This window comes from Roseateles sp. P5_E8, from assembly GCF_054177665.1.
The window spans coordinates 1-55,204 of record NZ_JBGCUM010000033.1; the positions used below are offsets into that span (position 1 = coordinate 1).

Genomic DNA, 55,204 nt, shown 5'->3' on the forward strand with positions numbered 1-55,204 from the left:
CGACGGCAACAACACCGCCACGCTGGGCACCGGCTCGGCGGGCTTCACCGGCATGGTGTCGGGCGACGCGCTGACCGTCGCCACCGGCAGCGGCACGTTCGCGGACAAGAACGTGGCCACCGGCAAGACGGTGAGCATCGCCGGCCTGACGCTGGGCGGCACGGACGCCGGCAACTACACGCTGACCAGCACGACGGCGTCGACGACGGCCAACATCACGCCAGCCACCATCGCGGCCATTACCGGCATCACCGCAGCCAACAAGGTCTACGACACGACCACGGCGGCAACGCTGAGCATCGGCGCCGCGGGCTTCACCGGCATGGTCGGTGGCGACACGCTGACCGTGGCGACGTCGACCGGCAACTTCGTCGACAAGAACGCGGCCACCGGCAAGACGGTCAACATCACCGGTCTGACGCTCGGCGGTGCGGACGCTGGCAACTACACGCTGGCAGCCACTACCGCGACGACCACCGCCGACATCAGCAAGGCAGCGATGGCGGCCATCACCGGCATCACGGCGGCCAACAAGGTCTATGACGGCAACAACACGGCTACGCTGAACACGGGCGCGGCCGGCTTCACCGGCCTGCTGGCGGGCGACTCGGTCAACGTGGCCACGTCGACCGGCACGTTCGCGGACAAGAACGTCGCCAACGGCAAGACGGTGAGCATCGCCGGCCTGACGCTGGGCGGCACGGATGCCGGCAACTACAACCTGCTGAGCACCACCGCGAGCACCACAGCCAACATCACGCCGGCCAGCATTGCGGCCATCACCGGCATCACGGCCGCCAACAAGGTCTACGACACGACGACGGCGGCAACGCTGAGCACGGGCGCAGCCGGCTTCACCGGCATGGTGACCGGCGACGTGCTGACCGTGGCTACGGCCACCGGCACCTTCGTCGACAAGAACGCCGCCACCGGCAAGACGGTCAACATCACGGGGCTGAGCCTGGGCGGCGCGGATGCCGGCAACTACGCGCTGGCCGCCACGACAGCAACGACCACGGCCGACATCACGAAGGCAGCGATGGCGGCCATCACCGGCATCACGGCGGCCAACAAGGTCTACGACGGCAACAACGTCGCCACGTTGAACACCGGTGCAGTTGGCTTCACGGGCCTGCTGGCGGGCGACACGGTCAATGTGGCCACGTCGACCGGCACGTTCGCCGACAAGAACGTCGCCAACGGCAAGACGGTCAGCATCGCCGGCCTGACGCTGGGCGGCGCCGATGCCGGCAACTACAACCTGCTGAGCACCACGGCCAGCACGACCGCCGACATCATGCCGGCCACCATCGCAGCCATCACCGGGATCACGGCGGCCAACAAGGTCTACGACACGACCACCGCAGCAACGCTGAGTACGGGTGCGGCGGGCTTTACCGGCAAGGTGACGGGCGACACGCTGACCGTGGCGACGTCCACCGGCAACTTCAGCGACAAGAACGCCGCGGTCGGCAAGACGGTGAACATCACCGGCTTGACGCTCGGTGGTGCCGACGCCGGCAACTACACGCTGGCCAGCAACACCGCCACGACCACGGCCGACATCAGCAAGGCCCAACTGGCGGCCATCACCAGCATCACCGCCGCCAACAAGGTCTATGACGGCAACACGAGCGCGGTGCTGACCACGTCGGGGGCCGGCTTCACCGGTCTGCTGGCGGGGGATGTGCTGACCGTGGCCACGGCCACGGGCGCGTTCAGCGACAAGAACGCGGCCACTGGCAAGACGGTCAACATCACGGGCCTGGCGCTCGGCGGCGCCGACGCGGGCAACTACCTGCTGCCCGTGGGAGCCACCACCACCACGGCCGACATCAGCAAGGCGACCGTCGCAGCCATCACCGGCATCACGGCGGCCAACAAGGTCTACGACGGCAACAACACGGCCACGCTGAGCACAGGCGCGGCGGGCTTCACCGGCATGGTGTCGGGCGACGTGTTGAACGTCGCCACCGGCAGCGGCACCTTCGCCGACAAGAACGTGGCCAACGGCAAGACGGTGAGCATCGCCGGCTTGAGCCTGGGCGGCACGGACGCGGGCAACTACACGCTGACCAGCACGACGGCGTCGGCGACGGCCAACATCACGGCCGCCACCATCGCGGCCATCACCGGCATCACGGCGGCCAACAAGGTCTACGACACGACGACGGCGGCGACGCTGAGCACGGGCGCGGCGGGCTTCACCGGCATGGTGACCGGCGATGCACTGACCGTGGCGACCTCGACCGGCAACTTCAGCGACAAGAACGCGGCGACCGGCAAGACGGTCAACATCACCGGCCTGACGCTGGGCGGCGCCGATGCCGGCAACTACACGCTGGCAGCGACGACGGCCACGACCACCGCCGACATCAGCAAGGCGGCGATGGCGGCCATCACCGGCATCACGGCAGCCAACAAGGTCTACGACGGCAACACCACGGCCACGCTCAGCACGGGCGCGGCCGGCTTCACCGGCCTGCTGGCGGGCGACGTGGTCAGCGTGGCCACTTCGACGGGCAACTTCAGCGACAAGAACGTGGCCAACGGCAAGACGGTGAGCATCACCGGACTGGCGCTGGGCGGCGCCGATGGTGGCAACTACGCGCTGGCATCCACTACCGCCAGCACCACGGCCGACATCACGCCGGCCACCATCGCGGCCATCACCGGCATCACGGCCGCCAACAAGGTCTACGACACGACCACGGCGGCGACGCTGAGCACGGGCAGTGCCGGCTTCACCGGCAAGGTGGCGGGCGACACACTGACTGTCGCCACCTCGACGGGCAACTTCGTCGACAAGAACGCGGCGACCGGCAAGACGGTGAACATCACCGGGCTGACGCTCGGTGGCACCGATGCCGGCAACTACACGCTGGCCAGCAACACCGCCACGACCACGGCCACGATCAGCAAGGCCGCGCTGAGCGCCGTCAACGGCATCACGGCGGCCAACAAGGTCTACGACGCCACCACGGCGGCCACCACGAACACCACGGCGGCCACGCTGACCGGTGTGCTGGCGGGCGATGCGGTGAACGTTGCCGCCGCCACAGGGACCTTCGCCAACAAGAACGTCGGCACGGCCAAGGTGGTGACGGTCGCCGTCACGCTGGGTGGCGCGGATGCGGGCAACTACTCGCTGCCCGCCACGACCGCCAGCGCCGACATCAGCCGCGCGACGCTGACCAACGTGAGCGGCATCACCGCGCTGAACAAGGTCGAGGACGGCAACGCCGTCGCCACGCTGGTCACCGACGCGGCTGTCTTCAACGGCAAGTTCGCGGGCGACGTGCTGGCCGTGACCCAGGCCAGCGGCCAGTTCGACAGCGCCCGCCCGGGGTTGAACAAGCCGGTGGCGATCACCGGCATCGGCATCGGCGGCACGGATGCGGGCAACTACACGCTGGCCAACACGACCGCCAGCACCACGGCCTCCATCCTGGGCAGGCCGCCCGTGCTGCCGACGACGTCCAACGCGCTGCCGGGCGCGCCCGGTGCGCCTGGCATCGTCAGCGCCACGCTGGACCTCGGCAACGAGGTGCTGGTGGCCGGGGCGCCGTCACTGGCGGTATCGGCGGGCGTGCCGGTGGAGATGAGGAGCCTGGTCGTCCAGGTGCTGCGCGAGCCGTCGGCGCTGCGCGGTGGCGACTATCAAGTCAACGTGCCGCGCGCCCTGGCGGGACAGGGCTTCGCCTTCACGCTGCCGATGAGCCTGCGGGGGCTCATCCAGCAAGTGGCGGGCGTGGTCCGCGTGACCCGGCCCGACGGCCGGCCCATGCCCGACTGGCTGCGCTACGACCCCGTGGCGATGCGGTTCACCGCGGCGTCGGTGCCGGCTGATGGCCTGCCGCTGCGGCTGACCATCCACCCGGGCAACCACCAGACGGCGGAGCTGTTGATCGACGTGCGCTGACCTGCCGCCGGCAGAATCCGCGCATGTCGGATGCGCGCACACATCGCCTGGACGAGGCCCTGGCCGCGCTGCACCAGCAGGCGCGGCCGGAGGCGCTCGATGCCATGGCCCGTTTCGGCCTGACCGGCGAAGGCCGCCTGGGCCTGGCCGTGCCGACGCTGCGCGCGCTGGCCCGCGAGTTCAAGCGAGACCACGCCCTGGCGCTGGCGCTGTGGGACACCGGCATCCCGGATGCGCAGATCCTGGCCGGCATGGTGGTCGAACCGGCCAGGCTGACCGTCGCGCAGATGGACCACTGGGTGGCCGGCATGCGCGCCTGGGACGTCTGCGACCAGGCCTGCACCAACGCCTTCGTGAAAAGCCCGCTGGCCTGGGATGCCGTCCCGCGCTGGGCGGCGCGCGAGCCGGAGTTCGAGAAGCGCGCCGGCTTCGCGCTGCTGGCCGTGGCGGCGGTGCACCAGAAGCAGCGGCCGGACGCCGACTTTCTCGCCCGCCTGCCGCTCATAGCAGCGGCGGCCGGCGACGAGCGCAACTTCGTCAAGAAGGCCGTGAACTGGGCGCTGCGCCAGATCGGCAAGCGCAGCCCGGGGCTACGTGAGCCTGCGCTTACTTTGGCGGAGCGGCTTTGTCAGCGTGAAGAGAAGTCGGCGCGCTGGATAGGCAGCGATGCGCGGCGGGAGCTGGGTCAACGGATCTTGTCGTAGTCCCAGCCCGGCCCGTCGATCTGCTGCAATCGGCGCGGGCGGGGTCGCCATTCCGGTGAAAGCAGGCTTTCCTGAGGGGCGATGCCATCGGCGTCGACGCCGGCGAGATCGAGCAGCGTGGGCATCACGTCGGCGTGGCTGACGGGCGCCTTGGCATGCACCGACAGCGCCGGGAAGGCGGCCGGCCAGCGGCGGCGGTAGGCGTCGTTGGCCCAGAAGAACAAGGGCACCGTCGTGTCCGCCTTGGAGGGGTCAGCCAGCGCATGCATGAAGCGCTGGCGCTCGTCGTCGAAGAGGTTCTCGCCATGGTCCGACGTGAAGACCAGCAGGGCCGGCTCGGGGTCGGCCCGCAGCCTGTCTATGACCCGCATCAGGAAATGGTCCAGCGCCACCAGCGTGTTGTCGTAGGAGTTGATGGTCTCGGCCTTGAAGCGGGGGCCCGGGTTGCCGCTGACGCCGGCGTCCGTCAAGGTGGGCGTGAACCTGCGCGACTGGGCGTCGTACTGCCGTTCGTAGGGGAAATGGCTGCCGGTCATGTGCAACGCAATGAACTGCCGCGACCCGGCCTGGCGCAGCAGCGCCTCGAACGGCGGCAGCAAGGCGGTGTCCATGCGCAGCAGGAGTTCGTACATGCCTTTTGAGAAGTCAGCCACCTGGGCGTCTCTGAACAGGTCCGAGATCTCCTGGTTCGACAGCCAGCCGGTGTGATAGCCCGCCTCCCGCATCGTGCGGACCAGGCCGCCCTGGCGGCGCGCATCGATGGTCCTGCCTACGATGCCCGGCACGGCCGCGTCGGTCCAATGCGCGGTGGAGGCGACGTCGCGGAAAAGCAGCAGCTCGTCGCGGATGGCGCTCAGGCCAGGCGTCGTGTCGCGGGCATAGCCGTAGATGCCGAGGTGGTCGGGCCTCACCGTCTCCCCGACGACCAGCACCAGATGCAGGGGCTCGTCGACCGACCCTGGGCGCGGCCGGCCGTTCAGCGAGGTCGTGCGCGGCGCGCGCCGGTCCTGCGCCATCACCCGCTGCACGCTGGACAGCAGGTTCAGCGGAAAGACCTGGTCAACGGTGTCCCGTTCGAAGAACGCCGGCAGGCTGAGCTGCTGCGGCACCGCCTGCTTCAGCAGCAACGACAAGCTTGCCGCGCCGAGCAGAAGCGCGAGCCAGAGCTTGCGACGACCGCCGGCCCAGCGCCAACGCGCGTCAAGCTGCCATGCGGCCAGCGGGTAGGCCAGGGCCAGCGCCGCCCAGCCCAGCAGCCAGGTGCCGAAGCCGCTCAACACCTGCACGCTCTGGGCGGGTGACGTGTGCATCGCCGCGGCGACCAGGGCGTCGCCGGGCGTGCTGCCAAAGCTGAGGCACAGGTAGACATAGGGTGGCAGCAGCAGCGCGACCGGCGTCCACACCAGAAAACTCGCCCGCAGGCTGCCGAGCAGCGCCGGCCCCATCGCCAGCAGCCAGAAGGACAGGCCCAGCACCGCCAGGCGCTCGCGCGCATCCAGCCCGCCGCTGCCCAGCGCCACCACGAGGYCCGGGCTCCAGAGGAAGGCGAACAGCAGCAGCGCCAGGCCGCGCTGAGCCAAGGAAGGCCGAAAGACCGGAGAGCTGGAAGGCGTGGGAAGCGTTGCAGTCGCGAACATAAATAGAACCTGACCCCATTTTCATATCCCTCTTAAGGGGGAGTTGGGGGGACGCGCCTTCACCGCCTCCCCCTTCGTCCCGCCCTCTGGGTGATGTTGCCAAAAGGGCCCGGCGCCGATGCTGAGGGTGTGACGTTCTTCAAGACGTTCAAGCCTTCAAACACCGGAGCCCGCCATGCAATTCTTCAGCGCCTCGCAGCAATCCAGGCCCCTCGCCAAGCCGCCCGTCGCCGCCTTGCCGGTTGAGGCGCAGGACCTAGAGATGAAGCCCGAAACCTGCGGCTGGTACGACTCCAGCTTCGACCTCGCCTCGGGCCTGGAAATCTCCGAGCAGGCCGACGACATGCTCTACCAGCTCTGCGAGCTGTTCATGCACTGACGCTACAAGCGGCAGGCCAGCGTCGTCCCCTGCAGGATGGCCCGCTTCGCATCCAGCTCGCCGGCCTCCAGCGCACCGCCGACCAGGTGCACGTTGACGCCCGCCACCCGCAGCGGCGCCTCCAGCTCGCGCAGCGGCTCCTGGCCGGCGCACAGCACGATGGTGTCAGCCTCGATCAACTGCGCATCCACCCGCTTCTCGCCATAGCTGACCCACAGGCCCTCGGGCGTGATCTGCTCGTAGTTGACGCTGGCCAGCATGTCGACGTTCTTCATCTTCAGCGCCGCGCGGTGGATCCAGCCGGTCGTCTTGCCCAGGCCCGCGCCCGGCTTGCCGGCCTTGCGCTGCAGCAGCGTGATCTGGCGCGTGGGCGCTTCCGGCGCCGGCCGCAGCAGCCCGGCGCGCACCTGCTCGGGGTCGCCCACGCCCCAGTGTTTGCGCCAGGCCGCCGGGTCCAGCGTCAGCGAGTGGCCGGCCTCCAGCAGGTACTCGGCCACGTCGAAGCCGATGCCGCCCGCGCCGACGATGGCCACGCGCCCGCCCACCGGCTTCTCGTGCCTCAGCACGTCGATGTAGCTCAGCACCTGGCCGCGCGCCACGCCCTCGTCCTGGCCCTTGATCTTCGGGTCGCGTGGGCTGACGCCGGTGGCCAGCAGTACCTCGTCGAAGCCCTTCAGCGCTTCGGCATCCACGCGGCAGTTCAGCCTCAGCTCCACGCCCGTGACCTCGATGCGGCGGCGGAAATAGCGCAGCGTCTCGCTGAACTCCTCCTTGCCCGGGATGCGCCTGGCCATGTTGAACTGGCCGCCGATCTCGGYCGCGCCGTCGAACAGCGTCACCGCATGGCCGCGCTCGGCCAACGTCGTCGCGGCGGCGAGACCCGCCGGCCCGGCGCCGACGACGGCGACGCGCTTCTTGCCGCCGCCCGTGACCGGCCGCACTACGATCTCCTGCTCGTAGGCCGCCCGCGGGTTGACGAGGCAGGTGGAGATCTTCTGCGCGAAGGTGTGGTCCAGGCAGGCCTGGTTGCAGGCGATGCAGGTGTTGATCTCGTCGGCCCGGCCTTGGCGCGCCTTCTGCACGAAGTGCGAGTCGGCAAGGAACGGCCGCGCCATCGACACCATGTCGGCCGAGCCATCCGCCAGCACGCCTTCGGCCACCTCCGGCGTGTTGATGCGGTTGCTGGTGATCAGTGGCGTCGTGATGCCCTCCTCCCGCAGCTTGGCCCGCAGCTTGGCAGTGACCCACGCGAAGCCCGCACGCGGCACGCTGGTGGCGATGGTCGGGATGCGCGCCTCATGCCAGCCGATGCCGGTGTTGATGATGGTCGCCCCGCCCGTGGCCACGCGCCGCGCCAGCTCGGCGACCTCTTCCCACGAACTGCCGTTGGGGATGAGGTCCAGCATCGACAGCCGGTAGATGATGATGAAGTCCGGCCCCACCGCCTCGCGCATGCGCGCCAGGATCTCCAGCGGCAGCCGCATGCGGTTCTCGTAGGAGCCGCCCCAGCCGTCCTCGCGCTGGTTGGTGTGCGTGACGAGGAACTGGTTGATGAAATAACCCTCCGAACCCATCACCTCCACGCCGTCGTAGCCGGCCTCGCGGGCCAGCTTCGCGCAGCGGATGAAGGCGCGGATCTGCCGCTCGATGCCGCGCGCCGACAGCTCGCGCGGCGTGAAGGGCGTGATCGGGCTCTGGATGCGCGACGGCGCCACGCACAGCGGCGAATAGCCATAACGGCCCGTGTGCAGGATCTGCAGCGCGATCTTGCCGCCCTCGGCATGCACGGCATCTGTGATGAGCTTGTGGCGCCGCGCCGCGCCCGAGGTCGCCAGCGTGCCGGCGAACGGCTTGGCCCAGCCCTCGATGTTGGGCGCGAAGCCGCCCGTCACGATCAGCCCCACCTCGCCCCGCGCCCGCTCGGCGAAGAACACGGCCATGCGCTCGAAGTGTTTTCGCCCGTCCTCCAGGCCGGTATGCATGCTGCCCATCAGCACGCGGTTCTTCAGCGTCGTGAAGCCCAGGTCCAGCGGCGCGAGGAGGTGGGGATAGTTCATCCGGCCCATGCTACCCAGCGCAGCACCGCCCAAATTGGAGGGTTCTCCTTAGGGCAGCAAGGCTCGGCAGCAACAGTTCTTCACCCGCCGCTAGATGGCGGCAATGGGGACATCGCCGGCTTAGGTTCTAATCGCCGGTCTGCGTTCTTGGCCGCACCTTTGTCAACAAGGCCTGGCGTTCTGGTTTTTTCGGAGAGTTCTCGATGCGATTCACCCCCTGGGCCACCCGTCTGGTCCTGACGCTGAGCTTGTCGGCCACGGCCCTCCTGACCGCCTGTGGCGGCAAGGGCGGCGGCGGCAGCAACACACAAGTGCGCCTGCTCAATGCCACGCGCTCCTATTCCCAACTGGATCTGACGGTCAACGACAAGACCATCAACAGCAAGGTGGCCTACGCCGCGGCTGGTGAATACGGCTCGGTCGACACCGGCAGTACAGCCACCAAGGTGCTGACCAGCGACGTCGGCACCAGCATCTCGGCCACGACGCCCACGCTCACCGCGGACAGCAACTACACCTACATCAGCTACGGCTTTGCCGGTGCGATTCGCACGACGCTGCTGCAGGAAGCCGAGACCGTCCCCGAGGCCAACAAGGCCAAGCTGCTGGTCCTGAACCTGGCCCCCGACGCCGGCGCTCTGGACGTCTACGTCACCACCGCCACCGAGTCGCTGGACACCGCCACCGCGTTGACCACCAACCTGGCCGGCGGCTCCGGCAGCGGCTACATCCAGATCAACTCGGGCAGCTTCCGCGTCCGTGTCACCGGCTACAACAAGCGCACCGACCTGCGCCTGGACATCCCGGCCGTCACGCTCGACTCGGCCAGCGTCAACACGCTGATCCTGACCGCCTCCGAAGGCGGCGTGCTGGTCAACGGCATCAAGCTGATCCAGAAGGGTGCCGTCGCTAACTTCGCCAACACGCAGAGCCGCGTGCGCACCGTCGCCGCGCTGACCGGCGCCGGCACGGTGGCTTCTTCCATCACCAGCGGTGGTGTCACCCAGCAGATGTTCAGCAGCGCCATCAGCCCGCTGATCAGCGACTACATCACCACCGCTGCCGGCAGCGGCGCACTCAGCTATGCCGCCAGCGGCACGAGCAAGACCGCGACGATCCCGCTGACCGCCGGCAAGGACACGACGCTGCTGGTCTGGGGTGACCCGACTGACCCCAAGCTGTCCGTGATCGACGACGACAACCGCCTGCCCACGGTCAGCGGCAACGTCAAGGTCCGCCTCATCAACGCCATCGCCGCGCAGAGCTCCGGCGTGTCGCTGAACGTTGACTTCAGCGCCGTCGCATCCAATGTGCTGCCGGGTACGACTTCCCTGCCCAACAGCATCTCGTCGACGGCAAGCTCGCAGGTGGACGTGACGGTGCCGACGTCCTCGTCGTCCATCTACACGAACGCCACGCTGGCCTTCCCGGCCAACAGCGTCTGGACCTTCTTCGCGGTGCCGACCACCACGACGCCTGGAACGACGACCTCGCCGGTCCCCTTCCTGAGCGCCCTGCCCAAGCGCGAGCGCCCGTAAGCCTCAAGGCTTCGTCTCGCAAAGCCCCCGTGCCTACCGGCCGGGGGCTTTTTCATGTCCGGCTGGCGCGAAGATGGCGCCATGCCCGCGCCCCAACGTGTTCACCTGCAGCGCCTGCGCCAGCTCTGGCGCAGCGCCGGCTGGCCCTGCCAGGACCTCGTCGAGATCGAGCTGCTCGCGGCCGGCTGGGTCGAGCGCCTGCTTGAGCCCGACGGCCGCGAACGCCTGCGTGTGACCGACCTCGGCGTGGCGCTGATCGCCGACTCCCTGACCCGCAACCGCGCCGCGCGGGACGCGCACGAACTGCTCGTCGAACGCGTCGCCGTCGAGATGCAGCGTGCCGGCCGCATCGCCTGGCGCGGGTTGGCCTTGCGCGCCGGCTTGCCCCAGGAGGACGGCAAGACGCTCTGGGTCAACGCCATGCCCGACGTCTATTCCATCCGCCACAGCACCGTCGAGGACTACCTCGAACCCGCCATCCACGAGATCAAGGTCAGCCGCGCCGACTTGCTGGGTGAGCTGCGCCGGCCGGCCAAGTCCGCCGCCTACCGGGCCCTGTGCGGCCAGTGCTGGTTCGTCATCAAGGCCGGCATCGCCGAGGCCGAGGAGATCCCGCCCGACTACGGCGTGCTGATCGGCCACGCCGGCCACCTTGAACTGGCCCGGCCCGCACCCCGGCGCGCCTGCAAGCCCGACTTCGCCACCTGGATGGCCCTGGCCCGCGCCACGCCGCTACTGCCCCCCGACGACGATCCACAATCACCGCTCTGAACCGGAGCCGCCCGCCATGGCCGCAGCCAACAAGACAGTCCCGACCGACGCCGACGTCGAGGCCTACCTCGGCGCCCAGCCCGAGGCGCGCGCTGCCGACTGCCGGGCCCTGGCCGCGCTGATGCAGCGCGTCAGCGGCCACCCGCCCGTCATGTGGGGCCGCATGGTCGGCTTCGGCCACCATCACTACGTCTACGACAGCGGCCGCGAGGGCGACATCTTCGAGATCGGCTTCGCCAGCGGTGCCGGCGGCAAGGGCGACATCAGCCTCTACCTGAACGCCACCGGTGCCGCCCGCAGCGCCCTGCTGGCCAGGCTGGGCAAGCACCGAGAAGGCAAGGGTTGCGTCTACATCAAGCGCCTGTCCGACGTCGACGCCGACGTGCTGGGCCAGCTCTGCGATGCGGCGCTGCGCGAGGTGCGCGCGTGAGCAGCGCCCTGCTGGCCGCCACCTGCCCGCGCTGCGGCGGTGGCTTCGAGTGCGGCGTCAATGCGGGCCACTGCGCCTGCTTCGGCATCCGCCTGAACGATGCGTTGCGCGCCGAGCTGGCCGAGCGCTACCCCGGCAACTGCCTGTGCCTGCGCTGCCTGCGCGAGTTCATCGACGCGGATGAGAGGGTGGGAGGCCATCCGGTGCGCCCGAGAGGTCTTCCCAAAGCGCCTTGATCTAGGCGCAAAGCACAGCCGTAGCCCGGTCTACGGCGAGCATTTGCAACGACGAGCAGGGTGTTTTGGGGAGTCAAAGCGGGTGTGCTGGATGGCCTCTCACCCTCTTAGCCCGTGATCGGCTCGGCCAGCGCCTCCGGCTGACCAGCGGCGGCCACCTCGGCCAGATAGCCCGCCAGCCGGGCCGTGTCGCAATGCACCGTCAGTGAGTGGACGCGGCCCCAGCGCAGCTCGAACTCGTGCATGCCCACATTGCTGCCCTCGCCGCCGCCGGGCAGCCGGAAGCGGTCGCGCCAGCTGACGACGGCGCGCGTTCGCCAGGGCCAGCCGCTGACCCAGACGCCGTCCAGCTCGAAGCGCAGCCCCGGCAGCAGGCGCTGCAGCCGCGCGTACCAGCGCGTCGTCGCGGCCAGGTCGCGGCGTTCGCCGCCCAGCGCATGGGCGCCCACCATGCGGTGCCGGTGCGCCGCGGCGAACTGGGCCGGGATGCCGTCGTAGCGCCCCGCGTTCAGCTCGGCAAACGCCGTCCGCAGCTTGCGTTCGACGATGGCGTGATACATGGCAGCTCCTTTCGTCTTGCGGGCCAAACAATGATCTTGACGATGTCAAGATTGACGCAGTATCTACCTCGATCTTGCGCGTGGCAAGATGCACCGGATGCCCAAGGCCGCCCTGCCCAAAAAGACCATGCCCGCCCTGTCGGCCGCGCCGACCGGCGCCGCCAAGCCAAGTGCTGGCGCGCGCGCGGCCGCAGCGCCAGCCAGGCCGGCCGCCAAATCCGCGGCCAAACCCGCTGCCAAGCCGGCCGTCGAGCGCGCCCCACGCCCACGCGCCAAGCCGGCTGGCAGCTACCACCATGGCGATCTGCGCGAAACGCTGCTCGACGCGGCCGAGGCGCTGCTGGCTCAGCGCGGCGCCTCGGCCTTGAGCCTGCGCGACGTGGCGCGCGGGGCCGGCGTGTCGCATGCGGCGCCCTACCACCACTTCGCCGGCCTGCCCGAGCTGCTCGCCGCGCTGGCCGAGCGCAGCTTCCAGCAGCTCGGCGCGGCCATGCAGGCCGGCGTCGCCGCCCACCCGGTCGATGCGCGCGAGCAGCTGCTCGCCATCGCCACGGCCTATGTCGAGTTCGCGCGCCGCCGGCCGGCCCGCTTTCGGCTGATGTTCGGCCCCGTGCTGGCCTCGCGCAGCCAGCACCCGGGCCTGGACCGCGCTGCCGAGGCGTCCTTCCGTGTGCTGCTTGATGCCGCCACGCGCTTCGACGCCACCGCCGGCCCCTTGATCGCACTGACCGGCTGGAGCCTGGCCCACGGCCTGTCGCATCTGAGCCTGGACGCCGCCTTCGCCGGCCTGCCGCTTCCTGGCCCGCTGCCCGAGCCGGCCGAGCTGGTGCGGCTGATGAGCGCCCGCCTCTTGGCATGATGGCCCCATGTCCCTGCTCGACCGCATCGCCCCGCCCCTGTTCATCTTCATCTGGGCCACCGGCTACATCGTCGCCAAGCTGGCCGCGCCGTACGCGGACCCGCTGACCTTCCTGAGCTGGCGCTATGCCGGCGTCGTCGTGCTGATGCTGGGCCTGGCCTTCGCCGCGCGGGCGCAGTGGCCGAGCCGGCGCGAGATGTTGCACCTGGCCGTCGCCGGCATCGCCATCCAGGCGCTCTATCTCGGCGGCGTCTGGGTCGCCATCCGCCAGGGCCTGCCGGCGGGCACGGCGGCGCTCATCGTCAACCTGCAGCCGGTGCTGGTGGCCGGGCTGGCGCCGCTGATCGGCGAGCGCGTCGCGCCGCGCCAGTGGCAGGGCGTGGCGCTGGGCCTGGCCGGCGTCGTGCTCGTCATCTGGCACAAGCTCAACCTCGGCGCCGGCTTCGGCCCGCCACTGCTGCTGTGCCTGATGGCGCTGCTGGCCATCACCGGCGGCACGCTGTACCAGAAGCGCTTCGTGCCGCACTTCGACCTGCGCACCGGCCAGGTGGTGCAGTTCATGGCCTCGCTGGCCGTCACGCTGCCGCTGGCCTGGGCGTTCGAGCCGATGCGCATCGAGTGGAACGCGCATGTGCTCGTCGCCATGGCCTGGAGCATCCTCGTGCTGACGGCCGGCGGCATCAGCCTGATGTTCCACATGCTGCGCCATGGCCGCGTCACGGCCGTCACGAGCACCATGTATCTGGTGCCCTCTGTCACCTCGGTGATGGCGTGGCTGCTGTTCGGCGACACACTCGGCGCACAAGCCATCGCCGGCATGGGTGTGACGCTGCTGGGCGTCTATCTGGTGGTGGCCAAAAGACCGGAGACCTCCGCATGAGCCCTGCACGGCCGCCCGAAAGGGCTCATTCCCGCTTGGCGGGACAGCGCGTAGCGCGAAGGGTGCACGTATGACCCGCGCCCATCACAAGTTCTGGCCCGCCCGCGTACCTCACGCGATCGCCCCGCCGGCCACGGCCCTGCCCGACAACCTGCTGGTCAGCGCGCGCCGCTTTCCGCACCGGCCCGCCCTCGTCTTCCTGGGACACACGACAACCTACGCCGAGCTGGCCGCGCAGGTCGCGCGCCTGGCCGCGTGGCTGGCCGAGCGCGGCATCCGCAAGGGCGACCGCGTGCTCGTCGGCCTGCAGAACTGCCCGCAGCTCGTCGTCGCCCATTGCGCCATCCTCAGCGCCAACGCCGTCATCGTGCCGGTCAACCCGATGAACAAGGCGGCGGAGCTGCGGCACCTCATCGAGGACAGCGGCGGCGTGCTCGCCATCACCAGTGCCGACCTCAGCGCCGAATGGCTGTCCGCCGGCATGGCCGCCAAGGACCTGCTCGTCACGCGCCTGGCCGAAGTGCTGCCCGGCGGGCGCACCGATGGCCAGGGCTTGCCGGCCGGCTGGGCCGACTGGCTTAATGCCGACATCGCCTTGCCCGACGGTGCCCCCACCTGGGCAGACGCCCTGGCCTGCACCGCCGCGCCGCCCGTGCTGGACGTGGGCGCCGATGACCTCGCGCTGCTGGGCTACACCAGCGGCACCACCGGCAACCCCAAGGGCTGCATGCACCGGCACAGCAGCCTGCAGCACAACGTCTTCGCCGGCGCGCTGTGGGCCAACGTCTGCCACGAGGACGTGGTGCTGGGTGTCGTGCCCATGTTCCACATCACCGGCATGGTCGTCGTCATGCACGGCACGCTCGCCGCGGGGGCCTGCCTGGTGCTGATGCCGCGCTGGCAGCGCGAGTACGCGGCCCGCCTCATCGCCACCTACCGCGTCACGCGCTGGACCAACATCCCCACCATGGTCATCGACCTGCTCGCCAGCCCGCAGGTGGACAGCTTCAACCTGAGCAGCATCGTCACCATCGGCGGCGGCGGTGCGGCCATGCCGCAGGCCATCGCCGAGCGGCTGTGGCAGCGCTACGGCCTGCGCTACATGGAAGGCTACGGCCTCACCGAGACCGCCGCGCCCAGCCATGGCAACCCCTACGACGCGCCCAAGCAGCAATGCCTGGGCGTGCCCTATCTGAGCTGCGACGCCCGCGTCGTCGACCCCGACACGCTGCGCGAGCTGCCGGTCGGAGAGGCCGGCGAAATCATCGTCCACGGCCCCATGGTCTTTGACGGTTATTGGCGCCAGCCTGAGGCCACGCGCGCCGTCTTCATCGAGTTCGAGGGCAAAAGCTTCTTCCGCACCGGCGACATCGGTTTCGTCGACGCCGACGGCTACTTCTTCATGACCGACCGCCTCAAGCGCATGATCAACGCGWSSGGCTTCAAGGTCTGGCCGGCCGAGGTGGAGAACCTCATGCACGCACACCCCGGCATCGCCGAAGCCTGCATCGTCTCCGCGCCCGACGCCTACCGCGGCGAGACCGTCAAGGCCGTCATCGTCAAGCGCGCGGGGCACGAGGCGTTGACGGAAGAAGAGCTGCGCGACTGGTGCCGCGCCAACATGGCCGCCTACAAGGTGCCGGCCCGCATCCAGTTCGTCGACAGCCTGCCCAAGAGCGGCGCGGGCAAGGTGATGTGGCGGGCCTTGCAGGAGCGGGAACGCGACCGGTGAGCGATGTCGCACGCGTGACCGCACTGGTGCGTGAGACCCCGTGGTTCATGGCCGCGCTGCATGCCGGCCGCGAGCTGGGCCTGGCGCAATGGTGCATAGGCGCCGGCGCGCTGCGCAACCTCGTGTGGGACGCGCTGCACGGCCAGCCGCGTTCCGAGCTGGCCGATGTGGACCTCGCCTACTTCTGCGCGCACGACCTCAGCCCTGCGCGTGACGCGGCGCTGCAAGCCCGCCTCACCGAACTCTGCCCCGGCCTGCCCTGGGAAGTGACCAACCAGGCCGGCGTGCACCTGTGGTTCGAGCGCCATTTCGGCCATGCCGTTGAACCGTTGTGCTCGCTGGACGAGGCCATCGCCAGCTGGCCCGAGCCGGCCACGGCGGTGGGTGTCTGGCTGGACGGCGTCGACGCGCTGCACGTCATCGCGCCCCATGGCCTCGCCGACCTGCTGAGCATGCGCATCCGCCGCAATCCGCTGCGCGTCAGCATCGACACCTACCGGCAGCGCTGCGAGGGCAAGCGCTACACCGAGCGGTGGCCACGGGTGGTGGTCGAGGTCGCGTGAGGGGCGGCTTTGCAGCGGTGCTGCCGTTCGTTGCCCTCGCTCGAACTCACGCAAACCGCCAATAAGCGGTCTTCACGACAACTGGCGCTGGCGCATTGGCGACAGCCACCGCCGTCGACCTCTTCGGACAGCGCTACGGAAGGCTGAGGGGCCACCTGTCGCCAGGTGGCCCAAGTCCAGTTTTTGTCTGAAGCTATTTCACGGCTTTCTGTGCCGCGTAATAGCTTTCAAACAACGCCCCATATGCGGGTTCGACGTGGTCGACAAAGACTTTGGCGAATTCCATCGCGTCTGGGCGATTCCACGTGTGCATCACCTCCGTAATCGCCGCGAATGTGTCAATTGGCATTGCGCCCGCCTGCGTGACCCGGGCAATGGAGATGTCGGTTGCCATCTTCGACCAATTACCCGAGGCATCCACGATGCAGAACACTTTGTATCCCTCTGCGAGGGCGCTGAGTGCAGGAAATACCATGCAAATGCTCGTGAGCGTGCCTGCGATGAGCAGTGTCTTCCGCTTGGTCTTCTCGATGGCTTCGACAAAGGGGCGGTGATCCCACGCGTTGATCGGGCCGTTACGCGGAACGTACACCGCATCGGGGTTGCTCAGAAGGATGTCGGGAATGCTCGGGCCATTAGCACCGTCGGGAACTGATGCCGTTACAACGGTCGGGATCTTGGCGATCTTCGCTACCTTCGCAAGCGCAACTACGTTGTTGCGGAGTTCCCTGTACTCCATATCACGGACCAACTGGAACAAGCCGCTCTGATGATCTATCAGCAGCAACACAGCATCGTTGGGCTCAATCATCCACTTGTTTGTCATGTCATTTCCTTTGGTTTTGGAGCTGGATACACCGCCTGCATCAGTGGCGGCTTTGTTTGCTGCTGTCGCCGCCGTTGTCAGCAATGTCGCTCCGCCAACTGCGGCGCCGCTAATAAGCATCTCTCTACGCTTCATGTGATTCTCCGATGGGCTGATACTTTCAAATGGGGAACTAGATGTGCTGTTCTAGGCTGCGGGGGATCGTGCATTCCAGCGCATGAATATGTCGTCGGCCAGTACGTGCGTCATGGTGCGGCCCAGGTGGGCAAATAACTTCAATTGGTTGGTTGCTGAATTCGCAAATAACTCGGTGGGAACCGAGCGGTCGACACCGATGACGGTGCTTTAGCCGATCCGCTTGTCACGCCGCAACTCAGCGCCGATGCGCTGAATCTCGGCCTCCCCCTGTGCGAGGGCGGCCTTGCTGGTGTGCACCGAGTAGTAGCCCATCACCAAGTCGTGTGGATGCTTCACCGCCGAGCCGAGGACGAAGGACGTGTCGCCGTGGGCGACGAAGTCGATGGCTTGCTCCGATTCCTCGAACACGGCGAGTTCACCGGTGCCCACCATCCCATTCACGTCGACTCCTCCCGCGCTGACCGCAAACCAGGCCACGGTGTGGCCGGCGGGCGGCGTGTACCGCCAGCGTCCGCCGTCCTTCAAGCTCACGGCCAAGTAGTTCATGCCCGAAGGCGCTGGAATCGGGCTATGGGCCTTGCCGTAGCTTCCCAGCAGCACACGAGCCGGGCCTTCGTGTGGAACATCTGAAGGTGCCAGGTAAAGGCTTTCCGCGTGTGCGTTCTCTTCCGAGGGCGGCAAGGCGACCCAGAGTTGAAAGCCCGACATCTGCACGTCGCCGACGGGTGCACCGATGTGCCACACGCCGTTGCCTGAGCGCATCCACTCCACGCCGCCAGCGGGCAGCACGCCCTTCTTGCCGGTCGTGTCTTCGTAGCGAAGGTTGCCTGTCATCACGAAGGTCAGCGTGGCGATGCCCGAATGCGGATGCATTGCGAAACCCTGGCTGCCAACATCGGGGTCGAAACTGTTGAGGTCGAGAAACACGAACGGCTTCAAGAGCTTGCCGAGGTCACTCGGGCTCACCAGCCGCGTGATCGGTCCATGGGTGCTTCCATGCGTGCGGTGGACGATGGCCCGCACGCCGGCGCTCGATGCTTGATCGAGGGTCGGATTGCCAGAAATGGCTTGTGATGCGGTCATCGGTCGTCCTTGGCTTTGATGTGAAGTGCGCTCGGCGAAGGCATGACGCCTGGGCTGCTGCATTCGATGCGTGAACGATAGGAGCGCTAGGATCGATGTACTAGGCGGTGCTATCGGAGTGCATCCGTCCAAAAATCGAATGAATAGGTGCTCATGCTCGATCTGAACGACATCGCCTTGTTCGTGCGCGTCGTGCGCAGCGGCAGCTTTGCGGGCGCGGCGCGGCAGCTTGGCGTGCCATCGAACACCGTCAGCAGGCGCGTCCAGGGGCTCGAGCAACACCTCGGCACCCGGCTGTTGCAACGCTCGACCCGCAAGCTCACGCTCACCAGCGCAGGCGAGGAGTTCAACGCGCGTTGCGCCGGTCTGGTCACCGGACTTTTCGAAGCCGGGCAAGAGCTGAGCTCGGGAAGCCGGGAGCCGAGTGGACTTGTTCGCGTTGGCGCCCCGGCCGACTTTCTCGACTTGTTCGTGATGGAGTGGATCGCCGAGTTCCTGGCAACTTATCCCAAGGTTCGACTCGCCTTGGTGCTGAGCGATTCAAAGGCGGACCTGATCGCGGATCGCATCGACGTGGCGTTTCGTGGCGGTCCCCTTGAGGACTCGGCATACGTCGGGCGGCATGTGTTCTGCACCGGCAACGACGGCCTGGTGGCCAGCCCGGGCTACCTGGCAGCGAGGGGTGCGCCCAACGCGCTACAGGACCTGCTGGAACACGATTGCGTGACGTTCACACAGTCTGGCAGCAGTGATGCGACCTGGCGGTTGGCCGGACCAGACGGCATCGATGAGGCTGTGCAGGTTGCCGCTCGCTTCAGCGGCAACACGGCGCAGGCCCTTCGCAAGGCCACGCTGGCTGGGCTGGGGATCACGCTGCTTCCGAGGGCCGTCATCATCAATGACCTGCGGGCCGGACGCCTTGTTCCCGTGCTGCCCGAATACCAGCGTCCCGGACACGGCCTCACTGTGCTCTACCCCAGTCGGCGTCATCTGCCCCTGGCGGTGTCGGCGTTCATTGATCTCGTCGTCGAGAAACTCGGCCAACTGGATGCGACCTTGACACCGCAGCCACCGTAGGTTGCCAGGCAGGCACGCGGTGGTGCTGTGGTCATAGCGCTCGCCTTGGGAAGCCTCTATCAATTCGGTGCTCAGTTCGCTCTGGCGTTGCAGCACGGCGCCTGCAGGTATACCGCTTCGTTGCTGCCGCTCATGCATCGGCACGCGAATGTCACAGAGCAGCCTCAAGCCGCCACCTCAGAGACTCCCCAACGACCGCGCTCCTCGCATCGCTCCGGCATGCCTAACATGCCCACATGCCACTGACCCACCCCCGCTACGTCCTCGCCGTGCCTGACCTGGCGCGGTCCGCTGCCTGGTATTGCGACGTGCTGGGCTTCACCGTCCACGACATGGGCGACCCGGGTTGGTGCTGGCTGGAGCGTGATGCCTGCGTCATCATGGCCGGCGAATGCCCCGACGCACTCGCACCTGCGCAGCTGGGCGACCACAGCTACTTCGCCTACGTACAGGTCGATGCCATCGACGCGCTGTACGCCGAATGGCAGGCCCGTGGCGTCGAGTTCATCAAGCCGTTGCGCGACGAGACCTGGGGCATGCGGGAGTTCGGCATCCGCACCCTCGACGGGCATCGCATGATGTTCGGGCAGCCGACGGCATGAGCCTCGATCTCGTGAGCTGGCGCGCCGCGTGGAGGGCACTTGGCGCCGCCCCGAGTGACTCATTGCACACCGAGCTGCTGGACCGTTATGCCGAGCGCCACAGGGCCTATCACTCGCAGCAGCACCTCGCCGAATGCCTTGCGCTGTTCGACGAACTTCGCCACCTGGCCGAACGCCCAGCCGAAATCGAGATCGCGCTGTGGTTCCACGACGCGATCTACGACGTGCATCGGCATGACAACGAGGTCCGCAGTGCCGACTGGGCGCGCGACGCGCTGCTGGATGCCGGCGCCGCCGTCGACGCCGCCGACCGCGTGGAAGCCCTGGTGCTGGCCACACGCCACAGCGCCGCACCGGCCACGCCCGACGAGCAGTTGCTCGTCGACATCGACCTCGCCATCCTCGGCGCCGCGCCGGCACGCTTTGCCGAGTACGAGGCGCAGATCGGCGTCGAATACGCCCATGTGCCGCCGGCCGTCTTCAACGAGAAGCGCGGCGCCATCCTGGCGGGCTTTCTCGCGCGGCCGGCGCTCTACGGCACGCCGGCCCTGGGCGCGCGCCTTGAGGCCGCGGCGCGCGCCAACCTGCAGGCGGCCATTGACAGCCTAGGCTGAGGCTGCCGAAGGCGCCTTGAACGCCGCGCGCCCGGACGGCGCGAGCAGCAGATACAGCAGCGGCCCGAACGACCCGGCCGCGATGGTGAGCACCGCGAAAGGCCAGACCGTGCGGCCCGTCTGCCGCGCGTCGCGCACGATGAAGCCCAGCGCGATGAAGGACATGAGGACCAGGTCCAGCAGCACCTGCCAGGCGCCCACACTGGCCATGCCGGCCTGCCAGATGCCGAGGTAGCCGACCTGCCACATCGCGTAGAGCGAGAAGGCGCCGAAGGCGGCGAGGGCGAGGAAGAGGATGGGTCGCATGGTGATCTCCGGTGGGTTGGGGTAGCGCCATCGTCGGCAGCGGCGCGCACCGTCGCAATGACCTCGGAGGTCATGGCCGCGACGACCGCGCCCGCCGCAGAATGCGCCGCATGACCGCCACCTTCGCCGCCCTGCGCAAGCGCCGCCGCGTCAGCCAGCTGGAGCTGTCGCTGCGCACCGGTGTCTCGCAACGCCACCTCAGCTGCATAGAGACCGGCCGCTCCCGCGCAGGCCGCGAGACGCTGATCGCCCTGCTCGACGCGCTGGGCGCCTCGCTGGAGGAACGCAACCAGGCCTTGCTCGCCGCCGGCTACGCGCCGGCCCACGCCGAGCGCGCGCTGGATGCGCCCGAGATGGCGCCGGTGCGCGCGGCGCTGGAGCAGCTCATCCACGCCAACGGCGCGGCGCCCGCGCTGGTGCTGGACGGCGACTACAACGTCGTCATGGCCAACGCCGGCCTGGCCCGGCTGATGGCGCTGTTAGGCCTGCCGGCCGACGAGATGCTGAGCCAGCCGCTGAACTTGCTGCGCGCCGTCTTCGCGCCGGGCGGGCTGCGCACGATGTGCGTGGACGAGGCCTGGCTGTGCAACGAGATGTGGGCCCGCGCCAGCCGCGAGGCCGAGCACCTGCCGCGCCTGCGCGCGCTGCTCGACGAGCTGCGCCCGACGCTGGAGCCCTGGACCACGGCCGAGACCAGCAGCCAGCTGCCCGTGCTGGCCTTCCGGCTGCGCGCGGCGGACGGGCGTGTGTTGAGCTTCTTCTCCACCATCACCAGCTTCGGCACGCCGCTGGACATCACGCTGGCGTCGCTGAAGGTGGAGCATCTGTTCCCGACGGACGAGGTGACGCGGCGGGCGTTGGCTGAGGTGGATTGACTTGAGAAGTGAGCGACGGTTTCAGGCCCGAAACCTGACCTTGTCGCCATATCGACTATGGGATCGTGATCCGGTGCTTGTTGGCCGAACTCAAGGGGTACTTCCCCCAGCGATAGCCGAGGTACATCCCCACGGAAGAGTCGTACCCCTGGATCGTGACGTTAGGATGCGTTCTGTTCATGCAATTCTTCAACAGATGGGCGAAGCTGTTGTCCGCGCCGGCCGGATCGCTGCGGGCGCTGTAGCAGGCGTGAATGCGGATGACCACATTGGACGCGCGGGGCAGGCCGTGCCGCTGGAACAGGGTGTGAAGCTCATCGTAGGCGCAGGACTCATCGCCAGTTCTGATGCCGTCATTTCCCCAGGATTCCGTCGACAGTTCATGGCTGCCGGGAGAGCAATGGCCCATGACGTAGATCCGGTCCGTGGCGTTGGTGTAGTTCGCCAAGTCGACGGAGTTCCTGCCCATTTCACCCAGGTATCTGAACCGAGCGGAGCCGAAGGTGGGCGCGACGAAGTGCAATGACAGCTTGGCCGATTGCACGCCAAGCGTCTTGCCCAACATGCCCATGTAGTGGTTTGGGTCCAGGAACGGATGGAGATAGAGCGGCTTGGGCATGGGGCCTTTCTCCCTCGGAACGAGGTGTGCGAATAGTTTTGGCGTTAGGAGAATGCGCTGGCGCATGATGCATTGCCGCGCGCGCGCCGAACAGGGGTATCAGTCCCCGTCTCGCAAGAGCCCCACCTAGGAGCCCGGTATTCACTGAACCCAGAGCCCGGCAGGCGCCTCAGAACTGCGTCATATGCCCGGGCAAAGTGTCGAAGCTGGTATCCACACCCTCGCGCCGCGCGTTCTCGCGTGTCGACATCCACACCGGCACGGCATCGGCCGGCATCGGGCTGGCGATGTGAAAGCCCTGCAGCACGTCGCAGCCCAGGTCGCGCAGCACCTGCAACTGCTCCTCGCTCTCGACGCCTTCGGCCACGACTTCCATGCGCACGGCGTGGGCGAGCTGCACGATGGCCTCGACAACCGCACGGGCGTCGGCGCTGGCCGTCAGGTCGACGACGAAGCTGCGGTCGATCTTCAGCTGCCGCGCCGGGATGTGGCGCAGGTGGGCGAGCGACGAGTAACCGGTGCCGAAGTCGTCGATGGACAGGCGCACGCCCAGCGCGGCGATGCGGTCCAGCGTGCCGCGCTCCTCGACGGAGTTTTCCATCATGGCCGACTCGGTGATCTCGCAGGTCAGCCGGCCCGGGTGCAGCTTGTGCTTGCGCAGCACCTGCGTCATGCGTTCGACCAGGTCAGCCTGGCGCAGCTGGTGCGGTGACAGATTGATGGCGATGCGCGTGTGCAGGCCCTGCGCATGCCAGCTCGCCAGCTGCGCGCAGGCCTGCTCCAGCACCCAGTTGCCGAGGGCGCCGATCAGGCCGAAGCGCTCCGCCAGCGGGATGAACACGCTGGGCGGCACGGACCCGAAGCGTTCGTGCTCCCAGCGCAGCAGCGCCTCCAGCCCGTAGATGCGGCCATGCACGCTGTCGACCTTGGGTTGGTAGAAGAGCATCAGGTCGCCGCGCTCCAGCGATTCGCGCAGCGCCTGCTGCATGAGCACCTGCTCGGTCCCGCCGTCCAGCATGCTGGCGTCGTAGAGCACGCAGGCGCTGCCGCCGACGCGCTTGGCGGCGTACATGGCGGCGTCCGCACAGGCCAGCAGGCGGTCGCCGGAGCGCTCCTGGTCGGGGTAGACGACGACGCCGATCGAGCAGGACAGCGCGAGCTTCTGGTCCCGCACGGCGAACGGCCGCTTCAGCGCTTCGATGATGCGGGTTCCCAGGCGCAGCGCATCCGACCCGGCGTCCGGCGACTCGATCAGCGCGACGAACTCGTCACCACCCAGTCGCGCCAGCACGTCGCTTTCGCGCACGATGGCGCGCAGCCGCTTGGCCACCTCGCGCAGCACCTCGTCGCCGCAGGCATGGCCGAAGGAGTCGTTGATGGGCTTGAAGCCGTCCAGGTCGATGAACAGCACGGCCAGCTTCGCGTCTTCGGGCGTTGCCGAAATGCGCCGCAGCGCCTGCTGCAGCCGGTCGTTCAGCAAGGCCCGGTTGGGCAGGCCGGACAGTGGGTCCTGGAAGGCCTGCCGCTGCAACTCATCGTTGGCCCGGCGCAGGTCGACGTTGGCGTGGTGCAGCGATTCGGCCAGCTGGCCGATGTGGCTCTCGGCGGCCTTGCGCTCGGTGATGTCGCGTGACAGGGCGATGAAGCGCGCCTCGCCTTCGCCGGACTTGCGCGCCATCGACAGTTCGAACCAGCGGTCCCCGCCGGGCAGGTGCAGCCGGTACTGCCGGCCCGTGGAGCGCCCCGTCCGGGCTGCCTCCGCAATGGCCGACATCGTCAGCTCGATGAGCTTGGGCGATAGCGCCTCGCTGACGGTGCGGCCGGGCAAGGCCTGCAGATGGTGGGCCAGGTCCTCCGAAGCCGGGGCATGGCATTCGAGGAAGCGCCCGTCGGCATCCAGCTCGACGAGCAGGTCCGGCAGCGCCTGCAGGATGGCCTTGGTGCGGGCTTCGGCAGCGTGCAGCTCGCGTTGCGTCTCGTAGTTGCGCAGCAGGTGGCTGACGCGATGGCCGAGGATGGACCAGTTGATCGGCTTGACGATGAAGTCGGTGGCGCCGGCCTCGTAGGCCCGCTGCACCGAGGCGACGTCGTCCCTGCCGGTGACCATGACGATGGGCAGCAGGTCGCCGGCCTCTGCGCGCAGCAGGCGGCAGACCTCGTAGCCATCGAGCTCCGGCATGTCGACATCGAGCAGCACCATGGTGTGCGGCAGCTGCCGGAAGGCGTCGAGCGCCTCGCGGCCGTCGGCGGCCAGCGTGACGTCCAGGCCCAGCTTGCGCAGCGCCGCCCGCATCAGCGAGCGCGTGCCGGCCTCGTCGTCGGCAAAAAGCACCCGCGTGGGCACCGCATCCACCGGGCTGGCTGGAGGCGGCGCAGCGGCGTTCACGCCAGCTCCCGCAGCAGCCCGGCCAGCTCGGTCTGCACCTGCGCATGCTCCTGGCGGGCCTGGCCCAGCCACTGCCCAGCACTGCGCAGGTCTTCGCTGCGGGCGCAGCGCTCGACCTCGCCGAACTGCCGGGACAGCGCGCGGGCGCCGGCATTGCTGGCGGTCGATTTCAGCGTGTGGGCCAGGCGGGCGGCGTCCTGCGGCCGGCCCTCGGCCAGCGCGGTGGCGATGGTCGTCAGCCCGGGCCCGGCGGCCTCCAGGAAGCCGGACACGACCTCGCGCAGCAGCGCCGACCCGCCGGCCTCGTCCAGGTCGATCAGCGTGGCGATGACGGCCGAGTCGATGCTGGCCCGGCCTGCCGGCAACGGGGCCGGCGCGACAGCCGCCTGCGCGGGGCCCGTGCCGGCTTCGAGCCAGGGAGCCAGCGCCGCCGCCAGCGTGGCCAGCGTGAAGGGCTTGCCGACGAAGCCGTCCATGCCGGCATCCCGGCAGCGGGCCATGTCCTCGGCCGTGGCGTTGGCGGTGAGGGCGACGATGGGCAGGCGGCCACGGTCATCGGGCAGGGCGCGGATGGCGCGGGTGGCCGCGTAGCCGTCCATGAGCGGCATCTGGCAGTCCATCAGCACGGCGTCGAAGTCATGCAGGCGCGCCAGCTCGACGGCCGCAACGCCGTCCTCGGCCACCTGCCAGGCCACCCCCAGCCGGCGCAGCATACCGATGGCGACGGCGCGGTTCACCGGGTGGTCCTCGGCGAGCAGCACGGTGCCCTGCAACCGCGTGGGGGCGGCCTCGGGGGTGGCGGCGGGGTCGCCGTCGCTCGCCACGCGCAGCTTCACGTCGACCGTGAAGCGCGTGCCCTGGCCCACGTGGCTGTCCACCTCGACATGGCCCTGCATCAGCGCCGCCAGTTCGCGGCAGATGGCCAGGCCCAGGCCGGTGCCGCCGAAGCGGCGCGTCGTCGACCCGTCCGCCTGCGAGAAGCGCTCGAAGATGCGCCCCTGCGCCTCGGGCGGAATGCCGATGCCGGTGTCCTCGACGGCGATGCGCACCGGCGCCCAGCCATCGCTTGCGGCGGCCTGCTCGACCCGCACGGTGACGCCGCCTTGCTGTGTGAACTTGATGGCGTTGCCGACGAGGTTGGCCACGATCTGGCGCAGCCGCAGCGGGTCGCCGAGCAGGTGCGTGGCGCCCAGCGCCGGGTCACAGCCCATCTGCAGCGTCAAGCCCTTGGCCTGGGCGGGCTGCGCGAACATCAGGCGCACGTCCTCGATGACCTGCGGCAGCTCGAACGCCACCTCCTCCAGCGCCAGGTGGCCGGCCTCGATCTTGGAGACGTCCAGCACATCGTTGATCAGCGCCAGCAGGTGCCGCCCCGAGACGCGCACGGCGTCGGCCCAGGCGCGCTGCTCGGGGTCGAGCGGGCTGGCCATGAGCAGCTCGTTCATGCCCAGCACGCCGTTCAGCGGCGTGCGGATCTCGTGGCCCATCGTGGCGAGGAAGGCGCTCTTGGTCTGCGCCAGCTGCTCGGCGGCGGCGCGCGCCTGCTCCAGCGCCCACTGCGCCGAGAAGTCCTTGCGCACGATGAACTCGCGCCACCAGCCGACACCGGCCGCCAGCATGAACAGCGTGACGACGTGGTAGGACCAGTAGGCCAGCTCGGCGCTGGACTGGCTTGGGTGCCACCACATCGTGGCGCCGAAGGCGCACAGCACCACCACGCCCACGACCAGCGCGACGCGGAACTGCAGGCCCAGCACGATGAAGCAATAGAACTCCAGGAAGGTGAAGTTGAGGATGCCGACCCAGGAACTCAGGCCATGGCCGCCCTCGGCGTCGATGCGCAGCAGGATCCAGAACAGGCACAGCGACAGCGCGACGATGAAGCCTGCGAGCACCTCCTGCCAGTGCCGGCGGGCCTGGGGCAGGAAGGTGTAGGCCAGGCCCAGCAGCAGCACCGGCAGCGCGACCTGCAGACGCAGCCAGTTGGCCGCCAGCCCGGGCGCGGCCAGCCAGTCGACGAGGAAGTCGCCGATGACCAGCAGCAGGCCCAGCAGCAGCGCGGCCTGGGCGTAGCGGTAGTAGAAGGCGACGTAGTGCGCGCCGAAACGCTGCTCGAAGCTCTCCGGCGTGAAGCTCAGCATGAGCCGCAGCGGCAGTGCGGGCGCCGGCTGCGGGGATTCGCTCAGAGGCTCATCAAGCGAACGCGTGGCCACGACTTCCCCCTGAACGGGTGCGGCATCAGTGCCCAACCCGCGTGCTTTTTTGCCCCGCGTCTGACACAGGGCGGCGACTGGCATTCACGGGCCGATCGGCTCCGTAGACTGCGCTGTCAACGTCGTTGGATCTTATAGAGCGCCTGGCGCCATGGATGTAGCCGCGCAGCAAACCCGGCGCGCGTGGCGTGGCTTTTGCCGCGCTCGCCCGCTCGGCGTCACGGCGTGCACGACCTTAGGGCAACGCTGAATAAGTCCCCGCGATGCAGCGCGCCCTGGTTTGGGATGGGCTGCAAGGCGCAAAGCACAGCCATAGCTAGCTATGGCGAGCATTTGCAACGCCGCAGACCGCCGAAGCAGGGATGCGCTGCGCGCGAGGGACTTGTTCAGCGTTGCCTTAGGTATCGTGGCGGTCATTCCAACCATTGAGGTCGCCATGCCCCGCTACGTCGCCCTGCTCCGAGGCGTGAGCCCGATGAACTGCAGCATGCCTGACCTCAAGCGCAGCCTGGAGGCCGCTGGCCTGGCCGACGTGAAGACGCTGTTGAGCAGCGGCAACGTGGCCTTCACGGTGGCGCGGACGCTGCCGGCCCCGGTGTTGCAGAAGCGGGTGGAGAAGGCAATGAAGGACGGGCTGGGGCGCAGCTTCGTGACCCTGGTGCGCCCCAGCGCCCACCTGCAGCAGCTCATCCAGGCCGACCCCTTTGCCGAGTTCGACCTGCCGGCCGGCGGCAAGCGCGTCGTGACCTTTCTGCGCACCCCCGGGGCGGTGGCGGAGGTGCCGCTGCCGCTGGCCACGCACGACGCCTGCATCCTCAAGCGCATCGGCGGCGAGGTGATGTGCGTCTACGTGCCCAACGAGAAGGGCCCGGTCTTCATGCATTTGCTGGAGAAAACCTTCGGCCAGGACATCACCACCCGCACCTGGGACACCGTCGCCAAGTGCGCAGCTGCCTGAGGAGACAGACGCCATGCCCATCGCCCTTGACCATCTGCTCATCCCCGCCCGCGACCGCCGCGCCGCCGCCGAGCGGCTGGCTGCCATCCTGGACGTGCCCTGGGCCGCGCAGGCGGCGGTGGGGCCGTTCAGCGCCGTCTATGTGTCGGACGACCTGACGGTGGACTTCGACGAAGTCGCGGCGGACGCGGCCGTGCCGTTGCAGCACTACGCGTTTCGAGTCGACGACGCCGAATTCGACGCACTGTTAGCGCGGCTGAAGGCCCTGGGCATCGCCTGGCGCAGCACACCGGGCGGGCCGGACGACTTCCAGATCAACACCTACGGCGGCGGGCGCCTCCTCTACTGGCGTGAGCCCGACGGCCATGCCTGGGAGGCACTGACGAAGAGCTATGCGCGCCAGCCCTGAGGCGGTGTAGGCATGAGGAATCCGGGCACGCCTGGTTGCATCCGATGCGTTTCGCAGCCTGACCCAACCTGACGGCACAACTCGTCGCCTCGGCTTGCGATTTCCCGGCCCGCGCGGCACCTCTTCCTACACGCATCCGCAGCATGCGGCCTAAGGTGCTGGATAGGGCGGCGCACGGTGTGTCGCCCGATCTCGATGTGAAGGAAGAAGCAATGTCCAACCAGCGCCAATCCAGCGACAAGCAGCAGCCGCAGAGCGGTCAGAACATCCAGCAAGGCGGCCAGAACCGGGACCAAAACCCTGGCCAGCAAAACCAGTCCGGCTCGGGCCGCGACACGCCTCAACAGGGCGGTGGCTCGGCCAACCGCGACAACCAGGACCAGCAGCAGGGCGGCAAGTCCAGCCAGCAGCAGGGTTCCAAGAACCGCTGATGCGCCGGCTGATCAGCGCGTAGCGCGATGCGCTGGCGCTGAGCAAGCCACCACACGCCATGTCCGTTTTGGGCGATCGGACATGGCGTGTTCACATTCAATCGAACCAGTCGGCCAGGTGGCCCATCTGGTCCTGCTTGGTGCGCAGATAACGCTCGTTCTCCGGGCCGGGTGCCGTGAGCGACGACTCGCGCTCCACGACCTCGATGCCGAACTCGCCCAGCGCCGCCACCTTCAGCGGGTTGTTGGTCAGCAGACGGATGCGGTGCACGCCCAGGGCGCGCAGCATGCAGGCGGCGGCGTCGTAGCGGCGCGCGTCGATGGGCAGGCCCAGCTGGGTGTTGGCCTGGATGGTGTCGGCGCCGGCGTCCTGCTCGGCATAGGCGCGCAGCTTCTGCACCAGGCCGATGCCGCGCCCCTCGTGGCCGCGCATGTAGACGATGGCGCCGCGGCCTTGCGACGCGATGCGCGCCATGGCGCTCTCCAGCTGCGGCCGGCAGTCGCAGCGCAGCGAGCCGAAGACCTCCCCCGTCACGCATTCGGAGTGCACGCGCACCAGCGGCGGTTCGTCGCCGGTGAGGTCGCCCATGCTCAGCACGACGTGCTCCTGCCCGCTGTCGCTTTCGCGGAAGCCGTGGATGGCGAACTCGCCATGGGGCGTTGGCAGGCGGGTGGAAACGATGCGTTCTATCTTCATGGTCAGCGCGCATTCTCGCCGCCGACGGGAAAACCCGGTGTCGCGCAGGTTAGGCTGCTGCGCCCAACCGAGTTTCAGGAGTTCGCATGGCTCAGACCGTCCAGTTCCAGCGCCCCGACGGCGCGTCCGTGTCCGGCTACCTGGCCGAGGCGGCCAACCCGCTCGGCGCCGTCGTCGTCATCCAGGAGTGGTGGGGCCTGAACGACCAGATCCGCGGCGTGGCCCAGCGCTTCGCGTCGGCCGGCTTCACGGCGCTGGTGCCCGACCTCTACCGGGGCAAGAGCACCGTCGAGGCCGAAGAGGCCAGCCACCTGATGGGGGAGCTGAACTTCGGCGACGCCGCCTCGCAGGACGTGCGCGGTGCGGTGAACTATCTGAAGGGTTTGCAACTGGGCAGCGGCAAGGTGGGCATCACCGGCTACTGCATGGGCGGCGCACTGACGGTGCTGGCGTCGACGCTGGTGCCCGAGGCCGCCGCCGCCGTCATCTGGTACGGCATGCCGCCGCTGGAATATGTGGACGCCAGCAAGATCAACATCCCGCTGCAGGCCCACTGGGCCACGCAGGACGAGTTCTTCGCGATCAGCGGCGTGGACGGCCTGGAGGCCAAGTTCGCCGAAGTCGGTGTGCGCTACGAGGGCCACCGCTACCTGGCCCACCACGCCTTTGCCAACGAGGAGGCGCAGGGGCCGGGGCGCATCGCCAAGACGCAGTACGACGCAGCCTGGGCGCAGCAGGCGTGGGACAGGGCGATGCGCTTCCTTGGCCAGCACCTCGGCTAAGGCCGTTATGGCCCGGGCGTGCGCAAGGCCTCCAGCTGCGCCATCGAGGCCTGCAGCAGGTCCTCCACCAGGCCTAGCACCCGATCCCGCTCCTGCGTGAATTGCTCGGTCTTCATGCCTGCCGGGTCCGCCAGCAGCAGGTGGAACGGCAGCGCCAACGCCGCCCCCGTCATCGGCCCTCTCGGCCCGTCGGCCAGGCCGCCCTGGGGCGAGGGCGCGCGGTCGGTCAGGTCGACCATCGTGCCGACCATGCGCAGCGCCCGCCCGTCAGCGCCGCGCTCGATGATGCGGCCGCGGGAGTGCATCAGGCGGTAGCCTGAACCGTTGCTGCGCAGGCGGAACGTGGCCTCGTAGCCGGGCTGCGCGTCCTGCGCATGCGCGCGCATCGCGGCCAGCATGGGTTCCAGGTCCGCGGGATGGACCCGGCAGCGCCAGAAATGCGTGCTGTCTGCGCGGTGCGGGTCGGGGAAGCCCAGCCGCAGCTTCCACTGCGGGGAGTAGTGAACGGTCTCGAGTTCCGGGCGCAGGTCCCAGATGCCAAGTTCAGCCGCCTCGACGGCCTCTCGCCAGCGAATCCAGGCCGGTTGATGCCGGATATCCATGCGGTTGATTGTGATGTCGCCCCGGGCCCGCCTGCCTCAGAACGCCAACGCATTCGTCGCCTTCACCTCTTCCATCACGGCATAAGTGCGCGTTTCCCTCACTCCTGGCAATGTCCAGATCACGCTGCCGATGAACTCGCGGTAGGCGCTCATGTCGCGCACGCGGGTCTTGAGCAGGTAGTCGAAGCCGCCGGCCACCAGGTGGCACTCCAGGATCTCGGGGCGGGCCTGGACGGCGGCCTTGAAGGTGTCCATCACGTCCTGCACCGTGCGGTCCAGGTGGATTTCGATGAAGACGAGCATGGCCGCGCCCAGCTTGGCCGGGTTCAGCCGCGCCTCGTAGCCCAGGATGTAGCCGTCGCGCGTCAGGCGTTTGACGCGCTCCAGCACGGCGGTGGGTGAGAGGTGCACCTCCTCGGCCAGCTTGAGGTTGGAAATGCGTCCGTCAGCCTGCAAGGCGCGCAAGATGCGGGCGTCGGTCTTGTCCAGTCGGGGTTCGTCGCTCATATGGATTTAGTTCGGCGCATCGCGCGATTGTTGAAATTTAATTCAATGGCGCTCTGAATACATTGCTGATCTCACCAGGAGTAAGCCATGCCCACCTTCGCCGCCCCGCCCGAACTGCCCCGCCTGCCGGACCCCTACCGGGCGGAAGCCGGCGTCGTGCAGGCCCTGGCCGCGCGCGTGGGTGAGGCACTGGACTGGCCCGGCGTCATCGCCATGGCCGCGCCCTGGGTGGAGCAGGTGAGGCGCAACCCGGCGCCGTTCTGGGCSATGGAGTCGCTGCTGCGCGAGTACCCCATCACCAGCGCCGAGGGCCTSGCSCTGATGCGSCTSGCCGAAGCSCTGCTGCGCGTGCCCGACGCGCCCACGGCCATCGCGCTGACCGCCGACCAGCTCGGCCGCGCGGACTTTGAAGGTGCCAGCGAAGGCAGCCCGCACAAGATGTTGGCCGCGCTGTCGGCCTCGGCCATCTCCATGTCCAAGCGCTTCCTGCCCGGGGCGGAGGACGATGGCGGGCTGTTCAAGCGCCTGGGTGCGCAGACCGTCGTGGCGGCCACTGTGCGCGCCATCCAGCTGCTGGGCCGTCAGTTCGTGCTGGGCCGCAACATCCGCGAGGCCATGGACGAGGCGGACGACGCGCGCAAGGCGCAGAAGCAATTGCGTTTCAGCTACGACATGCTGGGCGAAGGCGCCCGCACCGAGAACGACGCCCGCCGTTATCACGCGGCCTATGTGGGCGCCATCAATGCCATTGCCGCCGCCCGTCGCGCTGGCGGCCCCGAGGCGTCGGATGGCATCTCCATCAAGCTCAGCGCGCTGTTCAGCCGCTACGAGGTGCTGCAGCGCGAGCGCGTCTTCGCCGAGCTGCTGCCGCGCGTGTGGGAGCTGATCGAGCTGGCCGCCAGCGCCGACATCAACCTGACCATCGATGCCGAGGAGGTCGACCGCCTGGAGTTGTCGCTGGACGTGCTGGACACGCTGGCCGCGCGCATCGCCATGCTCTATCCGCAGTGGCGCGGCTTCGGTCTGGCCGTGCAGGCCTACCAGAGCCGCGCGCTGGCCGTCGTCGACGAGGTGGCGGCCATCGCGCGCAAGCACGGCCTGCGCTTCATGGTGCGGCTGGTCAAGGGCGCTTACTGGGACGGCGAGATCAAGCGCGCCCAGGAGCTGGGCCTGACGCACTACCCGGTCTTCACGCACAAGCAGCACACCGACGTCTCCTACCTCGCCTGCGCCCGCGCGCTGATCCAGCATGCCGACGTCATCTACCCGCAGTTCGCCACGCACAACGCCGGCACCATCGCGGCCATCGTGCAGATGGCTCGTGCCACCGGCGCCGCTTTCGAGATGCAGCGCCTGCATGGCATGGGCGAAGGGGTGTACCGCGAGGTGTTGAAGGACGGCAGCATTCCCTGCCGTGTCTACGCCCCGGTCGGCGAGCACCGCGACCTGCTGGCCTACCTCGTCCGCCGCCTGCTGGAGAACGGCGCCAACTCGTCCTTCGTCCACCAGCTGGCCGACCCCAGTGTGCAGGTGCCCGAGCTGCTGGGTTCGCCGCTGCTGGACGTGCGCGACAACAGCGCCCTGCCGCTGCCGCCGGCCCTCTACCTGGACGAGCAAGGCCAGGGCCGCGCCAACTCCACCGGCGCCGACCTGACCGCGCCGGCTCAGCGTGCGCCGCTGCAGGCCGCGCTGGCCAGCACGTCGGTGCGCGCCGTGCCCGAAGCGACGGCCGCCGAAGTCGACGCCGCCATGCAACGCCTGCACGACGGCTTCGCCACCTGGAACGCCCGCCCCGTGTCCGTCCGCGCCGGCATCCTGCGCCGCGCGGCCGACGACCTCGACGCCCGCCTGGCAGAGTTCTGTGCGCTGCTGGTGAAAGAGGCCTTCAAGACCCAGGCCGACTGCGTCGCCGAAGTGCGCGAGGCCGTGGACTTCCTGCGTTATTACGCCGACCAGGCCGAGGCCGATCCACAAGCCATGCAAGGCCGCGGCGTCTTCGTCTGCATCAGCCCGTGGAACTTCCCGCTGGCCATCTTTGCGGGCCAGGTCGTCGCTGCGCTCGTGGCCGGCAACGCCGTCGCCGCCAAGCCGGCCGAGCAGACGCCCTTCGTCGCATGCAAGTTCGTCGAGCTGCTGCATCAGGCCGGCGTGCCCGCTGAGGCGCTTGCGCTGCTGCACGGCCCCGGCGAGACCGTCGGCGCCGGCCTCGTCGCCCACGCGCACACGGCCGGTGTCTGCTTCACCGGCTCCACGGCGGTGGCGCAGATCATCAACAAGGCGCTGGCGGCGAAACCTAACTCACCAATCCCGCTGATTGCCGAAACGGGCGGCCTCAACGCGATGGTCGTCGATTCGACCGCGCTGCCTGAGCAGGTCATCGATGCCGTCGTGCAGAGCGCCTTCCGCTCGGCCGGCCAACGCTGCTCGGCGCTGCGCCTGCTTTGTGTGCAGTCCAGCATCGCCGACGGCGTCATCGAGATGCTGAAGGGCGCGCTGCAACAGCTGCACGTCGGCCAGCCTGCCAACCTGGCCACCGACGTCGGCCCCGTCATCGACGACGAGGCCCACGCCGGCATCAGCCGCCACGTCGAGCGCCTCAAGCGCGAGGCCAAGCTCATCGCCGAGGCGCCGGTGACGGAGGCCATGCCGCGCCAGATCCGCCCCGTCGCCTTCGAGCTGGCGCGCGTCGCCCACCTCGGCGAAGAGATCTTCGGCCCGGTGCTGCATGTCGTGCGCTTCGAGGACTCGGTGGACGACGTCATCGCCGAGATCAACGCGCTGGGCTACGGCCTCACGCTGGGCATCCAGACCCGCATCGACAGCCGCGCCCAGCGCCTGGCCGACGCGGCGCGCATCGGCAACGTCTACGTCAACCGCAACATCATCGGCGCCGTGGTGGGCGTGCAGCCGTTCGGCGGCGAGGGCCTGTCCGGCACCGGCCCCAAGGCCGGCGGCCCCGACTACCTGCACCGCTTCTGCGCCGAGCCCCACCTCGACGCCCCCGCTCCGCCGCTGGTACTCGACGGCCGCAGCGACCCACTGGCCGTCGCCGCCGACGCCAGCTGGCGCGACACGCCGCTGGCCGACCGCATCGCCACGCTGCGCCGCGCCGCCGATACGCTGGACGCACCCACCGCCTTCGCGCTGCGCGGCGTCTTCACGGCTGCGCAGACGCAGTTCGCCGACGTCGTGCTGCCCGGTCCCACCGGCGAGAGCAACACGCTGCGCCACCACGCCCGCGGCGTCTTCGCCGTGCTGGGCCGGGGTGATGCGGGCCTGGCCGCCGTCGTCAGCGCGCTGCTGGCCGGCAACAGCGCCATCTGGCTCTGCGACGACGAACGTTCCCGCCAGGCCCTGCTGCGCGCCGGCCTGCCGGTCAACGCGCTGACGCTGCTGCCCGACTCGGCCCTGCCCGGCCTGCTCGCCGCGCCGCAACTGGCCGGCGTGGCGCTGGCTTCGTCGGACCCCGCCGCCGCGCACACGCTGGCGCAAGCCCTGGCCCCCAGGCGCGGCGCCATCCTGCCCCTGGTCACGGCCGCCGGCCATGTGCGCCAGCTCTACCGCTTCACGGCGGAGCAGACGCTGACCGTCAACACGGCAGCAGCGGGGGGGAATGCGGCGTTGCTGGCGGGTGGGCATTGAGGATCGAGGCCGCTGAGCCGATGACCAAACTCGTCAGGCTGACGCGCCCCTCGCGAGCCGCAGCTGGCTGCACCGTCGGCGCGATCAGCCGGTGCATGAGCGTCTTCCGGATTTGCGTCCACCCTGCGTCAGTCTCTTGCGTAAGAGCCGTCGCTCCCGTAGATGCTCTTCTCCTCGACTACGGCCCGCCAAGCTGCCTTCGCTGGCAGCTCTAGTGATGGATCTGCCAGGCGCTTTTTCGCGTGCTGCTTGAGCGCCTTGAGTGGGCAGTACGCCTCGACCTTCGAAAGGTCATCCGGTAGCGAGTACCGCTGCCCTTTCGTCGAGTCAAACCTGTGACCCAGTATGGCCAGCGCAAAGCCGTCCAGTGACGCGTCAGCAGCCTTCAATGCTGCAAATACCTCAGAACATTTCTCTGGCGCAATGCTGCTCAGCCTCCAGAGCACGAAACCAGGGCTGCTGGTGTTCAGCAGTCGGCCCGCCTTCGCGGCCCCAAGCACGTTATCTGCCAACGCCTTCGCGAGCTTGGTCTCCGACTCGGGCGGGCAGAGTAGGCCGTCACCGTCTCGGCGGTCGACGAGATAGCTGGCCGCGAACAATTCGACGGCAACCGTAAGTCCCGCCGGATCGACAACGATTCGCTCGGCAAGCATCGACGCCCTATCCGCTGCTGCAGTCCTGACGACCGACCGGATGGCCCGTAGCGCGACATCCTCCGCAGGCAACCGGAACAACTCGGATCGGTCCTGGGACCGAGCCGGAAACGGCTCGGTGTCCGCCAGCCGCGCTATGTCTAGGCACAACCTCTCGACATCGCCGACACCCGTGGCGCCTGTGGACTCGGCTACGTCACCGAGGCACTCCAAGAACTCCAAGCAGTTCTGCTGAGTCAGGGACCTGGCGATCTCGCCCCTCTGGTCAGGGTGCAGCAGGTACCGCCGCGCCAGGACCAAGCTGACGTCTCCACCGCCGACGTGGAGTTGAAGCGCGACGAGCAGCCTTGCTGGCGCTGCGATGTGCCCCTCCACATCCAGCACGCGCCCCATCGTGAACTCGTCGTCCGCCCGCGCTGTCAAAGGAAACAACCGGTGCACCAGCTTGCGGACGGCATTCGGGAGTCCGCATTGGTCGATTGCCGCATCGCGTTGCGCCGCCCCTTGTTTGAGAAGCTCTTCCGGCTTCTCAAACATAGACTGATCTCCCGGGAGCCTGCCTACGAACCAACGCGGCTCCTTGCGCATAAGTTCGAAGACGGGCGATGCCCTCACCATCAGCGCTGCTAAACCGATGATGTCGGCCAAGACGACTTCACCCCGAAGTTCTGGCTCGATGACGGATACGGTGTTGAAGACCCGCGCATAGTCGCGCGGCTGCTCCAGCAGTTCCCGAAGACCAGAGAAGTACAGCATCCCTAGCCGGTCCTGCGAGTTGCTAAAGTAGGTCTCGTGAGCTTCAGAATGCAGTCGCGACAAGGCCTCGTTGATGAGGACACGTCTCGCTTCCAGACCGATGGCGGGTAGTGGGAGGCGCACTTGGACGACCTTGTCGAGGTACGTTTCAGAACGGGGCACGCCCGCCGCTTTGAGCGCGTCGCTCACGTACTCCGGGTCCCACGCCAGCACGTATCCCACGTTCGGCAGATCGCCGACTGCCTTGACGATACGAACCATCTCGAACACCTCGAGTGGGAAGAGGCGGTCTACGTCGTCGATGAACACGATGATGGGGCGCCCAAAGTTCCGCAGTGCTTCCTCGACCTTCTGCTTCTTTGCCTCTACGTCAGGCGTCTTGTAGGTGGCGATCGAGTCCACTCCCTCGCCTGCGGACTCAACGACTGTCTTGATCAGCGAGGTCCAGGGTTCGGCGCCAGGGACCAACTTGATGAGGTCGAACACTTTTCCATAGGCCGTGAGTGCGCGCGCGACCCTTTTGCCATCGGCAGCGTGGTCAGCCAACTTCACCTCGGCGGCAATCTTTGAAAGATAGTGACGGAGCAGCGCGTCCCGGTCACCGACAAGCCAGGGGTTGAAGTGCACGACGACGGGCGCTGGCTGTTGATCCTGAAGCAGGGCCTCGATCATCGCCAGCGTCGATGTTTTTCCGCTCCCCCAAGCGCCCTCGACCGACATAACAAATCCAGCCGTTGAGTTCACTCGTCCGAGAGCATTGACTGCGGCTCTGGCGTAGCCCTTGCGCCCCAGCTTGTCGGCCTGAAGTGCGCCCTTGCCACGCAACGGTCGGTCGAAGCCAATCTCCACCATGTGTTCGTCCGATTTCAAGTCGCTCCCCTCAAAGCCTGTTTGTCAGCCGCACGGCGGCGGAGCTCATCTCGTCGTTGAGCATCTGGGCGGTTGATGGGCAACGTCTTGCCCTCGGGAACTCCACCGGCCAGAGACGCCCGTTGTCGATCATTAGCGCACGGGCGTTGCAGCGTCGAGCTCGCTTGGGCACCGCCGAACGATGTAATAACTCTGTCGAGTCGGGTCTTTCCAATCGCCGAATGACAGCCGCCAACCATCAAGTCGAGTTGCCGCTCCCGGCCGAACGCCATCGTTCCTCGCGCGGCCTACCCTCGGATCAATAGAACCCCACCCGCTTCCCATACCGCTCCGCCCTCTCCCGGTCATACCTCACCGCATCAAATCCCTCACCCTGGATGGCCCGGTGCACCTCGCCGCCGGTCGGCATGGAATCGGGAGCCACGAAGCGCGCCGGGTCCCACAGGTGGGAGCGCAGGAACGCCTTGGAGCACTGGGTGTAGGCCTCCTCGATGTCGACAATCAGGCCCAGCGTCGGCACCTTGCCTTCCATGGCGCTCGGCGCGAGCAGGGCGGCATCGGTGGTGATCACCGCACGGCCATTGACGCGGAAGGTATCCGTCACCCCCGGCACGATGAAGAGCAGGCCCAGCTGCGAATTGGCGAGCAGGTTGCGCAGCGAATCCGCCAGCCGGTTGCCCGGCCGTTCGGGGATCAGCAGCGTGCGGTCGTCCAGGATGCGCACGAAGCCGGCGGGGTCGCCACGCGGGCTGACGTCGCAGCGACCCTCAGCGTCACTGGTGGCTAGGCAGACGAACGGCGAGCGCTCCACGTACAGGCGGGTCGCCGCGTTGAGCCGGTCGGTGATCTTGGTGCAGGTCAGCGCGGCGGGATCGCCGATGAGGGCACGCAGCTGGTCCTCGGTGTGGATGAGGTCGGCGGTCAGGCGATGGGAGGCAGTCATCGGTCGCGATGGGGAAAGGGGTAGGTCAATTGTTGGCGTGGCGCCGTGCTGCATGAGATAGCAGCCCTGCAACTGGCGAGCGTGGTGCTCGCTTCATCGAAGGCTGCTGCGGGGTAGCGCGGCGCTGTTGGTGGGGTGCAATGACTCTCAGACCGAGGATGCGGCGCTTTGCGGGGCCAGGAGGTCTGTCACCCGCTTCACGGTCCCCTGTTCCCAAGCGCCAATCGCCAGGAACTCGCCGTCAGGCGAAAAGGACACATGGCATGCGTACGCACAGGACACTTCACTAGCAATCCGGAGGCTGGGCGCTTCAAAAACTGTCACACCGTGGCTGCGAACGCAGGCGACATGCTGGCCATCCGGGGACCACGCCAGACTGATGTTTGTTCCGCCGTAGACCACGGGCGTACTCGACAGCACGAACGCGGTGGACAGATCCACGATGTCGACCTGAAAGTCGCCCCCCTCGCGTTGATGCAGCACGGCGAGCCATCGGGCGTCCGGGGATATCTCAGCCGCCCAGACGAAGCGCCAAGGCCCAGCCAGGCGTTGCTCGGGGTGCGATTCGAACGGCCATGACCGAAGTGCCACGATGGAATCACCAGGCGGCGAATCCCTCTCGACGGCGATGGGCTGCTTGACGTACACGTACCGAAGGCGGTCTTCTGACTGTGACACCCACTTCAGCATCGACCCTGCCGTGCGGTCCAGCACCTGCGCCGCTCCAGACGCCGTTTCAAGACGCATCAGCTCGCCATTCCATGACCCGGTGACCAGGTATTGGCCGCATGGCGAAAACAGCAGCTGGCAGCCTTGCTTGGCGGGCGGGCGGATCCAACGCACTTGAAGGGTCGGCAAGTCCAAAAGAGCAATGGCACCGCTGGTGTTCTTTACTGCCAGCAAGCTGGCATCTGGCGAGATCGAACACTCGGACGGATGGGAGAACGGCAGTGCGTTGGCCAGGTGCTCGCGCCCAAGCCGCTGCCGCAGCTTGACTTTCTGACCGAGGCAGACCAACAGGTCGCTGTGTGGCACGAAGCGAATCGCATAGGACTTGCCGAGTTTGGGGTCGGAACGTGGAGGCATGACAGCGCGGCTCGTTATTCGCCAGTCACCTCTGCGCCACCGCGCGCAGCACCGTCGGTGCAATCAGCCGGTGCATCGGCGTGACCGGCAGCATGTAGGCCCGGCCCAGCAGGTTGTGCACGCGGACCACGGTGGTCAGCGTCACCAGCGCCGCGCCCACCGGCTGCGGCGTCAGGTGGACGGACAGTGTCACGTCCAGGTGCTTGTCCCTGTCCCCCAGCAGCACCTCGCCGGGCGTGTTCTCGAACAGCGTGAAGATGCCGACGCGGTCGCCTGGCCGGTAGTCGGCCTCGGCCTTGTGGCGTGGCAGGTTTTCGAGACCGCCCAGGTTCTTCAGGCCGAACAGCGAGACGACGCGGTTGCGCAGCGTCATGCAGGCAGACACCCAGCGCGGCGTGCGACCCGATGCCTTCATGAACTGGCCCAGCGCCGACAGGCTCGGGTCGCCCGCGGGCATGGCCCAGGCGTCATGGAAGTAGGAGCCGGGCACCAGTTTCGCGATGAGGCTGTCCGGCGGCGCTTGGGTCTCCTGGGGTGCGGTGTGCATGCGGTCTTTGTGGTTGGCGTGCGCGGATGCTAGTGGCTGCGGCCGCGGCACGGCACGCTGCCCACGCCGCGCCCGCCGTCACGGCCAGCATCGCCGCCATGTGCACGCCAACGGCCGCCAGCGCCAGCGCCAGCGAGCCCGATGCCGTGATCTCGCGCGCCGGCGACGCGCTCAGGCATAACGGCAGGAATGCCGGCACGAGCATGAGGCCGCTGCCATGGAGCGTGGCCGCGATGAAGGACCCCAGCGTCAGCCCCAGCCGGCCGGCGCGCCGCTGCCACCGCAGCGCTAGCAGCGCAACAACCGGCACCGCCGCTGCGGCCAGCAGCCACAGCTCGTCCATGGCCGAGCCCAAGGCCACTGCCGCCGCAACGGCGCCGACCGACGCGGCATGACCGCATGCGATCGGGCCCAGCGCGCGGAGCGCGTGCCGCCTGTCGCGCGAGCGGATGCCGCAGGCCGCCGCCAACGCCCAGCCGGTGCAGGGATTGAGCCCATGCAGCGCGCCCGCGCCGGCGACGGCGAGCCACGGCCAGAGGCTGGCGCTCATGACTTCAGGCCTTGGCGCCGCCGCAGCAGGCCGGGGCCGGCGCGTCCTCGTACCGGTCGTGGTGCCGCACCCACTCCATCGTGTACGACAGCCCTGCCTCGTCGCGGCCCTTGGGCGTCAGGTCGACCAGGTTGTAGGTGCCCATCATCACTTCCACGCCGCGGCCAAACGTCGAGTAGGTGTGGAAGACCTCGCCCGCGTCGTCCCTGTAGAAGATGCTGATGCCGGGCGCCTCGGTCTGCGGGAAGGGCGTCATGTGGAAGTTGTAGAAGACCTCGCCGTCCTGGCGGTCCTCGGGCGCGAAGCTGACGTTGAAGTCGCGGTTGAAGTCGTTGCCGTTGGACGAGGCCCAGGCGAACTGCCAGCCCATGCGCGCCTTGAAGGCCAGCAGGTCGGCCAGCGGCGCGCGGGAAACGGCCAGCAGCGTGATGTCGCGGTGGGCCAGGTGCGCGGCCATGCCGTCGAGGTGGTCGGCCATGAAGGAGCAGCTCTTGCAGCCCTGCTCCCAGCCGGGGCCGAACATGAAGTGCTGAACCAGCAGCTGGCGCCGGCCCTGGAAGAGTTCGCTCAAACGGCGCGGGCCGTCCACGGTGTCGAAGACATAGTCGGTGTCCAGCTTCACCCAGGGCAGGGCGCGGCGCTCGGCGGCGAGGCGGTCCTGCCGCTGGGTGAGGTCCTTCTCCTGGGCGAGCAGGTGCTTGCGGTCGGCGATCCAGCGGTCGCGGGTGACAACGGGGTGGGGGGTGGTGTTCATCGGTGGCTCCTTGGGTTGAGAACAGGCATGCGGCGGCTCCACCCGGGCTTGGGTGGGCTCGTCAGGGAAGGGAAATCAGGCGGTGGTGCGCTTGGGTCGGCGCACAGCGCGGACCTTGCCGGTGCCGCCGCCGCCCGCGTAGAACAGGTCGGCGCCGTCGGACTCGAGGCCGCTGACGTTGGCGCCAGCCGGCATCTGCAGGCTTTCCAGCACCGCGCCGCTGGCGGGGTCGATGCGGCGTATGTCGCTGGCGTCGTCTTCCCAGGTGCCGTGCCACAGCTCGCCGTCCACCCAGGTCACACCGGTCACGAAGCGGTCGGAGGCGATGGTGCGGCGGATGGCGCCGGTCTCGGGGTCGATCTGGTGGATCTGGCGGCTGCGGTGCTGGCCCACCCACAGGCTGCCCTCGGCCCAGGCCAGGCCCGAGTCGCCGCCCTGGCCTGGCGCGGGGATGGAGGCGACGACGGCGCCGCTGGCCGGGTCGATCTTGTCGATGCGCGCCTCGGCGATCTGGTACAGGTAGCGGCCGTCGAAGGCGGTGCCGGCGTCGGCGGCGCGGGGGATGCGCCGGCGCGGTTCGCCGCTGGCGGGGTCGAAGGCGACCAGGGCCGGGCCGGTGGCCATCCAGACGCATTCGCCGTCGTGCGTCACGCCGCCGATGTTCTTCACGTCGGCAAAGGGGCCGTACTCGCGGACGATTTCGGCGGGTTGGGTCTTGGTGGTCATGGCGGGCTCCGTTGAGTGGCGCCGGGTTCAGCGCATGGCCGCAAATCTACGCAAGCGGCAGCGCAGCGGGGAGTAACAAGATCGTCGTGAATCCGATCAGGGGCGGCGCCAGCCAGCGCCGCGCGCGTGTCTGGCCGATAGCGCGCACGCGTCCAGCAGCCTCCAGCTCGGCCAGCGCGCGCTGCACGGTGCGCTGGCTGGCGCCCAGGGCCAGCGCCAGCGCCGAGGTTGACCAGGCCGCGCCGTCGGCCAGCAGCGCCACCAGTTCGCCCTGGTCGCCATCGACCGGCGGTGCCAGCACGGCCACGGCGCGGCCGTCCAGGGGCCGCAGCGCAAAGCCGCGCGGCGTGGCGGCTATATCGGCAAGACCTGCCACCAGTGTGCGCAGCCGGCCGATCTCCACACGCAGCCGCGCGCGGTGCGTCTCGTCAGCCTCGCGCAGGCGGAAGGCGCGGGCGATCAGCGCGTCCCGGCCCGCGTCGCCCGGCCAGGCCTCGGCCAGCGTGCGCAGCAGCGTGAACAGGATGGGCCGGCTGGCCAGCGGCAGCCGGGTGTCGCCTGCGCGCAGTGCGTGGCGGCAGGCGTCGACGACCAGCGTGCCCGAGTCCAGCAGCGCGGCCACTTCGTGCAGGCGCAGCGGTTGGACCTTGGCACCGCTGACGCGCCGTGCAGCGGGTTGGTCCAGCACCGCGCGGGCCAGCGCGGCCTCGGCCTGCAGCGCCGGGATGCGGGCGGCGTGGGCCGCCGCATCGGCGCGGTCCAGCGCCGCTTGTGCGTCGGCCACACGCAGCGAGCGCAGCGCCAGTTCCGCCTGGGCCAGCGCGGCCACGGCAGCCGGCAGCGGTGGCAGGCCTTGCGTGTCGACGCCTTCGAGCAGCGCAGTGGCCTCGTCCAGCCGGCCCAGCAGTAGCCAGCGCCGCGCCGCGATCAAGCGTGCCTGCAGCGCATTGGCGCGGTCGCCGCGCGCCTCCAGCGTGGCCCGGGCGGCATCCAGCGCGCGCGGCGGGTCGCCGAAATCCCGCATCGCCAGCGCCACCTCGGCCTCGGCCACCACGCAACGCGCCCGCGCCGTCGCCTCCTGCGCGCCAAAGCCGTGCGCCGCCTGGCGCAGCAGCTCACGCGCCCTGGCCAGCTCGCCCAGCTGGGCCATTGCAATGCCGCGCAGCGCCAGTGCCGGCGGGTTGTCGCGCAGGGCCACGCGCTTGAGCGCCTGCAGCGCGTCACCGGCGGCAAGTGCGCGGGCAGCGGCGGAGATCAGGGAGTCCATCCCCAAGACTAGCTTGCTGCCGACACAAGCCTCGTTCACCATGCCCCCACACGCCCGCTGTTCCGGCGTGCAGGGAGAAGACGATGTTTCCTTTTTTATGGCTCTGGGCGCCCCAGCTGCGCCTGCCGTTCAGCGGCGACGTGGCGCAGGACATCGAGCCCAGCCTCGACCTGTTCTTCGCCGGCATCAAGCCGCGCTCCGGCAATGGCCGCATCGAGGCCAAGGCCTTCGACGTGGCGAGCTACGGCGACCAGCTCGGCGTCATCACCAAGCTGCTGCTCGAGTGGGCCGAGCGGCTGCCGGCCGACGAGCAGGCGGCGTCAGCGCCGTTGAAGGAATTGCGCGAGATCCACACGCGCATTGAGGCGATCAAGGACGACGAGTACGAGCGCGAACTGCGTGTCCTCGACGCTCGCGCGGCCTACCTGCGCCAGCGGCTGTCAGCGCCTACTCAATGACGATCAGCGTCACGCCCTGACGCGGCAGCGTGAAGCTCAAGGCCGCGCTGCCTTTGGCCACAGCCAGCGCCGGCAACTTGTCCGGCGCCATCACCGCAGCCGCCTCCAGCTGCGCGTACTGCTTGGCGTCGGGCGCTTGAGGCGAGCCCATGGCCTGCCAGGCGGTGAAGGCGTTGGCATGGGTCTTGTCGACGCGTGACTGCGTCACCGTGCGCGTCGCCTGCGCCCCCAGGCCAGCCAGCTGCAGGCTGACCGCCGCGTCCGGGCCTTCGGCATCGTCGTCGTGATAGTGCCAGGCCATCACGGCGACCTTGCCGTCGGGCGTGCGGGTGGCCAGCACGCCCACGTCGGGGCGGGCGCGCACGCCATTGGCCAGCAGTTCGTCCAGCGGCACTTCGGCATCGCTCGTGGCCTGCACCTGCGTCGGCCCCAGCGCCGCATACATGCGGAACACCTGCAGCACCGGCAGGTCCACGCCGTTGGTGGCGAGCTGGCGGTAGCCGGCAAACCAGGGCTGGTCTTCAAACGTGAAGGCCCAGGTCAGCGCTCCTTCGAGGTTTACCTGGTGGCGCTCGGCCAGCTGCCAGATACGCTTGTAGCTGGCCGCCGTGTAGCTGGAGTACATGGTGCCGTTGCGGTAGGCGTTCTGCGGGCCGGGGCAGGCAGCGCAGCCTTCGGGGTCGTTCTCGCCGATGACGAGGGGCTTGTTCTTCAGCTCGGGCACCGCGGCGATCTTCTTGAAGCCGTTGGCGACACCGTTCAGTTGCGTGGCCATGCCCATGCGCACTCGCCCGTCGACGAAGCGCGGGCTGCCCTTGGCGTGGAAGGCCAGGAAGTCCGTCGGCGTGCCGACCTGCCCTGTCGCATGGTTGGTGCCGCTGACGATGTGCTTCAGGAAGCCGTCCATGAAGGCGCCGCCCGACCCCGCCACGTCGGGCCCGCCCACGCGGGCTTGCGGCAGTGCCCGGCGCACGGCGGCGATGGCGTAGTCATGCAGCTTGTTGAACTCCTCCTGCGTGCCGGTCCAGTAGGCCGGGCCATTGGGTTCGTTCCAGACCTCGAAGTACCAGGTCAGCACTTCCTCGCGGCCGTAGCGTTCCAGGCAATGCTTGGTCCATTGGTAGACCAGCTCGCCCCACTTGGCGTAGTCCTTGGGCGGGGCGTTCCAGCCGCCAGCGATCAACTCGTAAGCAAAGCCCGGGCGCCAGCTGTGTTGATACGGCGTGCCCGGCTTGGCGCTGGACAGGGCCTGCGGCATGAAGCCGATTTGCAGGTAAGGCCGCACGCCGCGTTCGAGATAGCTGTCGATGATGCGGTCGGTGACCGCCCAGTCGTAGACGGGCCGGCCTTGCGCGTCCTCGGTGTAGGCATTGGTGCTGCCCCACTTGAAGGCCGCCGTGCCGTCGCCGGTGTTGAGCAGGTTGTGGGTGCGGAAGTAGACACTGCCCGGCTTCAAATCGCCCAGCCGCTTCATCAACTTGCGGCCGTCCTTCATCGTCGCGTAGTTGGGCTCGTCGGCACCGAAGAAGCGCCAGATGGGCTTGAGTTCGCCCACCGCGCGGCCGGCGTCCACGTCGATGCGAACCGGAAAGGGTGCGGTCGTCTGCGCCTGCGTGGCGCTGGCCATCAGGCCGGCCATGACGAGAGCGAGGGTGCTGGGCAGTAGCTTGAGCGTCATGGCGTAGGGGGTGAGCAAGAGGCCGCCGGAGTTTATGAACGGCCTTTCCCGCGCAGTGTGCCCGCCGCCATTCAGTCAACAGGATGAGCGCGGCCGCGGGCTCTGGCCGGGCGATGCGCCCTATCCTGCGGCCCGGCAGACGAGGGGTGTCGATGAACGGGTTGCGTTGCCTTGCACTGGCATGGCTGTTGGCGCTGGGCGCTGGTGTGGCGGCGGCAGCGGTGCCACCGTACACAGAGGTGCAGATGCTGTCGGGCAGTGGCCCGGACGACGCCGTGCCCTGGGACTTCACGATCAGCGGCGGCATGCGGGCCGGCGAGGCGGCGCGCGTCCCCGTGCCGTCCAACTGGCAGCTGCAGGGCTTTGGCCATTACCAGTACGGTTACGACAAGGGCCCGCGCGCGGCTGACCGCGGCGTCTACCGCCACCGCTTCACGGTGCCGGCCGGCTGGCAGGGCCGCCACGTGCGTATCGTCTTCGACGGCGTGATGACCGACACCACCGTCAAGCTCAACGGCCAGCAGGTCGGCCCCGTCCACCAGGGCGGCTTCAACCGCTTCAGCCACGACATCACGCGCTGGCTCAAGCCGGGCGGCGAGGCTAACGAGCTGGAGGTCGAAGTGAGCGAGGCCTCGGCCAACACCGCCACCGATGTGGCCGAGCGCCACGGCGACTACTGGGCCTTTGGTGGCATCCACCGCCCCGTGTGGCTGGAGGCGTCGCCGGCCGAGTCCATCGCCCACGTGGCCATTGCGGCCGAGGCCAGCGGCGCGCTGCGTGCCGAGGTGGGCCTGCGCGGCAGCAAGACCGTCACGCGCGTGGTGGGCCAGGTTGCCACGCTGGCCGGCCAGGCGGTGGGCGCGCCCTTCGAGGTGGCCGTGCCCGCCGGTGGCGCGGGCCGCGTCAGCCTGCAGGGCCGCATCGCCAAGCCGGCGTTGTGGACGGCCGAGACGCCCTCGCTCTACTTCCTGGACCTGACGCTCTACGCCGGCCAGCAGCCCGTGCACCTGGTGCGCGAGCGCTTTGGTTTCCGCACGCTGCAGGTCCGCGCCGACGGCCTGTTCCTGAATGGCCGGCGCATCCTGCTCAAGGGCGTCAACCGCCACAGCTTCCGCCCCGAGACCGGCCGCGCGCTGAGCCGCGCCCAGGCCTATGAAGACGCGCGGCTGATCAAGTCCATGAACATGAACGCCATGCGCGTGGCCCACTACGCGCCCGACAAGGCCTTCCTGGAGGCGGCCGACGAGCTGGGCCTGTACGTCATCGACGAACTGACCGGCTGGCAGAAGGCGCACGACACCGAGAACGGCCGCAAGCTGGTGCGCGAGCTGATCGAGCGCGACGTGAACCACCCCAGCATCCTGTTCTGGGCCAATGGCAACGAGGGCGGCTGGAACACCGAGCTGGATGGCGAGTTCGCGCTGCACGACCCGCGGGCCCGCCCCGTGCTGCATCCCTGGGCGCCCTTCGGCGGCATCGACACCAAGCACTACCCGCGCTACCCCGACCTGCTCAAGCGCCTGGCCGGCCCCATGCCGGTGATGCCCACCGAGTTCCTGCACGGCCTCTTCGACGGCGGCGCCGGCGCGGGCCTGGACGACTACTGGCAGGCCATGCGCGCCTCGCCGCGCGGCGCCGGTGGCTTCCTGTGGAACCTGGCCGATGAGGGCGTCGTACGCGTCGACCAGGGCGGGCGCATCGACCTCTATGCCGCCTATGCACCGGATGGGCTGGTGGGGCCGCATCACGAGAAGGAGCCGAGCTGGTTCACCGTGCGCGACGTCTGGTCGCCGGTGCAGGTGGACGCGCCGCGCCTGGACGCCCGTTTCGACGGCCGCCTGGCGCTACGCAATGCCTACGACTTCAGCACGCTGGCCGCCGTGCAGTTCCGCTGGGAATGGCTTCGCTTTGCTGCGTCCGACGCGCCCGGCATCGAGCCCGAAGTGCTGGCCCAAGGCACGCTGCCCGGCCCGGCCGTGGCCGCGCAATCCACCGGCACGCTGAAGCTGCCGCTGCCCAAGGGCTGGCAGCAGGCCGACGCGCTGCGCCTGACCGCGACGCGCGGCGAGGAAACGCTGCTGAGCTGGGTCTGGCCCACGGCCGCCAAGGCCCTGCCACTCACTGCCCGCCGCGAAGGCGCGCCCGCCGTGCGCCGCACTGACAGCGCCATCGAGCTGACCGCCGGCCCCGTCTCCGCCCGCTTCGACGCCGCCACCGGCCTGCTGCTGGCCCTGAGCCGCGCAGGCCAGCCGCTGCCGTTGAGCAACGGTCCGCGCCTGGTGCTGGCCCGGCCCAAGGACAAGACCGAACCCCAGCGCCTGGACCCCGTGGCCACGGCCGACGACGTCTACGAACTGCCCGCGCCCTCGCTGGCCAACGGCGCGCGCATCGACCTGGGCCTCGTCGTCGCCGACGGCTGGGCGCGTTTCAAACTGGAGGTCTCGCCCGACGGACGCCACTGGACGACGGTGTTCGACGGTGGCCGCGTCGTAGGCGATGGCCAGACCTACAGCTTCCCGCCGCAGCCCGTGAAGGCCTTGCGCATCAGCGGCCTCGAAGGCGTGCGCCAGCGGCCCACGGTGAAGAGCGTGCAGCTCAGCTTCGAGCCGGCGCGCTTCGCCCTGCCGGAGCGCGGCGCCGTGAGCTTGCAGACCGGCAGCAGCGCCACCCAGGCCTGGCTGGAGACACGCAACGCCGCCGGCCTGGACAGCGCCCGCTGGACGCTGGGCGACGACGGCCGGCTGACGCTCGACTACGCCTACAGCCTGGACGGCGCCATGCTGCATCACGGCATTGCCTTCGACCGGCCCTCGGCAGACGCACCGGTTCGCGCCCTGCTGCGCGGCCCCACGCCGGTCTGGCAGAACCGCCTGCGTGGCCCATTGCTCGGCGTGCACGTCCTGGCCCAGCCCGGCTACTTTGCCGACCCGCGCTGGCTCAAGCTCGGCGCGCTGACCGTCCACAGCAGCGGCGCGCCCTTCCTGCAACTGGGCTTCAAGCCCGAGGACTTCCCCACCACGACCGTGGAGTTCCCGCACGCCGACCTCGGCTTCATGCAGGCCATCCCCGCCATGGGCGCCAAGTTCCAGGCCGCGGAGCTGACCGGCCCGGCCGGCGCGCCCGCGACGGCGCAGGGGCGCTACAGCGGCCGGCTGGTGTTCGACTACTGAATCGGGTCAGAAGAAGCCGCTCAGGAAGGCCGCCGCTTCCTCCGACAACCCGACGATCTTGTTCGTCGCCTGGCGGTAGAACTTGAAGTTCAGCTCCGTCTCGGGCCGTCCGTCCTGCCAGTCCGCAAAAGGCTTCAGTTCGGCGCGGCCGAGGCGACGCTGCACGAGCGCCGTGCGCTTCACCGTGATGCTGACGCGCGGTGTCTGCCGCTCCACGCCCGGCAGCCTGGGCACGGCTTGGGCCGTCGCGACCACGCCGCGCGCCACCAGCCCCGCGCCGCCCTCGTTCTCGCTGGCGAACAGGTAGATCACGTCACTCGCAGCGATGCGCCTGCCGGCGTACATCGTCTTCTGTGCTGGGAAGTCGAAGCGCGCGGCCAGAGAGTCAGGGATCTCGGCTTTGATGGCGAAGTCCAAGGCGTCAGCTCCGGCGGCGGGTCGGGTGCGCACCCTAACATCCTGGGCATGCTGCGCATCATTTCTGCCTTGCTGATCGCCCTTGCCGTGAGCACTCCGGCCTCAGCCGACTCATGGCGCCCGCCGAAGACCGAGCGTTATCTGTCCTCCGATGGCCAGTGGCGCCTGACCGTGGTGCCTCGCGGTATCGCCGACCCGCTGCAGTACTTCGAAGATGCAGCAGCTGGCCGCAGCAAGCCCGGCGCCGCATCGGGGGCACCCGAGCAGCCACAGGGGCGGCTGGAGCAACGGGTGGATGGGAAATGGCAGCCGGCCTGGACGGCGCCGCTCGTCAACAAGGACAGCCCCGCCAGCGCCATCGTGTCCAACGACGGCTGGACCGTCACCTTCGACAACTGGCATTTCGTCGGCTGGGGCGACGACGTCGTTGTCATCTACGACCGAGAAGGCCACAAGGTGCAGAAGCTGTCGCTGCAGGACCTGCTGCCCGCCGACTTCATCAGCGCGCTGCCGAGTTCGGTCAGCTCGATCTGGTGGGGTGGCAAGCATGGCTTCTCCGACGATGGCCGGGAGTTGCTCCTGCGCGTCGTGGTGCCGCAGGCTGATGAGGCGAAGTTCTCAGAGAAGCCCGACACGCTGGAGCTGCGGCTCGACCTCGCCACCGGTAACCCGCTGCCGTATCGTGACGCGGGCTGGGACCGCGCGCTGCTGGCTGCGAAGCGCGTCAATGCCAAGCATGACGCCTGGATGGCCCGTCTCTATGCCGAATGGAAGGCACCGCTGCTGGCGCCAGGCACGGACGATCTGAAGGCGTGGCGCAACTATCTGGACCTGGCCCATGCCCGCCTCGTGGGCGAAGCGGATCGCCGGCCGCACAGCATCGGCTTGCACGGCGCGGGCCTGCGTGAAGACGATGTCTTCTCGGTGCGCAAGACCTTGTCCGAGCGCCGCAAGGACGACAAGGCCATCGACATCCTGCTGGGCGGCCTCGATTCGGCCCAGCTCGTGCAGACCATCGAGGCCGTCGTTCGCGACATGCCGCCGGGTGCGCTGCGCCAGGCGCGGGTCTACGTGGCGGTGCCGTCCGCGTTTGGAGACGCTGCTCAGCGCGCGCTGGCGCCTCTCGGCGCGAGCGTCGCGGTGCTGGACACCCGCGCCCCCATCCACTATTCGGCCGAGGCCATGCAGCGTGTTTTTCCGACACCGGAAAAATACGAGGCGCTGCTGAAGTCCCAGCCCTCCTCTCCCTGACCGCCGATGACCCCGCCGCCGCCGCCCGGCCCCGACCCCATGCCCCAGCCGCCGCACCAGCCCGACCTGGACGCCTGCTGCGGCAACGGCTGCGACCCCTGCATCTTCGACCTCTACGACCTGGCCAAGGACGAGTACCGGCGGGCGCTGCGGGCTTGGCGGGAGCGGCATCCGGAGGCTGCCGCCTAGATCTTGTGTGTCGGGTTGCGGCCGCTGACGACCTCGTAGCGCGGCCCCTGCTGGCGCAGCACCAGCGTTTGGCGGACGGTCCTCACCGAAGGCGTACCAGTGCGAGCATTCATCTCGGTGTCGCGCCCCGTGAACTGAATGACGACGTCGGCCTGGTCCTGGCCCGGTGCGGTCGTGAGCTGCCAGTGGCTGCTGATGTCAAAGCAGATGTCGGTGTCGTAGTGCTCGGGCAAGGCGCGCAGCTTTCCCTTCAGCCAGTCGCGGCATTCCATCGTTGCGTTCACGGAGGTCGAAGCTGTCATCAGGTCCAGAACACGCTGCGTGCGGCCTGGCGTGATGGCGAACAGCGTCAGCCATTGGCCGCAGGAGCCTTGCCAGCAACTGCCGTTCTCAACGGCCAGCCCGACACGGCCGGCGCCCAGCTCCACGCGGCTCAGCTTGCCGGGTTCGCCGAAGAAACCGGTCCAGCCGGCCGACGGCGTTTCCCGCGTCTTGACCCAGCGGCCGTCCCGCTGCTCGAAGACATAGATGCCCAGGTTGGCTGAAGAGGCGTGACTGACCAGTCGCTGGTTGGTCTGGATGACCTCGACGCCACTCACGACCAGCGTACGGTGGTTGTCGTCCAGCGGCAGCACGAGTCGGGGCGTCACCGTCACCTGCGTGGCCTTGCCGTCGGCACCGGGTGCAGTGATCGTGTGCACTTGCCTGGGGCGCCAGGTCGGGAAGGCTGAGCGCATCAGCGCGTGCAATTCGGCGTTGCCCGTGGCCGCACGACAGGGCATGTTGCCGAACAAGATCCACAGGGCCAGGAAGCTCAGCAAAGCCAGGATGCGCGTCATGCCGCCACGATAGCCGTGGCAGGCGCCGTCGCTAGGATGGCCGGCTCGGCCGCTTCCTCAAATCCATCATGTGCCGCAACATCCGCACCCTCTTCAACTTCGAGCCTCCCGCCACAGAGGTCGAGATCCGCGACGCCGCGCTGCAGTTCGTGCGCAAGCTCAGCGGCTTCAACGTGCCGTCCCAGGCCAACGCAGCGGCCTTCGACCACGCGGTGGCGGCGATTGCCGACGAGGCGCGCATCTTGATCGCGGCCCTGGTGACCACGGCCGAGCCAAAAAACCGCGACATCGAGGCCGAGAAGGCGCGGGTTCGCTCTCAGGCGCGCTTCGGCGGCCAGGGTTGATGATGCCCGCCGCGTCGCCCTGACGCGCCATCACCACCCCTGAGGAATCTCTATGCCCAAGCTGCTGTCCCTTGTCGTCTGCATGACCCTGCTCACCTGGCTGGTGGTCGTGGCGGCCAGCCTGATCCGCGCGCGGGCCTGGACGCCCAAGGGCCTGATGCTGGCCTTCGGCAACCGGGGCGACCTGCCCGCGGCCACGCCGCTAGCCGGCCGTGCCGAGCGCGCGGCGGCCAACAGCTTCGAGAACCTGGTGTTCTTCGCCGCGCTGGCCCTGGTTGCCCAGGCCGCCGGCGCAACCGGTGAGCGCGTGCTGCTGGGCGCGCAGATCTTCCTGTGGGCGCGCGTGGTCTACCTGCCGGTCTACCTGGCCGGCATCCCCTTCGTGCGCACGGGCGTTTGGGCGGTCAGCATCGTCGGGCTGGGTCTGATGGTGGCCGGCATGGTCTGAGGCCGTGCGCCCTGACGCACAATCGCCGCGCCCTCGCTCCTCCTGGACTGCCATGCGCCTGAAGATCGCCCTGTCCTTCGTCGCACTCCTGCTGCTCGTCGCCGCCTGGTTCGCCTTCGCCTGGCGTTGGAGCTACTCCGACGGCGAGCGCGCTGGCTGGGTGCAGAAGTTCTCGCGCAAGGGCTGGGTCTGCAAGACCTGGGAGGGCGAGCAGGCGCTGGTGTCGCTGCCGGGCACGGCCAGCGTCGAGAAGTTCTATTTCACCGTGCACGACGAGGCCACGGCCCAGGCCATCAACAAGGTCATGGGCCGGCGCGTCAACCTGCACTACGAAGAGAAGGTCGGCCTGCCGGGCTCCTGCTTCGGTGAGACACGCTACTTCGTCACCGGCGTCACGCTGGTGGACGAGATCTCGCTGTCGCCGGGTGTCGTGGTGCCCGTGCCACCGGCAGCAACAACATCGGCGGCAAGCCAGTAAGACTTACTCCGGCGCGCTCCAGCCGCCGCCCAGCGACTGGATCAGCGCCACGGCGGTGGTCTGCCGGTCGGCCACCAGCTGCACCAGGGCGCGCCGGGCGCTGAGCGCGGTGGCCTGCGCGGCCACGACCTCGCTGTACGACACCTGGCCCGCCTCGTAGCGGCGCTGCACCTGAGCCTGCACCTGCTCGGCGGACTCGGCGGCCTGGCGGCGCAGGGCTTCCTGCGCCTTCAGCACGCGCGTGGCGGCCAGCTGGTCCTCCACATCCTGGAAAGCCGCCAGCACGGTCTGGCGGTAGCGCGCCACGGCCTGGTCATTGGCCGCGCTGGCGGCGTTGACGCGCTCGCGCGTGGCGCCGGCGTCGAACAAGGTCTGCGCGGCCGACACGCCCAGAGACCACAGCAGGCTGGACGCGTTGGACAGCGCGCTGACCGAGCTGGCGCCCACGCCCACCGACCCGTTGAGCCCCAGGCTCGGGTAGTAGGCCGACTGGGCAATGCCGACCTGCGCATTGGCGACCGCCACGCGGCGTTCGGCGGCGGCGATGTCGGGGCGGCGCTGCAGCAGCGTTGAAGGCAGGGCCAGCGGCACGTCGGGCACGCGATTTGGCAGGGCCGCCTGCGGCGTGATCTGGAACTCGGCCGGCGTCTTGCCCACCAGCACGGCGATCGCATGCTCGTACTGCGCACGCGAGCGCCCCAGGCCCAGCGCATCGGCCTGCGCGTTGGCCAGTTGCGTCTCGGCCTGCAGCACGTCGGTGCGGCCGACGATGCCGGCGTTGTAGCGGTTGCGCGCGATCTGCAGCGAGCGTTCGTAGCCGGTCAGCGTCTCGGCCAGCAGCGCGCGCTGGGCGTCGGTCTGGCGCAGGCCGAAGTAGGCGACGGCCAGTTCGCCCTGGGCCGACAGGCGCGCCGACGCCAGGTCGGCCTGGCTGGCCTGCACGCTGGCGACAGCGCCTTCAGCGGCGTCGCGCAGCCGGCCCCAGACATCGGGTTCCCAGCTCGCGCCGATGGAGGCCTGGAAGTTGTTGCGCGCACCGTTGTCGCCGTTACTCGAACGGCTGGCGCCGCCGCTGAGCGACACCACCGGGAACAGCGAAGCACGCTGCACTGCCAATAGCGCGCGGGCCTGCGCATAGGCGGCGGCGGCAGCGGCGACGTTCTGGTTCGACACCTCCACCTGCGCCGCCAGCGCGTCCAGTTCAGCATCGCCGAACAAGGCCCACCACGGGCCGCGGTCCAGCGCGTCGGCCGGTACGGCGACGACCCAGCCCTCGGCTTCCTTGTAGACCAGCGGGGCGTTGAAGGCAGGGCGCTGGTAGCTGGGGCCGACGGCGCAGGCGCCGAGAGACAGCAGCAGCGCCAGCGAGGCGGCACGACAGGACAGCGCGGTCATGGTGTTTCCAATGTCGGGGAAGCGGGGGCGGCCACACGGGCCAGGCGCGCATCGCCCGGGCCGCGGCGGCGCAGCTTGTCCAGCAGCACGTAGACCACGGGCGTCGTGATCAGCGTGAGCAGCTGGCTGGCGATGAGCCCGCCGATGATGGTGATGCCCAGCGGCCGGCGCAGCTCGGCGCCCTCGCCAAAGCCGATGGCCAGCGGCAGGGCGCCCAGGGCCGCGGCCAGCGTCGTCATCAGGATGGGGCGAAAGCGCAGCAGGCAGGCCTCGCGCACGGCCTCCACCGCCGACAGGCCGCGCGAGCGCTCCGCCTCCAGCGCGAAGTCGATGATGAGGATGGCGTTCTTCTTGACGATGCCCAGCAGCAGGAAGACGCCGATCAAGGCAATGATGGAGAAGTCCATGCGGAACAGCATCAACGCGATCACCGCGCCTATGCCCGCCGACGGCAGCGTCGACAGCACCGTGATCGGGTGCACCAGGCTTTCGTACAGCACGCCCAGCACGATGTAGATGACGACGATGGCCGCCAGGATCAGCAGCGGCTGTTCCTGCTGCGACGCCTGCGCGCTGCGGGCGCTGCCCTGGAAGCTGCCGCGCACGTTGGTGGGCATGCGGATGCCGGCCTCGGCGCGCAGCACCGCCGCCTGCGCCTCGGCCAGGATCACGCCCTCGGGCAGGTTGAAGGACACCGTGGTCGCCAGCTCGCCGTCCTGGTGGTTGACGGAGGTCGCCGTCGCGCTCTCGGCGACGCTGGCGAGGGTCGTCAGCGGCACCATGCGCGTCAGCGAGTTGCTCACGGCCTGGCCGGTGGACGAGTCGCGCAGCGCGGGGTTGATGGCGGTGGTGGTGATGGCCGTGGTCGTCGCTGCCGCGGTGCCGGCCGGCCCGCGCGCCGGCACCTGAACGTCGTTCAGCGCCAAGGGGCTGCGGGCGTAGCGCGGCGCCACTTCCATGATGACGCGGTACTGGTTCAGCTCGTCGTAGACGGTGGCCACTTGCCGCTGGCCGAAGCCGTTGTAGAGCGCGTTGTCGATGTCGCGCGCCGTCAGGCCCAGCTTGGCCGCGCTGTCGCGGTCGACGGTGACATAGGTCTCGACGCCGTTCTCCTGCTGGTCGGTGTCCACGTCGGTCAGCTCGGCCTGCTCTTTCATCGCGGTGGCCAGCCGCGTGGCCCACAGCTTGAGGTCGGCGGCGTTGTCGCTCTTCAACGTGTACTGGTAGGTCGAATTGCTCTGGCGGCCGCCCATGCGCAGGTCTTGCACCGGGTTCAGGAACAGCGATACGCCGGTGACGAGCGCCAGCTTGGGGCGCAGCCGCGCGATGACCGCCTGGCCGGCCACGTCA

Annotated in this window: 52 protein-coding genes (1 of these 52 cut by a window edge); 27 read left to right on the forward strand and 25 right to left on the reverse strand. The window is 68.9% G+C overall.

What is annotated here, in order from left to right; genetic code table 11:
- The coding region (locus ACXRVZ_RS18180; RefSeq protein ID WP_458232670.1) for a beta strand repeat-containing protein at window positions 1-3,922 on the forward strand (3,922 nt) is incomplete at its 5' end.
- Window positions 3,923-3,945: 23 nt separating this feature from the next.
- Window positions 3,946-4,626 (forward strand): DNA alkylation repair protein, encoded by a 681-nt coding sequence (locus ACXRVZ_RS18185; protein ID WP_457417816.1) that lies wholly within the window; start codon window positions 3,946-3,948, stop codon window positions 4,624-4,626.
- Here the strand turns inward: ACXRVZ_RS18185 and ACXRVZ_RS18190 are convergent.
- Window positions 4,608-6,206 (reverse strand): phosphoethanolamine transferase, encoded by a 1,599-nt coding sequence (locus ACXRVZ_RS18190; RefSeq protein WP_458232671.1) that lies wholly within the window; start codon window positions 6,204-6,206, stop codon window positions 4,608-4,610. The genes ACXRVZ_RS18185 and ACXRVZ_RS18190 overlap by 19 nt on opposite strands.
- A 232-nt stretch (window positions 6,207-6,438) precedes the next feature.
- Between ACXRVZ_RS18190 and ACXRVZ_RS18195 the strand changes: the two genes are divergently transcribed.
- Window positions 6,439-6,642 (forward strand): hypothetical protein, encoded by a 204-nt coding sequence (locus ACXRVZ_RS18195; protein WP_457417820.1) that lies wholly within the window; start codon window positions 6,439-6,441, stop codon window positions 6,640-6,642.
- 2 nt (window positions 6,643-6,644) lie between these two features.
- On the opposite strand, the gene ACXRVZ_RS18200 is transcribed toward ACXRVZ_RS18195, so the two are convergent.
- Complete coding sequence (locus ACXRVZ_RS18200) at window positions 6,645-8,708, reverse strand: oxidoreductase (RefSeq protein WP_458232672.1); 2,064 nt, start codon at window positions 8,706-8,708, stop codon at window positions 6,645-6,647.
- Between the two features lie 194 nt (window positions 8,709-8,902).
- Between ACXRVZ_RS18200 and ACXRVZ_RS18205 the strand changes: the two genes are divergently transcribed.
- From ACXRVZ_RS18205 to ACXRVZ_RS18220, 4 genes are all read left to right on the forward strand, one after another.
- On the forward strand, window positions 8,903-10,237 hold the full coding sequence (locus ACXRVZ_RS18205) for a DUF4397 domain-containing protein (protein WP_457417824.1): 1,335 nt from the start codon (window positions 8,903-8,905) through the stop codon (window positions 10,235-10,237).
- Between the two features lie 81 nt (window positions 10,238-10,318).
- Window positions 10,319-11,008: a hypothetical protein gene (locus tag ACXRVZ_RS18210; protein WP_457417826.1), complete on the forward strand. Its 690-nt coding sequence runs from the start codon at window positions 10,319-10,321 to the stop codon at window positions 11,006-11,008.
- A gap of 16 nt (window positions 11,009-11,024) precedes the next feature.
- Window positions 11,025-11,438: a DUF1801 domain-containing protein gene (locus ACXRVZ_RS18215; RefSeq protein ID WP_457417828.1), complete on the forward strand. Its 414-nt coding sequence runs from the start codon at window positions 11,025-11,027 to the stop codon at window positions 11,436-11,438.
- A complete protein-coding gene (locus ACXRVZ_RS18220) occupies window positions 11,435-11,674 on the forward strand; it encodes a cysteine-rich CWC family protein (RefSeq protein ID WP_457417830.1) in 240 nt (79 codons plus the stop codon). The genes ACXRVZ_RS18215 and ACXRVZ_RS18220 overlap by 4 nt, the downstream gene beginning before the upstream one ends.
- 107 nt (window positions 11,675-11,781) lie before the next feature.
- Here ACXRVZ_RS18220 and ACXRVZ_RS18225 read toward each other — a convergent pair whose 3' ends face one another.
- On the reverse strand, window positions 11,782-12,234 hold the full coding sequence (locus ACXRVZ_RS18225; RefSeq protein WP_457417832.1) for a nuclear transport factor 2 family protein: 453 nt from the start codon (window positions 12,232-12,234) through the stop codon (window positions 11,782-11,784).
- Between the two features lie 97 nt (window positions 12,235-12,331).
- Here ACXRVZ_RS18225 and ACXRVZ_RS18230 point away from each other — a divergent pair, with 97 nt between their 5' ends.
- From ACXRVZ_RS18230 to ACXRVZ_RS18245, 4 genes are all read left to right on the forward strand, one after another.
- A complete protein-coding gene (locus tag ACXRVZ_RS18230; protein ID WP_457417834.1) occupies window positions 12,332-13,093 on the forward strand; it encodes a TetR/AcrR family transcriptional regulator in 762 nt (253 codons plus the stop codon).
- A gap of 7 nt (window positions 13,094-13,100) precedes the next feature.
- On the forward strand, window positions 13,101-13,973 hold the full coding sequence (locus tag ACXRVZ_RS18235; protein ID WP_457417836.1) for a DMT family transporter: 873 nt from the start codon (window positions 13,101-13,103) through the stop codon (window positions 13,971-13,973).
- Window positions 13,974-14,043: 70 nt separating this feature from the next.
- The gene (locus tag ACXRVZ_RS18240) at window positions 14,044-15,705 is read left to right on the forward strand and encodes a long-chain-fatty-acid--CoA ligase (protein WP_458232673.1); all 1,662 of its coding nucleotides are present in this window, start codon (window positions 14,044-14,046) and stop codon (window positions 15,703-15,705) included.
- Window positions 15,702-16,268 (forward strand): nucleotidyltransferase family protein, encoded by a 567-nt coding sequence (locus tag ACXRVZ_RS18245; protein ID WP_457417839.1) that lies wholly within the window; start codon window positions 15,702-15,704, stop codon window positions 16,266-16,268. The genes ACXRVZ_RS18240 and ACXRVZ_RS18245 overlap by 4 nt, the downstream gene beginning before the upstream one ends.
- Window positions 16,269-16,461: 193 nt before the next feature.
- Here ACXRVZ_RS18245 and ACXRVZ_RS18250 read toward each other — a convergent pair whose 3' ends face one another.
- Both ACXRVZ_RS18250 and ACXRVZ_RS18255 read right to left on the reverse strand, forming a co-directional pair.
- On the reverse strand, window positions 16,462-17,094 hold the full coding sequence (locus tag ACXRVZ_RS18250) for an isochorismatase family protein (RefSeq protein WP_457418399.1): 633 nt from the start codon (window positions 17,092-17,094) through the stop codon (window positions 16,462-16,464).
- A gap of 345 nt (window positions 17,095-17,439) precedes the next feature.
- Window positions 17,440-18,315, reverse strand: a complete 876-nt coding sequence (locus ACXRVZ_RS18255; RefSeq protein WP_457417841.1) for a pirin family protein — start codon at window positions 18,313-18,315, stop codon at window positions 17,440-17,442.
- A gap of 153 nt (window positions 18,316-18,468) precedes the next feature.
- On the opposite strand from ACXRVZ_RS18255, the gene ACXRVZ_RS18260 reads away from it, so the two are divergent.
- The 3 genes from ACXRVZ_RS18260 to ACXRVZ_RS18270 all read left to right on the forward strand — a co-directional run bounded on the left by ACXRVZ_RS18260 (window position 18,469) and on the right by ACXRVZ_RS18270 (window position 20,608).
- Window positions 18,469-19,392, forward strand: a complete 924-nt coding sequence (locus ACXRVZ_RS18260) for a LysR family transcriptional regulator (RefSeq protein ID WP_457417843.1) — start codon at window positions 18,469-18,471, stop codon at window positions 19,390-19,392.
- Between the two features lie 236 nt (window positions 19,393-19,628).
- The gene (locus ACXRVZ_RS18265; RefSeq protein ID WP_457417845.1) at window positions 19,629-19,994 is read left to right on the forward strand and encodes a VOC family protein; all 366 of its coding nucleotides are present in this window, start codon (window positions 19,629-19,631) and stop codon (window positions 19,992-19,994) included.
- The gene (locus ACXRVZ_RS18270; protein ID WP_457417847.1) at window positions 19,991-20,608 is read left to right on the forward strand and encodes an HD domain-containing protein; all 618 of its coding nucleotides are present in this window, start codon (window positions 19,991-19,993) and stop codon (window positions 20,606-20,608) included. The genes ACXRVZ_RS18265 and ACXRVZ_RS18270 overlap by 4 nt, the downstream gene beginning before the upstream one ends.
- On the opposite strand, the gene ACXRVZ_RS18275 is transcribed toward ACXRVZ_RS18270, so the two are convergent.
- A complete protein-coding gene (locus ACXRVZ_RS18275; protein WP_457417849.1) occupies window positions 20,600-20,914 on the reverse strand; it encodes a DUF2834 domain-containing protein in 315 nt (104 codons plus the stop codon). The two genes, ACXRVZ_RS18270 and ACXRVZ_RS18275, sit on opposite strands and share 9 nt — an antisense overlap.
- A gap of 110 nt (window positions 20,915-21,024) precedes the next feature.
- Here ACXRVZ_RS18275 and ACXRVZ_RS18280 point away from each other — a divergent pair, with 110 nt between their 5' ends.
- Window positions 21,025-21,789 carry a helix-turn-helix domain-containing protein gene (locus ACXRVZ_RS18280; RefSeq protein ID WP_457417851.1) on the forward strand — a complete coding sequence of 255 codons (765 nt, stop codon included), beginning with the start codon at window positions 21,025-21,027 and terminating at the stop codon, window positions 21,787-21,789.
- A gap of 55 nt (window positions 21,790-21,844) precedes the next feature.
- On the opposite strand, the gene ACXRVZ_RS18285 is transcribed toward ACXRVZ_RS18280, so the two are convergent.
- The 3 genes from ACXRVZ_RS18285 to ACXRVZ_RS18295 all read right to left on the reverse strand — a co-directional run bounded on the left by ACXRVZ_RS18285 (window position 21,845) and on the right by ACXRVZ_RS18295 (window position 26,935).
- The gene (locus tag ACXRVZ_RS18285) at window positions 21,845-22,408 is read right to left on the reverse strand and encodes a hypothetical protein (RefSeq protein WP_457417853.1); all 564 of its coding nucleotides are present in this window, start codon (window positions 22,406-22,408) and stop codon (window positions 21,845-21,847) included.
- 169 nt (window positions 22,409-22,577) lie between these two features.
- Complete coding sequence (locus ACXRVZ_RS18290) at window positions 22,578-24,794, reverse strand: putative bifunctional diguanylate cyclase/phosphodiesterase (protein WP_458232674.1); 2,217 nt, start codon at window positions 24,792-24,794, stop codon at window positions 22,578-22,580.
- A complete protein-coding gene (locus ACXRVZ_RS18295; RefSeq protein WP_457417857.1) occupies window positions 24,791-26,935 on the reverse strand; it encodes an ATP-binding protein in 2,145 nt (714 codons plus the stop codon). Before ACXRVZ_RS18295 ends, ACXRVZ_RS18290 begins: the two co-directional genes overlap by 4 nt.
- 508 nt (window positions 26,936-27,443) lie before the next feature.
- On the opposite strand from ACXRVZ_RS18295, the gene ACXRVZ_RS18300 reads away from it, so the two are divergent.
- From ACXRVZ_RS18300 to ACXRVZ_RS18310, 3 genes are all read left to right on the forward strand, one after another.
- On the forward strand, window positions 27,444-27,965 hold the full coding sequence (locus ACXRVZ_RS18300) for a DUF1697 domain-containing protein (protein ID WP_457417859.1): 522 nt from the start codon (window positions 27,444-27,446) through the stop codon (window positions 27,963-27,965).
- 13 nt (window positions 27,966-27,978) lie between these two features.
- Entirely contained in the window at window positions 27,979-28,374 is a 396-nt protein-coding gene (locus tag ACXRVZ_RS18305) for a VOC family protein (RefSeq protein WP_457417861.1), read from the forward strand.
- Window positions 28,375-28,586: 212 nt separating this feature from the next.
- Window positions 28,587-28,805 carry a hypothetical protein gene (locus tag ACXRVZ_RS18310; protein WP_457417863.1) on the forward strand — a complete coding sequence of 73 codons (219 nt, stop codon included), beginning with the start codon at window positions 28,587-28,589 and terminating at the stop codon, window positions 28,803-28,805.
- 97 nt (window positions 28,806-28,902) lie between these two features.
- Here ACXRVZ_RS18310 and ribA read toward each other — a convergent pair whose 3' ends face one another.
- Entirely contained in the window at window positions 28,903-29,502 is a 600-nt protein-coding gene (ribA, locus tag ACXRVZ_RS18315) for a GTP cyclohydrolase II (RefSeq protein WP_457417865.1), read from the reverse strand.
- Between the two features lie 86 nt (window positions 29,503-29,588).
- Between ribA and ACXRVZ_RS18320 the strand changes: the two genes are divergently transcribed.
- Window positions 29,589-30,284, forward strand: coding sequence for a dienelactone hydrolase family protein (locus ACXRVZ_RS18320; protein WP_457417867.1), 696 nt, complete (start codon window positions 29,589-29,591; stop codon window positions 30,282-30,284).
- Between the two features lie 5 nt (window positions 30,285-30,289).
- On the opposite strand, the gene ACXRVZ_RS18325 is transcribed toward ACXRVZ_RS18320, so the two are convergent.
- Both ACXRVZ_RS18325 and ACXRVZ_RS18330 read right to left on the reverse strand, forming a co-directional pair.
- Window positions 30,290-30,886: a PAS domain-containing protein gene (locus tag ACXRVZ_RS18325; protein WP_457417869.1), complete on the reverse strand. Its 597-nt coding sequence runs from the start codon at window positions 30,884-30,886 to the stop codon at window positions 30,290-30,292.
- Between the two features lie 36 nt (window positions 30,887-30,922).
- A complete protein-coding gene (locus ACXRVZ_RS18330) occupies window positions 30,923-31,393 on the reverse strand; it encodes an Lrp/AsnC ligand binding domain-containing protein (protein WP_457417871.1) in 471 nt (156 codons plus the stop codon).
- 87 nt (window positions 31,394-31,480) lie between these two features.
- On the opposite strand from ACXRVZ_RS18330, the gene ACXRVZ_RS18335 reads away from it, so the two are divergent.
- The gene (locus tag ACXRVZ_RS18335; protein ID WP_457417873.1) at window positions 31,481-35,035 is read left to right on the forward strand and encodes an L-glutamate gamma-semialdehyde dehydrogenase; all 3,555 of its coding nucleotides are present in this window, start codon (window positions 31,481-31,483) and stop codon (window positions 35,033-35,035) included.
- Window positions 35,036-35,163: 128 nt separating this feature from the next.
- Here ACXRVZ_RS18335 and ACXRVZ_RS18340 read toward each other — a convergent pair whose 3' ends face one another.
- From ACXRVZ_RS18340 to ACXRVZ_RS18375, 8 genes are all read right to left on the reverse strand, one after another.
- Window positions 35,164-37,314 (reverse strand): KAP family P-loop NTPase fold protein, encoded by a 2,151-nt coding sequence (locus ACXRVZ_RS18340; RefSeq protein WP_457417875.1) that lies wholly within the window; start codon window positions 37,312-37,314, stop codon window positions 35,164-35,166.
- A 298-nt stretch (window positions 37,315-37,612) separates the two neighbouring features.
- Entirely contained in the window at window positions 37,613-38,257 is a 645-nt protein-coding gene (locus ACXRVZ_RS18345; protein ID WP_457417877.1) for a pyridoxamine 5'-phosphate oxidase family protein, read from the reverse strand.
- 147 nt (window positions 38,258-38,404) lie between these two features.
- Window positions 38,405-39,343 (reverse strand): WD40 repeat domain-containing protein, encoded by a 939-nt coding sequence (locus ACXRVZ_RS18350; protein WP_457417879.1) that lies wholly within the window; start codon window positions 39,341-39,343, stop codon window positions 38,405-38,407.
- A 25-nt stretch (window positions 39,344-39,368) separates the two neighbouring features.
- On the reverse strand, window positions 39,369-39,890 hold the full coding sequence (locus tag ACXRVZ_RS18355) for a DUF2867 domain-containing protein (protein WP_457417881.1): 522 nt from the start codon (window positions 39,888-39,890) through the stop codon (window positions 39,369-39,371).
- A complete protein-coding gene (locus tag ACXRVZ_RS18360; protein WP_457417883.1) occupies window positions 39,811-40,440 on the reverse strand; it encodes a hypothetical protein in 630 nt (209 codons plus the stop codon). Before ACXRVZ_RS18360 ends, ACXRVZ_RS18355 begins: the two co-directional genes overlap by 80 nt.
- A 4-nt stretch (window positions 40,441-40,444) precedes the next feature.
- Entirely contained in the window at window positions 40,445-41,194 is a 750-nt protein-coding gene (locus tag ACXRVZ_RS18365; RefSeq protein ID WP_457417885.1) for a DUF899 domain-containing protein, read from the reverse strand.
- A gap of 75 nt (window positions 41,195-41,269) precedes the next feature.
- A complete protein-coding gene (locus ACXRVZ_RS18370; RefSeq protein WP_457417887.1) occupies window positions 41,270-41,920 on the reverse strand; it encodes a hypothetical protein in 651 nt (216 codons plus the stop codon).
- Between the two features lie 46 nt (window positions 41,921-41,966).
- Window positions 41,967-43,187 carry a helix-turn-helix domain-containing protein gene (locus ACXRVZ_RS18375; RefSeq protein WP_457417889.1) on the reverse strand — a complete coding sequence of 407 codons (1,221 nt, stop codon included), beginning with the start codon at window positions 43,185-43,187 and terminating at the stop codon, window positions 41,967-41,969.
- Window positions 43,188-43,270: 83 nt separating this feature from the next.
- On the opposite strand from ACXRVZ_RS18375, the gene ACXRVZ_RS18380 reads away from it, so the two are divergent.
- Window positions 43,271-43,645, forward strand: coding sequence for a hypothetical protein (locus tag ACXRVZ_RS18380; protein ID WP_457417891.1), 375 nt, complete (start codon window positions 43,271-43,273; stop codon window positions 43,643-43,645).
- On the opposite strand, the gene ACXRVZ_RS18385 is transcribed toward ACXRVZ_RS18380, so the two are convergent.
- On the reverse strand, window positions 43,635-45,323 hold the full coding sequence (locus ACXRVZ_RS18385; RefSeq protein WP_457417894.1) for a GH39 family glycosyl hydrolase: 1,689 nt from the start codon (window positions 45,321-45,323) through the stop codon (window positions 43,635-43,637). The genes ACXRVZ_RS18380 and ACXRVZ_RS18385 overlap by 11 nt on opposite strands.
- Window positions 45,324-45,475: 152 nt before the next feature.
- Between ACXRVZ_RS18385 and ACXRVZ_RS18390 the strand changes: the two genes are divergently transcribed.
- Window positions 45,476-48,493, forward strand: a complete 3,018-nt coding sequence (locus tag ACXRVZ_RS18390; protein ID WP_457417896.1) for a glycoside hydrolase family 2 TIM barrel-domain containing protein — start codon at window positions 45,476-45,478, stop codon at window positions 48,491-48,493.
- Window positions 48,494-48,499: 6 nt separating this feature from the next.
- On the opposite strand, the gene ACXRVZ_RS18395 is transcribed toward ACXRVZ_RS18390, so the two are convergent.
- Window positions 48,500-48,910 (reverse strand): hypothetical protein, encoded by a 411-nt coding sequence (locus tag ACXRVZ_RS18395; RefSeq protein WP_457417898.1) that lies wholly within the window; start codon window positions 48,908-48,910, stop codon window positions 48,500-48,502.
- A 48-nt stretch (window positions 48,911-48,958) separates the two neighbouring features.
- Here ACXRVZ_RS18395 and ACXRVZ_RS18400 point away from each other — a divergent pair, with 48 nt between their 5' ends.
- Both ACXRVZ_RS18400 and ACXRVZ_RS18405 read left to right on the forward strand, forming a co-directional pair.
- Window positions 48,959-50,161 carry a hypothetical protein gene (locus ACXRVZ_RS18400; RefSeq protein WP_457417900.1) on the forward strand — a complete coding sequence of 401 codons (1,203 nt, stop codon included), beginning with the start codon at window positions 48,959-48,961 and terminating at the stop codon, window positions 50,159-50,161.
- 6 nt (window positions 50,162-50,167) lie between these two features.
- On the forward strand, window positions 50,168-50,350 hold the full coding sequence (locus ACXRVZ_RS18405) for an oxidoreductase-like domain-containing protein (protein ID WP_457417902.1): 183 nt from the start codon (window positions 50,168-50,170) through the stop codon (window positions 50,348-50,350).
- Here ACXRVZ_RS18405 and ACXRVZ_RS18410 read toward each other — a convergent pair.
- Window positions 50,347-51,189 carry a hypothetical protein gene (locus ACXRVZ_RS18410; RefSeq protein ID WP_457417904.1) on the reverse strand — a complete coding sequence of 281 codons (843 nt, stop codon included), beginning with the start codon at window positions 51,187-51,189 and terminating at the stop codon, window positions 50,347-50,349. The two genes, ACXRVZ_RS18405 and ACXRVZ_RS18410, sit on opposite strands and share 4 nt — an antisense overlap.
- A 68-nt stretch (window positions 51,190-51,257) precedes the next feature.
- Between ACXRVZ_RS18410 and ACXRVZ_RS18415 the strand changes: the two genes are divergently transcribed.
- The 3 genes from ACXRVZ_RS18415 to ACXRVZ_RS18425 are packed head-to-tail and all read left to right on the forward strand — an operon-like array spanning window position 51,258 to window position 52,459.
- Window positions 51,258-51,533, forward strand: a complete 276-nt coding sequence (locus tag ACXRVZ_RS18415) for a DUF2277 domain-containing protein (protein WP_457417906.1) — start codon at window positions 51,258-51,260, stop codon at window positions 51,531-51,533.
- 52 nt (window positions 51,534-51,585) lie between these two features.
- A complete protein-coding gene (locus ACXRVZ_RS18420; protein WP_457417908.1) occupies window positions 51,586-51,981 on the forward strand; it encodes an MAPEG family protein in 396 nt (131 codons plus the stop codon).
- Between the two features lie 52 nt (window positions 51,982-52,033).
- Entirely contained in the window at window positions 52,034-52,459 is a 426-nt protein-coding gene (locus ACXRVZ_RS18425) for a hypothetical protein (protein WP_457417910.1), read from the forward strand.
- 3 nt (window positions 52,460-52,462) lie between these two features.
- On the opposite strand, the gene ACXRVZ_RS18430 is transcribed toward ACXRVZ_RS18425, so the two are convergent.
- Both ACXRVZ_RS18430 and ACXRVZ_RS18435 read right to left on the reverse strand, forming a co-directional pair.
- Window positions 52,463-53,854, reverse strand: a complete 1,392-nt coding sequence (locus ACXRVZ_RS18430; protein WP_457417912.1) for an efflux transporter outer membrane subunit — start codon at window positions 53,852-53,854, stop codon at window positions 52,463-52,465.
- A protein-coding gene (locus ACXRVZ_RS18435) for an efflux RND transporter permease subunit (protein WP_457417914.1) crosses the window boundary here: on the reverse strand, window positions 53,851-55,204 show its 3' end. The gene runs 1,871 nt beyond the window's last position; only the last 1,354 of its 3,225 coding nucleotides appear in the window; the start codon falls outside the window, past its right edge; it ends in the stop codon at window positions 53,851-53,853. Before ACXRVZ_RS18435 ends, ACXRVZ_RS18430 begins: the two co-directional genes overlap by 4 nt.

Excerpts from the sequence above, each read along its gene's own strand:
- ACXRVZ_RS18185 (WP_457417816.1), top strand. The coding sequence starts at position 3,946 with ATGTCGGATGCGCGCACACATCGCCTGGACGAGGCCCTGGCCGCGCTG.
- ACXRVZ_RS18195 (WP_457417820.1), top strand. The coding sequence starts at position 6,439 with ATGCAATTCTTCAGCGCCTCGCAGCAATCCAGGCCCCTCGCCAAGCCG.
- ACXRVZ_RS18205 (WP_457417824.1), top strand. The coding sequence starts at position 8,903 with ATGCGATTCACCCCCTGGGCCACCCGTCTGGTCCTGACGCTGAGCTTG.
- ACXRVZ_RS18210 (WP_457417826.1), top strand. The coding sequence starts at position 10,319 with ATGCCCGCGCCCCAACGTGTTCACCTGCAGCGCCTGCGCCAGCTCTGG.
- ACXRVZ_RS18215 (WP_457417828.1), top strand. The coding sequence starts at position 11,025 with ATGGCCGCAGCCAACAAGACAGTCCCGACCGACGCCGACGTCGAGGCC.
- ACXRVZ_RS18225 (WP_457417832.1), bottom strand. The coding sequence starts at position 12,234 with ATGTATCACGCCATCGTCGAACGCAAGCTGCGGACGGCGTTTGCCGAG.
- ACXRVZ_RS18230 (WP_457417834.1), top strand. The coding sequence starts at position 12,332 with ATGCCCAAGGCCGCCCTGCCCAAAAAGACCATGCCCGCCCTGTCGGCC.
- ACXRVZ_RS18235 (WP_457417836.1), top strand. The coding sequence starts at position 13,101 with ATGTCCCTGCTCGACCGCATCGCCCCGCCCCTGTTCATCTTCATCTGG.
- ACXRVZ_RS18250 (WP_457418399.1), bottom strand. The coding sequence starts at position 17,094 with ATGACAAACAAGTGGATGATTGAGCCCAACGATGCTGTGTTGCTGCTG.
- ACXRVZ_RS18255 (WP_457417841.1), bottom strand. The coding sequence starts at position 18,315 with ATGACCGCATCACAAGCCATTTCTGGCAATCCGACCCTCGATCAAGCA.
- ACXRVZ_RS18260 (WP_457417843.1), top strand. The coding sequence starts at position 18,469 with ATGCTCGATCTGAACGACATCGCCTTGTTCGTGCGCGTCGTGCGCAGC.
- ACXRVZ_RS18265 (WP_457417845.1), top strand. The coding sequence starts at position 19,629 with ATGCCACTGACCCACCCCCGCTACGTCCTCGCCGTGCCTGACCTGGCG.
- ACXRVZ_RS18270 (WP_457417847.1), top strand. The coding sequence starts at position 19,991 with ATGAGCCTCGATCTCGTGAGCTGGCGCGCCGCGTGGAGGGCACTTGGC.
- ACXRVZ_RS18275 (WP_457417849.1), bottom strand. The coding sequence starts at position 20,914 with ATGCGACCCATCCTCTTCCTCGCCCTCGCCGCCTTCGGCGCCTTCTCG.
- ACXRVZ_RS18280 (WP_457417851.1), top strand. The coding sequence starts at position 21,025 with ATGACCGCCACCTTCGCCGCCCTGCGCAAGCGCCGCCGCGTCAGCCAG.
- ACXRVZ_RS18285 (WP_457417853.1), bottom strand. The coding sequence starts at position 22,408 with ATGCCCAAGCCGCTCTATCTCCATCCGTTCCTGGACCCAAACCACTAC.
- ACXRVZ_RS18295 (WP_457417857.1), bottom strand. The coding sequence starts at position 26,935 with ATGCTGAGCTTCACGCCGGAGAGCTTCGAGCAGCGTTTCGGCGCGCAC.
- ACXRVZ_RS18300 (WP_457417859.1), top strand. The coding sequence starts at position 27,444 with ATGCCCCGCTACGTCGCCCTGCTCCGAGGCGTGAGCCCGATGAACTGC.
- ACXRVZ_RS18305 (WP_457417861.1), top strand. The coding sequence starts at position 27,979 with ATGCCCATCGCCCTTGACCATCTGCTCATCCCCGCCCGCGACCGCCGC.
- ACXRVZ_RS18310 (WP_457417863.1), top strand. The coding sequence starts at position 28,587 with ATGTCCAACCAGCGCCAATCCAGCGACAAGCAGCAGCCGCAGAGCGGT.
- ribA (WP_457417865.1), bottom strand. The coding sequence starts at position 29,502 with ATGAAGATAGAACGCATCGTTTCCACCCGCCTGCCAACGCCCCATGGC.
- ACXRVZ_RS18320 (WP_457417867.1), top strand. The coding sequence starts at position 29,589 with ATGGCTCAGACCGTCCAGTTCCAGCGCCCCGACGGCGCGTCCGTGTCC.
- ACXRVZ_RS18325 (WP_457417869.1), bottom strand. The coding sequence starts at position 30,886 with ATGGATATCCGGCATCAACCGGCCTGGATTCGCTGGCGAGAGGCCGTC.
- ACXRVZ_RS18330 (WP_457417871.1), bottom strand. The coding sequence starts at position 31,393 with ATGAGCGACGAACCCCGACTGGACAAGACCGACGCCCGCATCTTGCGC.
- ACXRVZ_RS18345 (WP_457417877.1), bottom strand. The coding sequence starts at position 38,257 with ATGACTGCCTCCCATCGCCTGACCGCCGACCTCATCCACACCGAGGAC.
- ACXRVZ_RS18350 (WP_457417879.1), bottom strand. The coding sequence starts at position 39,343 with ATGCCTCCACGTTCCGACCCCAAACTCGGCAAGTCCTATGCGATTCGC.
- ACXRVZ_RS18355 (WP_457417881.1), bottom strand. The coding sequence starts at position 39,890 with ATGCACACCGCACCCCAGGAGACCCAAGCGCCGCCGGACAGCCTCATC.
- ACXRVZ_RS18360 (WP_457417883.1), bottom strand. The coding sequence starts at position 40,440 with ATGAGCGCCAGCCTCTGGCCGTGGCTCGCCGTCGCCGGCGCGGGCGCG.
- ACXRVZ_RS18365 (WP_457417885.1), bottom strand. The coding sequence starts at position 41,194 with ATGAACACCACCCCCCACCCCGTTGTCACCCGCGACCGCTGGATCGCC.
- ACXRVZ_RS18370 (WP_457417887.1), bottom strand. The coding sequence starts at position 41,920 with ATGACCACCAAGACCCAACCCGCCGAAATCGTCCGCGAGTACGGCCCC.
- ACXRVZ_RS18375 (WP_457417889.1), bottom strand. The coding sequence starts at position 43,187 with ATGGACTCCCTGATCTCCGCCGCTGCCCGCGCACTTGCCGCCGGTGAC.
- ACXRVZ_RS18380 (WP_457417891.1), top strand. The coding sequence starts at position 43,271 with ATGTTTCCTTTTTTATGGCTCTGGGCGCCCCAGCTGCGCCTGCCGTTC.
- ACXRVZ_RS18385 (WP_457417894.1), bottom strand. The coding sequence starts at position 45,323 with ATGACGCTCAAGCTACTGCCCAGCACCCTCGCTCTCGTCATGGCCGGC.
- ACXRVZ_RS18390 (WP_457417896.1), top strand. The coding sequence starts at position 45,476 with ATGAACGGGTTGCGTTGCCTTGCACTGGCATGGCTGTTGGCGCTGGGC.
- ACXRVZ_RS18400 (WP_457417900.1), top strand. The coding sequence starts at position 48,959 with ATGCTGCGCATCATTTCTGCCTTGCTGATCGCCCTTGCCGTGAGCACT.
- ACXRVZ_RS18405 (WP_457417902.1), top strand. The coding sequence starts at position 50,168 with ATGACCCCGCCGCCGCCGCCCGGCCCCGACCCCATGCCCCAGCCGCCG.
- ACXRVZ_RS18410 (WP_457417904.1), bottom strand. The coding sequence starts at position 51,189 with ATGACGCGCATCCTGGCTTTGCTGAGCTTCCTGGCCCTGTGGATCTTG.
- ACXRVZ_RS18415 (WP_457417906.1), top strand. The coding sequence starts at position 51,258 with ATGTGCCGCAACATCCGCACCCTCTTCAACTTCGAGCCTCCCGCCACA.
- ACXRVZ_RS18420 (WP_457417908.1), top strand. The coding sequence starts at position 51,586 with ATGCCCAAGCTGCTGTCCCTTGTCGTCTGCATGACCCTGCTCACCTGG.
- ACXRVZ_RS18425 (WP_457417910.1), top strand. The coding sequence starts at position 52,034 with ATGCGCCTGAAGATCGCCCTGTCCTTCGTCGCACTCCTGCTGCTCGTC.
- ACXRVZ_RS18430 (WP_457417912.1), bottom strand. The coding sequence starts at position 53,854 with ATGACCGCGCTGTCCTGTCGTGCCGCCTCGCTGGCGCTGCTGCTGTCT.